48 protein-coding genes and 1 pseudogene are annotated in these 57671 nt (G+C 47.2%); 23 read left to right on the top strand and 26 right to left on the bottom strand.

All coding sequences use genetic code 11. The features are described 5' to 3' along the window. Nucleotides 1–156: 156 nt before the first annotated feature. Entirely contained in the window at nucleotides 157–2283 is a 2127-nt protein-coding gene (locus AACV78_RS14240; protein WP_228042247.1) for a HEAT repeat domain-containing protein, read from the top strand. A 74-nt stretch (nucleotides 2284–2357) separates the two neighbouring features. On the opposite strand, the gene AACV78_RS14235 is transcribed toward AACV78_RS14240, so the two are convergent. Together AACV78_RS14235 and AACV78_RS14230 are read right to left on the bottom strand one after the other, a co-directional pair. After that, nucleotides 2358–4064 (bottom strand): pentapeptide repeat-containing protein, encoded by a 1707-nt coding sequence (locus AACV78_RS14235; RefSeq protein WP_194008575.1) that lies wholly within the window; start codon nucleotides 4062–4064, stop codon nucleotides 2358–2360. Nucleotides 4065–4557: 493 nt separating this feature from the next. Continuing rightward, on the bottom strand, nucleotides 4558–4974 hold the full coding sequence (locus AACV78_RS14230) for a hypothetical protein (RefSeq protein ID WP_194008574.1): 417 nt from the start codon (nucleotides 4972–4974) through the stop codon (nucleotides 4558–4560). A 255-nt stretch (nucleotides 4975–5229) separates the two neighbouring features. On the opposite strand from AACV78_RS14230, the gene AACV78_RS14225 reads away from it, so the two are divergent. Together AACV78_RS14225 and AACV78_RS14220 are read left to right on the top strand one after the other, a co-directional pair. Then, nucleotides 5230–6999 (top strand): S8 family peptidase, encoded by a 1770-nt coding sequence (locus tag AACV78_RS14225; RefSeq protein WP_194008590.1) that lies wholly within the window; start codon nucleotides 5230–5232, stop codon nucleotides 6997–6999. Beyond that, a complete protein-coding gene (locus AACV78_RS14220) occupies nucleotides 6996–7217 on the top strand; it encodes a hypothetical protein (protein WP_194008573.1) in 222 nt (73 codons plus the stop codon). Before AACV78_RS14225 ends, AACV78_RS14220 begins: the two co-directional genes overlap by 4 nt. Before the next feature lie 1435 nt (nucleotides 7218–8652). Here AACV78_RS14220 and AACV78_RS14215 read toward each other — a convergent pair. Continuing rightward, nucleotides 8653–9441: an SDR family oxidoreductase gene (locus AACV78_RS14215; protein ID WP_194008572.1), complete on the bottom strand. Its 789-nt coding sequence runs from the start codon at nucleotides 9439–9441 to the stop codon at nucleotides 8653–8655. 192 nt (nucleotides 9442–9633) lie between these two features. On the opposite strand from AACV78_RS14215, the gene AACV78_RS14210 reads away from it, so the two are divergent. Beyond that, complete coding sequence (locus tag AACV78_RS14210; RefSeq protein WP_194008571.1) at nucleotides 9634–9816, top strand: hypothetical protein; 183 nt, start codon at nucleotides 9634–9636, stop codon at nucleotides 9814–9816. Here AACV78_RS14210 and AACV78_RS14205 read toward each other — a convergent pair. After that, complete coding sequence (locus AACV78_RS14205) at nucleotides 9809–10756, bottom strand: nuclear transport factor 2 family protein (protein WP_194008570.1); 948 nt, start codon at nucleotides 10754–10756, stop codon at nucleotides 9809–9811. The two genes, AACV78_RS14210 and AACV78_RS14205, sit on opposite strands and share 8 nt — an antisense overlap. Before the next feature lie 185 nt (nucleotides 10757–10941). On the opposite strand from AACV78_RS14205, the gene murG reads away from it, so the two are divergent. Then, nucleotides 10942–12033 (top strand): undecaprenyldiphospho-muramoylpentapeptide beta-N-acetylglucosaminyltransferase, encoded by a 1092-nt coding sequence (gene murG / locus AACV78_RS14200; protein WP_370528819.1) that lies wholly within the window; start codon nucleotides 10942–10944, stop codon nucleotides 12031–12033. A gap of 168 nt (nucleotides 12034–12201) precedes the next feature. On the opposite strand, the gene ureG is transcribed toward murG, so the two are convergent. From ureG to AACV78_RS14180, 4 genes are all read right to left on the bottom strand, one after another. Next, a complete protein-coding gene (gene ureG, locus AACV78_RS14195) occupies nucleotides 12202–12798 on the bottom strand; it encodes an urease accessory protein UreG (protein ID WP_194008569.1) in 597 nt (198 codons plus the stop codon). Nucleotides 12799–12842: 44 nt separating this feature from the next. Then, nucleotides 12843–13556 carry an urease accessory UreF family protein gene (locus AACV78_RS14190; RefSeq protein ID WP_194008568.1) on the bottom strand — a complete coding sequence of 238 codons (714 nt, stop codon included), beginning with the start codon at nucleotides 13554–13556 and terminating at the stop codon, nucleotides 12843–12845. Between the two features lie 144 nt (nucleotides 13557–13700). After that, entirely contained in the window at nucleotides 13701–14138 is a 438-nt protein-coding gene (ureE, locus tag AACV78_RS14185) for an urease accessory protein UreE (RefSeq protein ID WP_194008567.1), read from the bottom strand. Nucleotides 14139–14394: 256 nt separating this feature from the next. Further along, the gene (locus AACV78_RS14180; protein WP_194008566.1) at nucleotides 14395–14886 is read right to left on the bottom strand and encodes a DUF4168 domain-containing protein; all 492 of its coding nucleotides are present in this window, start codon (nucleotides 14884–14886) and stop codon (nucleotides 14395–14397) included. A 524-nt stretch (nucleotides 14887–15410) separates the two neighbouring features. Between AACV78_RS14180 and AACV78_RS14175 the strand changes: the two genes are divergently transcribed. Genes AACV78_RS14175 through AACV78_RS14165 form a run of 3 tightly spaced genes read left to right on the top strand, consistent with a single transcriptional unit; the run spans nucleotide 15411 to nucleotide 16724 of the window. Then, nucleotides 15411–15773, top strand: coding sequence for a hypothetical protein (locus AACV78_RS14175; protein WP_194008565.1), 363 nt, complete (start codon nucleotides 15411–15413; stop codon nucleotides 15771–15773). A 13-nt stretch (nucleotides 15774–15786) separates the two neighbouring features. Further along, nucleotides 15787–16212 carry a DoxX family protein gene (locus AACV78_RS14170; protein WP_194008564.1) on the top strand — a complete coding sequence of 142 codons (426 nt, stop codon included), beginning with the start codon at nucleotides 15787–15789 and terminating at the stop codon, nucleotides 16210–16212. Continuing rightward, nucleotides 16209–16724: a DUF4385 domain-containing protein gene (locus tag AACV78_RS14165; protein ID WP_194008563.1), complete on the top strand. Its 516-nt coding sequence runs from the start codon at nucleotides 16209–16211 to the stop codon at nucleotides 16722–16724. Before AACV78_RS14170 ends, AACV78_RS14165 begins: the two co-directional genes overlap by 4 nt. Nucleotides 16725–16957: 233 nt before the next feature. Here AACV78_RS14165 and AACV78_RS14160 read toward each other — a convergent pair whose 3' ends face one another. Together AACV78_RS14160 and AACV78_RS14155 are read right to left on the bottom strand one after the other, a co-directional pair. Beyond that, nucleotides 16958–17425 carry a regulatory protein RecX gene (locus tag AACV78_RS14160; RefSeq protein ID WP_194008562.1) on the bottom strand — a complete coding sequence of 156 codons (468 nt, stop codon included), beginning with the start codon at nucleotides 17423–17425 and terminating at the stop codon, nucleotides 16958–16960. Between the two features lie 89 nt (nucleotides 17426–17514). Next, entirely contained in the window at nucleotides 17515–17925 is a 411-nt protein-coding gene (locus AACV78_RS14155; protein ID WP_194008561.1) for an AbrB family transcriptional regulator, read from the bottom strand. A 1059-nt stretch (nucleotides 17926–18984) separates the two neighbouring features. Between AACV78_RS14155 and AACV78_RS14150 the strand changes: the two genes are divergently transcribed. Next, nucleotides 18985–19164, top strand: a complete 180-nt coding sequence (locus AACV78_RS14150) for a hypothetical protein (RefSeq protein WP_194008560.1) — start codon at nucleotides 18985–18987, stop codon at nucleotides 19162–19164. 377 nt (nucleotides 19165–19541) lie between these two features. On the opposite strand, the gene AACV78_RS14145 is transcribed toward AACV78_RS14150, so the two are convergent. Together AACV78_RS14145 and AACV78_RS14140 are read right to left on the bottom strand one after the other, a co-directional pair. Continuing rightward, a complete protein-coding gene (locus tag AACV78_RS14145) occupies nucleotides 19542–21206 on the bottom strand; it encodes a CHAT domain-containing protein (protein WP_194008559.1) in 1665 nt (554 codons plus the stop codon). A 4-nt stretch (nucleotides 21207–21210) separates the two neighbouring features. Continuing rightward, entirely contained in the window at nucleotides 21211–21465 is a 255-nt protein-coding gene (locus AACV78_RS14140; RefSeq protein WP_194008558.1) for a hypothetical protein, read from the bottom strand. A 1534-nt stretch (nucleotides 21466–22999) separates the two neighbouring features. Between AACV78_RS14140 and AACV78_RS14135 the strand changes: the two genes are divergently transcribed. Continuing rightward, nucleotides 23000–28738, top strand: a complete 5739-nt coding sequence (locus AACV78_RS14135; protein ID WP_304941014.1) for a cadherin-like domain-containing protein — start codon at nucleotides 23000–23002, stop codon at nucleotides 28736–28738. Between the two features lie 116 nt (nucleotides 28739–28854). Here AACV78_RS14135 and phnE read toward each other — a convergent pair whose 3' ends face one another. Further along, nucleotides 28855–29649 carry a phosphonate ABC transporter, permease protein PhnE gene (gene phnE / locus AACV78_RS14130; RefSeq protein WP_194008557.1) on the bottom strand — a complete coding sequence of 265 codons (795 nt, stop codon included), beginning with the start codon at nucleotides 29647–29649 and terminating at the stop codon, nucleotides 28855–28857. 79 nt (nucleotides 29650–29728) lie between these two features. Then, nucleotides 29729–30469, bottom strand: a complete 741-nt coding sequence (locus tag AACV78_RS14125; RefSeq protein ID WP_194008556.1) for a phosphonate ABC transporter ATP-binding protein — start codon at nucleotides 30467–30469, stop codon at nucleotides 29729–29731. Between AACV78_RS14125 and AACV78_RS14120 the strand changes: the two genes are divergently transcribed. After that, nucleotides 30449–30598 carry a hypothetical protein gene (locus AACV78_RS14120; protein ID WP_194008555.1) on the top strand — a complete coding sequence of 50 codons (150 nt, stop codon included), beginning with the start codon at nucleotides 30449–30451 and terminating at the stop codon, nucleotides 30596–30598. The two genes, AACV78_RS14125 and AACV78_RS14120, sit on opposite strands and share 21 nt — an antisense overlap. A 327-nt stretch (nucleotides 30599–30925) precedes the next feature. Here the strand turns inward: AACV78_RS14120 and AACV78_RS14115 are convergent, their stop codons facing one another. Then, a complete protein-coding gene (locus AACV78_RS14115; protein WP_194008554.1) occupies nucleotides 30926–31900 on the bottom strand; it encodes a phosphate/phosphite/phosphonate ABC transporter substrate-binding protein in 975 nt (324 codons plus the stop codon). A 575-nt stretch (nucleotides 31901–32475) separates the two neighbouring features. Next, nucleotides 32476–32673, bottom strand: a complete 198-nt coding sequence (locus tag AACV78_RS14110) for a hypothetical protein (protein ID WP_194008553.1) — start codon at nucleotides 32671–32673, stop codon at nucleotides 32476–32478. A 24-nt stretch (nucleotides 32674–32697) separates the two neighbouring features. On the opposite strand from AACV78_RS14110, the gene AACV78_RS14105 reads away from it, so the two are divergent. Next, nucleotides 32698–33003 (top strand): small RNA NsiR4-regulated ssr1528 family protein, encoded by a 306-nt coding sequence (locus AACV78_RS14105; protein ID WP_194008552.1) that lies wholly within the window; start codon nucleotides 32698–32700, stop codon nucleotides 33001–33003. An 82-nt stretch (nucleotides 33004–33085) separates the two neighbouring features. Continuing rightward, nucleotides 33086–33316 carry a hypothetical protein gene (locus AACV78_RS14100; RefSeq protein ID WP_194008551.1) on the top strand — a complete coding sequence of 77 codons (231 nt, stop codon included), beginning with the start codon at nucleotides 33086–33088 and terminating at the stop codon, nucleotides 33314–33316. A gap of 242 nt (nucleotides 33317–33558) precedes the next feature. Here the strand turns inward: AACV78_RS14100 and AACV78_RS14095 are convergent, their stop codons facing one another. Further along, complete coding sequence (locus AACV78_RS14095; RefSeq protein WP_194008550.1) at nucleotides 33559–34473, bottom strand: NAD(P)H-dependent glycerol-3-phosphate dehydrogenase; 915 nt, start codon at nucleotides 34471–34473, stop codon at nucleotides 33559–33561. Here AACV78_RS14095 and AACV78_RS14090 point away from each other — a divergent pair. Then, nucleotides 34373–34720: a hypothetical protein gene (locus tag AACV78_RS14090; protein WP_194008593.1), complete on the top strand. Its 348-nt coding sequence runs from the start codon at nucleotides 34373–34375 to the stop codon at nucleotides 34718–34720. The genes AACV78_RS14095 and AACV78_RS14090 overlap by 101 nt on opposite strands. Before the next feature lie 289 nt (nucleotides 34721–35009). On the opposite strand, the gene AACV78_RS14085 is transcribed toward AACV78_RS14090, so the two are convergent. After that, the gene (locus tag AACV78_RS14085) at nucleotides 35010–35438 is read right to left on the bottom strand and encodes an NUDIX domain-containing protein (RefSeq protein WP_194008549.1); all 429 of its coding nucleotides are present in this window, start codon (nucleotides 35436–35438) and stop codon (nucleotides 35010–35012) included. Between the two features lie 187 nt (nucleotides 35439–35625). Here AACV78_RS14085 and AACV78_RS14080 point away from each other — a divergent pair, with 187 nt between their 5' ends. Next, nucleotides 35626–36546: an alpha/beta hydrolase gene (locus AACV78_RS14080; RefSeq protein WP_194008548.1), complete on the top strand. Its 921-nt coding sequence runs from the start codon at nucleotides 35626–35628 to the stop codon at nucleotides 36544–36546. A gap of 293 nt (nucleotides 36547–36839) precedes the next feature. Here the strand turns inward: AACV78_RS14080 and prfC are convergent, their stop codons facing one another. Continuing rightward, nucleotides 36840–38468, bottom strand: coding sequence for a peptide chain release factor 3 (prfC, locus tag AACV78_RS14075; protein ID WP_194008547.1), 1629 nt, complete (start codon nucleotides 38466–38468; stop codon nucleotides 36840–36842). A gap of 103 nt (nucleotides 38469–38571) precedes the next feature. On the opposite strand from prfC, the gene AACV78_RS14070 reads away from it, so the two are divergent. Together AACV78_RS14070 and AACV78_RS14065 are read left to right on the top strand one after the other, a co-directional pair. Next, nucleotides 38572–38904 (top strand): DUF4870 domain-containing protein, encoded by a 333-nt coding sequence (locus tag AACV78_RS14070; protein ID WP_194008546.1) that lies wholly within the window; start codon nucleotides 38572–38574, stop codon nucleotides 38902–38904. Nucleotides 38905–38972: 68 nt separating this feature from the next. After that, nucleotides 38973–39200 carry a hypothetical protein gene (locus AACV78_RS14065; protein WP_194008545.1) on the top strand — a complete coding sequence of 76 codons (228 nt, stop codon included), beginning with the start codon at nucleotides 38973–38975 and terminating at the stop codon, nucleotides 39198–39200. A 275-nt stretch (nucleotides 39201–39475) separates the two neighbouring features. On the opposite strand, the gene AACV78_RS14060 is transcribed toward AACV78_RS14065, so the two are convergent. The 4 genes from AACV78_RS14060 to infC all read right to left on the bottom strand — a co-directional run bounded on the left by AACV78_RS14060 (nucleotide 39476) and on the right by infC (nucleotide 44192). Further along, on the bottom strand, nucleotides 39476–39949 hold the full coding sequence (locus AACV78_RS14060) for a Crp/Fnr family transcriptional regulator (protein ID WP_194008544.1): 474 nt from the start codon (nucleotides 39947–39949) through the stop codon (nucleotides 39476–39478). A 26-nt stretch (nucleotides 39950–39975) separates the two neighbouring features. After that, nucleotides 39976–40149, bottom strand: a complete 174-nt coding sequence (locus tag AACV78_RS14055) for a hypothetical protein (protein ID WP_194008543.1) — start codon at nucleotides 40147–40149, stop codon at nucleotides 39976–39978. A 47-nt stretch (nucleotides 40150–40196) separates the two neighbouring features. Then, nucleotides 40197–43250, bottom strand: a complete 3054-nt coding sequence (locus AACV78_RS14050; protein ID WP_194008542.1) for a HEAT repeat domain-containing protein — start codon at nucleotides 43248–43250, stop codon at nucleotides 40197–40199. Nucleotides 43251–43655: 405 nt separating this feature from the next. After that, on the bottom strand, nucleotides 43656–44192 hold the full coding sequence (gene infC, locus AACV78_RS14045; RefSeq protein ID WP_194008541.1) for a translation initiation factor IF-3: 537 nt from the start codon (nucleotides 44190–44192) through the stop codon (nucleotides 43656–43658). Nucleotides 44193–44610: 418 nt separating this feature from the next. Here infC and AACV78_RS14040 point away from each other — a divergent pair, with 418 nt between their 5' ends. The 6 genes and pseudogenes from AACV78_RS14040 to AACV78_RS14015 all read left to right on the top strand — a co-directional run bounded on the left by AACV78_RS14040 (nucleotide 44611) and on the right by AACV78_RS14015 (nucleotide 51996). Continuing rightward, on the top strand, nucleotides 44611–45633 hold the full coding sequence (locus tag AACV78_RS14040; RefSeq protein ID WP_194008540.1) for an alpha/beta fold hydrolase: 1023 nt from the start codon (nucleotides 44611–44613) through the stop codon (nucleotides 45631–45633). Nucleotides 45634–45838: 205 nt separating this feature from the next. Continuing rightward, nucleotides 45839–47041: pseudogene (locus tag AACV78_RS14035) on the top strand (RNA-guided endonuclease InsQ/TnpB family protein). Nucleotides 47042–47314: 273 nt separating this feature from the next. Continuing rightward, nucleotides 47315–47767: a hypothetical protein gene (locus tag AACV78_RS14030; RefSeq protein ID WP_194008539.1), complete on the top strand. Its 453-nt coding sequence runs from the start codon at nucleotides 47315–47317 to the stop codon at nucleotides 47765–47767. A gap of 571 nt (nucleotides 47768–48338) precedes the next feature. Continuing rightward, on the top strand, nucleotides 48339–50126 hold the full coding sequence (locus AACV78_RS14025) for an N-acetylmuramoyl-L-alanine amidase (RefSeq protein ID WP_194008538.1): 1788 nt from the start codon (nucleotides 48339–48341) through the stop codon (nucleotides 50124–50126). Nucleotides 50127–50371: 245 nt separating this feature from the next. After that, complete coding sequence (murI, locus tag AACV78_RS14020; RefSeq protein ID WP_194008537.1) at nucleotides 50372–51232, top strand: glutamate racemase; 861 nt, start codon at nucleotides 50372–50374, stop codon at nucleotides 51230–51232. 209 nt (nucleotides 51233–51441) lie between these two features. After that, nucleotides 51442–51996: an NYN domain-containing protein gene (locus AACV78_RS14015; protein WP_194008536.1), complete on the top strand. Its 555-nt coding sequence runs from the start codon at nucleotides 51442–51444 to the stop codon at nucleotides 51994–51996. An 826-nt stretch (nucleotides 51997–52822) separates the two neighbouring features. Here AACV78_RS14015 and AACV78_RS14010 read toward each other — a convergent pair. From AACV78_RS14010 to AACV78_RS14000, 3 genes are all read right to left on the bottom strand, one after another. Continuing rightward, nucleotides 52823–53386 (bottom strand): DUF4303 domain-containing protein, encoded by a 564-nt coding sequence (locus AACV78_RS14010; RefSeq protein WP_194008535.1) that lies wholly within the window; start codon nucleotides 53384–53386, stop codon nucleotides 52823–52825. Between the two features lie 188 nt (nucleotides 53387–53574). Continuing rightward, nucleotides 53575–54780: a glycosyltransferase gene (locus AACV78_RS14005; protein ID WP_194008534.1), complete on the bottom strand. Its 1206-nt coding sequence runs from the start codon at nucleotides 54778–54780 to the stop codon at nucleotides 53575–53577. A 486-nt stretch (nucleotides 54781–55266) separates the two neighbouring features. After that, nucleotides 55267–56898, bottom strand: a complete 1632-nt coding sequence (locus AACV78_RS14000; protein ID WP_194008533.1) for a polysaccharide biosynthesis protein — start codon at nucleotides 56896–56898, stop codon at nucleotides 55267–55269. Nucleotides 56899–57671: the final 773 nt, after the last annotated feature.

Here is a 57671-nt window from a genome sequence, read left to right as displayed (position 1 = left end):
CCCGCCAGCGTCAAACTTGCGTTTGCTTGGGCCATCGAGGGCGAACACCTTTGCGGTGTAAAGAAAATAAGGTAATTTTAATCGCCCTTTCTTCAAGCCGCTCTTTTAGGGTTCAAGCCTGTATAAACCTGATGTCAACCGCCGAGTCTTTTTTAAATGCAAACAAACTCTAGGGGACAAGATATTGGTATGTTGTTAAAAAAACTTGTTTGCGAAAATAATCCCCAGACAGTTGCAGAGTTAATCGACGCACAACTCAAAACTGGTCAACTGACTTGGACTCAACTCAAAACACAAGTTTTCGAGCAGCACTGGCGAGACGAATCTTTGCAGGAAGTTTTCACAGAAATTGCAGCTAAATTAGATAGAGAAACAGCGAGCGAACTGATAGAATGTTTGACGGATCAAAACGGTCAACCGGAAAAATTTATTAATTTGTTTTTAGCAGCAGGATGCCTGTTAAAAGTCAAAAATGGCATCAATAAAAACACCGAAAAAAAACTGTTAAATGCTTTAAAAAAGCTATCACAATACGGCACGGCTTTCCTGATTCTTTATCAAAACGCTCAAGAATTGCAGGAAACTTATCAAATTCGCGATCGATCGATCGCTGCGATCGCCCAAACTTGGAAAAACGACCCGCAAACCCTGCCCTGGCTGAAAATACTCGCACACTCCAGCGACAGCGGCGAAGTCCGGGCCACAGCAGTCAAAGCCATAGCCCGCAGTTGGTCTGACGAGCCAGAAATTTACCTGATGCTCAAAAAACTCGCTAAATTCGATACAAGTTGGGCAGTGCGATCGGCTGCGATCGCAGAAATGGTCGCGGGTTGGCCCGATAAAAAGGATACCTTGCAACTGGTGGCCGCCCTGGCTCAGTTCGATCGCAGTCCGACCGTCCGCACCTGCGCGCTGGAACTGTTGGCCCGTCGTTGGCGCGATCGAACAGATACCTTACTGCAGCTGAGAACCGCCGCCGAATCCGACGAAAATTTGGGAGTGCGAGTCGCAGCGTGGCAAGAAATAGCCAGAGGTTGGCACAGCGTTTTAGGTACTTTCTCCCTGCTCAAAAACTTGACCGAGACAGGAACTTCTACCCTGCGAACATTAGCTGTGCGGGAGTTGGCAGCGGGCTGGCAGGCCGTGGCAGAAGTTGGCCTGCTGCTGAAAACCCTAGCCGTATCCGACAGCAGCGAACAAGTGCGGACAGCAGCGATCGAAGAATTAGCTTCGCGCTGGCGGGCCCAACCAGAGATTTACCCGCTGCTCAAAAGTCTCGCCGAGTCCGACCAGAGTTCCACCGTCCGGCAGGCAGCAGTCCAAGGAATTGCCTCTGGCTGGCCGTCTAACCCCGCAACTCTGCCTTTTTTGCAAAATATAGCTGCGGGCGATCGCGACGCCGAACTGCGCGAAATAGCCCTGCAACAGATTGCTGCAGGTTGGCCCGACAGCCCGGATACATTGCCCCTGCTGCAAAAAATAGCGGCCTCAGAGGATTATTGGACTGTGCGCCAAGTGGTAGTAGCAGCCGCAGCCACCTTACCGTCAGCCAGTCCCGAAGTCTTTGAGTGGTTGAAAAATCTCGCCGAGTCAGACAGACACCTCAACGTCCGAGAAACTGCGGTGGAACAGATAGCAAGAGGCTGGGGACACCGCGACGAGACTTTGCTTTTTCTCAAAAAACTCGCGGAGTCGGAGGGAGACGCTCACCTGCTGAGCGTGCTGGTGCGAGAAATAGCGCGGGAATGGCCCGAAGAGCCGGAAACCTTGCTGTGGGTGAAAATTCAGCTTGATTCTGGGGAGGAGGAGGTGCGGGAAGTGGCGGTGCAGGAACTCGCTCGCAACTGGCCTTCGGGTGCTGAAACTTGGAGGATGCTGGAGGCTAAAGCAGAGGGCGATGAGAGTCCGGCTGTCAGGCAAATCGCTTTGCAAAAGTTAGCTCGCGGGCGGACAAATGAGCCTCAAACTTTTGAGTGGCTGAAAATTCGGGCAGCGCAGGATGAAGATTCTCAGGTGCGGGCGATCGCTCTGGTAGAGTTAATGCGGGGATGGAAAGACGAGCCGGGAATGTTTGAGTTTTTGCGCCAGAGAGCTCTTACTGACTCCTACGATAGAACAGGTTCTTTTGCTTACAATCCCAGATTTACGGCACTAGAAGCAATTATCGAACATTATCCCGAAAATGCGGAAACTTTGCCTCTGGTGCGATCGCTTGCAGTTTCCGACGCCGACGAGCAAGTGCGGGCTTTAGCGAGCCGCCGACTACGCAGCGAAGACTGGTAAGTGGTTAGCTGGGACAGAAATTGCGGCGATTTATGTTGATTTTGCCGCGCGATTTATTCCCAGAAAAACTCAATTCATTCCGACAAAAGCCCGATCGCATACCGCACCGCTTCCCCCATCATCGAGCCGCGAACGCTCGCGGGCGCCGTTTTTTCCCACAAAATCAACTGTTCCCGAAAACCAGAGTCTTGCTTGGCCCGCTGCACGATCGCCTGACTGATGACTTTCCTCTGAATCTGAATAGTCGGAATACCTTGCTGCTTCAAATAATCCAACAGCCGCTGCACACTTTCAGAGAATTTATCCGGTGTTTGAGACATCAAAATAAACGAAATTTGACGCACCATTCGCTGGTAGATTTCCTGTTTTCTGACCAACACTTCATTTTGAATTGGCTCCTGCGGCTCCACACTGTTACTAGCAACAGCCAAATCCAGCAAACCCCAAATTTCTGCCCGCTTGGCTAAAACCTTTTCCAACATATCTGGATAAAGCGCCAAAATGCGATCGGCCAAAATCTTGCCATTCACCAAACGGTTAGCGCTCAGCCGCAGTAAATTTTGTTCTCCAGCAGACTCAAAAAATTGAATTTTCAACTGAAGTTGCCAACTCTCCAACTCCACCCGACGCACCGTAAACACCAAAGCCTCCCAATTAGGAAAATCAGCAAAATAGACCTCCACAATAGAACTTTCCTCTTGATTCTGCCGCCCCAATTCCCCAGACTCAAAATCGCGAGCCGCCGGAAAGCGATTTGCCGCAACTTTTGCAGTATAATCAAACTGAGTAAAAACATACCCGCAGTCAACTTTTGACAGATCCACATCTTGAACCTGCCAATTTTGAATACAGCAACCCGTAAGCTGCGCCCCCTCCAAACTCGTCCGAATCAAACGACATTCAATCAAACAAGCTTCTCTTAAATCCGCCTCACCTAACATCGCATCCATCAAATAAGCGCCACTCAAATCAGCTTTCCGCAAATCAGCACCGCGCAAATTAGCCTCGCTCAAATCCGCCCGCAGCAAATACACTCCTTGCAAGTTAGCTCGCAGCAAAAGCGCCTTCTTAAAACTCGCTTTCAACAAATAAGCACCAGCCAAATTAGCTCGACTCAAATCAGCATTATCGAGCACAGCCTCCGTCAAATCCGCCCCCGCCAGCACAGCTCGGTGCAAGTCAGCGCCCGCCAGATTTGCCGATCGCATTTGAGCACCATTTAAATCAGCTTCAATCAAATTTACACCGCTCAAAATTGCCGATCGCAAATTTGCTTCCACCAAATGCGCTTCCCGCAAATTAGCATCCGTTAAATTAGCACCAACAAGACTGGCGCGGTTGAGATTCGCCTCCATCAACTTCGCCCCCATCAAGTGTGCGCCGTCGAGTTTAGCTTTCTCCAAATTAATTTGGTCAGATTTAACTTTTTGAAGATTAGCACCGCCCAAATCCGCTTCAGAAAGCACCGTCCAATTGAGTTCTGCACCTTCCAAACAAGCAAGGCGCAAATCCGCTTTCGCCACATTTGCCCCGCTCAAATTTGCCCCGCTCAAATTTGCCCCGGACATCACTGCATTGCGGATATCTGCGCGGCGCAAACAAGCTCCAATTAACTTAGCATTGCTCAAAACAGACCAGCTCAAATTAGCACCGGTCAAGTTAGCACCTGTGAGGTTTATTTCTCGCAGGTTGACACCGCTTAAACTAGCACCGCTGAGGTCAATGTGAGCAAAGTTGCGCTCTCCTTCTTGATAGCGCAGCAAAAATTCTTGTACTTGCATTCGGAGGGGAAGGGGAAGGGGAATAGGAATGAAAAAACTATCTCTAGTCTGATAAAATAACTGTTATCGCGTTGGCAGCGAGGAATTTATTCCCCTAATTTATTGCGGAATAAATTTTTCTTTACCAACTATTTTTAGGTTGTGAGTTGGGAATTTATTCTTCTATTTTATTGCAGAATACATGGGAGCATTTTACTTTTGCAAAAAGCATTTTTATGGTAGTGCGAGCGTCCACCCTCGCTTATTATACTCCCCGCTCGCTTATTATACTCGCGGCTCGTCTATTATACTCGCTCTTCGGGGACGATCGCACGCTCAAATGCCAAACTGAGATGCTCCCAAATACATTCCTCACTACGAACCATTTTTAAGTTAGTAATTAAGAATTTATTCCTCTGATTGTTTGCGGACTCAAGTCCTCACGACGAACCATTTTGATTGTGCTAGAACCACGAAATTTATGTTATTCCTAATTTGGGCTAATAGGATGATTTTAGAGAAATCGCTGCAATTCTCCCTGCAAATACTTTGCCCATTTAGTCGCTAGAGGAACTTCTGTAAAAGGAACCTGCACCGCCGCAGCATCTTTCAACAAAAATTCTAGGGCGATCGCACTTCCCGAATTCGGCGGCGACTCTAAATCTACCACAGCGCCGTTAACTAACAACCTGAGCGATTGCACATTTTTCAAAGAAAAAGTTTGCAAATTCACAGGCCCGCTGCGAGTAGGTTTCCCCCAAGTCAAACAGTCTTCTTGCTGACCGAGTACAGCATAAATATCGTACTTGGCCTTGGCGAATTGTTCCGCCCAGACGCGATAGGCTTCTAACTTTTGATACTCGTTCCATCCAGCCCAAGCCAGCCCAATAAAAATTGCTAGCAGCGGCAACCACATTAAACCTCTTTCCATGCAATATCCTTGTGAAAAATACTCCCGGTTTTCTTTGCCATCTGCTTTAATGATACAATTTATTCAACTACTCAAACTTGCTTGGCAATTTAAACTAGAAATTACACCCATTTGCGATCGCGCGGGTAGCCACCGCCACCACATACCAAAAGCCCGCCCGCGAGTTTGACCGCCGCCACAACTAAGAAAACTGGCGATCGCGATGAAAATTCGGTTATTGTGGTGAACAAGCCTTCCCTCAACGGACGATCGGCAATGAAAAAAATTTTCTTTCTGTGCTTATTTTTAATCGGGCTTGGCTGGGCAATTTCTAATTTCCCAGGACTTGCTACTCAAGGCACCTACGACTCGATTGTGCTGGATTTCCGCGAAGATATCGGTAATCCTCTTGTTGCAAAACGAGTAGAAGAACTCGCCGAGTTGTACCAAATCGCACCGCAACTCAACAGTGAGTTTTCTAAAGAGGATAATGTGTATGTTGTCAAGGGCGATCGCACTTTGCTAAACGCCCTGAGAAAATCAAAGTTGGCTAAAGATACCGAATACATTGAACCGAACTACATTTACAGCGCTTACGAGATTCCCAACGACCCCATGTATGCCAAGCAGTGGAATCTCCGCAGCATCAACGTAGAATCGGCTTGGAACGAAACAAAAGGCAGCGGCACAACAGTAGCGGTAATTGATACCGGCATTACTCCCGTCGCCGACTTAAAAGAAACCAAATTTGTACCGGGCTACGACTTTGTAAACGATCGCGCCGAAGCCTACGATGACAACGGCCACGGCACTCACGTCGCAGGTACTGTCGCCCAATCAACTAACAACAACTACGGCGTAGCGGGCATCGCTTACGAAGCAGCTTTAATGCCGCTGAAAGTATTAAGCGGCAGCGGCGGCGGTACAGTTTCCGACATTGCTGAAGCAATTAAATTTGCAGCAGACAACGGCGCTGATGTCATCAACATGAGTTTAGGCGGCGGCGGCGAAAGTCAGTTAATGGAAGAAGCGATCGACTACGCCCACTCTAAAGGCGTTGTCATCATCGCCGCCGCCGGCAACTCCGGCGACAGTTCGGCATCCTATCCCGCCCGCTATCCCCACGTCATCGGCGTTTCCGCCCTCGGCCCCAACGAAGAAAAAGCCGATTATTCCAATTTCGGCGCGGGTGTTGACATTTCAGCCCCCGGCGGTTCTGAACTAGGCAAAATTCTCCAAAGTACGATCGACCCAGAAACCGGTGCCGAAATCTTTGAAGGCTACCAAGGCACCAGCATGGCTGCGCCCCACGTTGCCGGCGTTGCAGCGCTGATCAAAGCCTCCGGTGTCACAGAACCAGACCAAATTCGCAGCATACTCTTGCAGTCCTCGCGAAATGTCACAGAAGACCCCTTAAACCATTTTGGTTCGGGACACCTAGACGCAGGCGCTGCAGTTCAGCTAGCCCAGCGCGGACAAATCAACTTCCGCGACTTCTTCCGCTGGCTGCGCGACAACGGCTATCTCAGCCCCCGCTTCTGGATAGACGGCGGTGCAGTCGCCCTGTTGCCGAAAATTGCAATGGTGCTCGGTTCTTACCTGCTGGCTTTCATTATGCGGAATTATTTTCCGTTCCAGTGGACTTGGGGCTTTTCCGGCGGCTTGATGGCTGGAAGTTCTGGATTCTTTTTCCTCCGCAACTTGTTTGTATTTGACTTGCCGCAGTGGCCGATGAGAATCATGGGCAGTTCTATTCCCGAACTCGGCGGTGCAATTAACGGCAGCAATATGCTGAATCCTTTGTTTGCTAGTGTTTTGATTCCGGGGATTTTGATTGTTTTGCTGTTGGGACATCAACAGTGGAAGTGGATTGCGATCGCAACTTCGATCGGCTTTGCTAGCTGTTTAGCAGTGAATGCTGTAATCTCTCCTGCCGTTTGGGGATTGGGAACTGGTTTAGTAGCACAAACATTCTTGATTGTCAATGCTTTGTTGTGTTTTGGATTGGCACATTTAGCACTTAAAACAGAGGCGCAGTCAGCATGAGTATTACAGTCAAAGGCAAAATTGAACGCCAAGGATTAGGCCCTGGTACCTGGGCTTTGGTTGGCGAAAATGGAGAAACTTATGAACTTAAGGATGCTCCTTCTGACTTGAAAAAAGATGGTTTGAAAGTCAGTGTCAAAGGTACAGTCCGCAAGGATATCATGACTTTTGCGATGATCGGCCCGGTGCTTGAGGTGCAGTCTTTTGAAGTCTTGTAGCTCGATCGACTAATCCAGCTTTCAAACAAAAAAAACCCCGGCCATCATTGGCTGGGGTTTATTAATCAGGGTGCATCTACTAATCTAGTCTCCGGTAACACCGCACCTCTTTCAGGACAATTTCAGAAAATTGATGATTTCAGAAACCCGGTTTCTTTCAACATTTCTTGTCACATAGCCCAAAACTCCTAGAAACCGGGTTTCTCGGCCCCGATGACTCAGCCCTAAAACTGTCGCTAGCTGTCGTTATACCTAAATTTTGCCAAAAAAACCCCGGCCAAAATTGGTCGGGAGTTAATTAATCAGGGTGCATCTACCAACTAAGCTTTCTGAGAATTTCACCACAATCCGGAAATTAACCTCAAATTTATTTAGCATCAGCCTTAACACAAAAAAAACCGGCCAAAATTGGTCGGGAGTTAATTAATCAGGCTGCATCTACTAATCTAGTCTCCGGTAGCACCGTACCTCTTTTGGGACAATTTCAGAAAATTAATGATTTCAGAAACCCGGTTTCTTTCAACATTTCTTGTCACAAAGCCCAAAACTCCTAGAAACCGGGTTTCTCGGCCCATACGTCAGCCATCAAACTCTCGCTAGCTGTCGTTATACCTAATTTTTTACAAAAAAAACCCGGCCAAAATTGGTCGGGAGTTAATTAATCAGGGTGCATCTACTAATCTAATCTCCCACCCGACAGCACCTTTTTCCGGACAGTTTCGGAAAATTAATGATTTCAGAAACCCGGTTTCTTCCTAAATGTCGTCACAAAGCCCAAAACTCCGAGAAACCCGGTTTCTCGGCCCATACGTCAGCCCTAAAACTGTCGTTAGCTGTCGTTATCCCTAATTTTTGCCAAAAAAAACCCGGCCAAAATTGGTCGGGAGTTAATTAATCAGGGTGCATCTACTAATCTAATCTCCCACCCGACAGCACCTCTTTCGGGACAATTTCGGAAAATTAATGATTTCAGAAACCCGGTTTCTTCCTAAATCTCGTCACCTAGCCCAAAATTTGTAGAAACCGGGTTTCTCAGCCCCGATGACTCAGCCCTAAAACTGTCTCTACCTGTCGTTATAGCTAAATTTTGCCAAAAAAAACCCGGCCAAAATTGGTCGGGAGTTAATTAATCAGGGTGCATCTACTAATCTAGTCTCCGGTAGCACCGTACCTCTTTCGGGACAATTTCATAAAATTGATGATTTCAGAAACCCGGTTTCTTTCAACATTTCTCGTTACAGAGCCCAAAACTCCTAGAAACCGGGTTTCTCGGCCCCGATGACTCAGCCCTAAAACTGTCGCTAGCTGTTGTTATACCTAAATTTTGCCAAAAAAAACCCGGCCAAAATTGGTCGGGAGTTAATTAATCAGGGTGCATCTACCAACTAAGCTTTCTGAGAATTTCATCGCAATCCGGACAGTCGCCACTAAAAATTCAAATTTCTTTGCGGTGAACCAGAGTTGCACTAGCTTGGTCTGTCGGAACTAGCAAGATTTCGCTAATATTGACGTGGGGCGATCGCGTGGCGCAAAAATATACTACATCGGCTACATCATCCGCCTTCAAAGGTGTCAATCCTTGATAGACATTCTTCGCTTTTTCTGCATCGCCGTGAAACCGGACATTGCTAAATTCTGTTTCCACCAAACCGGGTTCTATTTCCGTCACTCGCACCGCTGTTCCCAAAAGGTCTTGTTTCAACCCATCAGAAATCGCTCTCACCGCTGCTTTGGAAGCACAATAAACACTACCTTTCGGGTAAGCTTGGCGGCCTGCTATTGAGCCGATATTCACTACGTGGCCGCGGCCACGGCTGACCATTCCCGGTACGATGTAGCGAGTCATGTAAAGCAAGCCTTTCACATTGGTATCAATCATTTCTTCCCAATCTTGAAAGTTGCCTTCGTGCAGTTTGTCTAAACCGCGGCTCAATCCGGCATTGTTAATCAGAATATCGATGTTTTTCCAGGCATCGGGAAGCGCAGCGATCGCCGATTCGACTTGCGGGCGATCGCGCACGTCCAATTCTAGCAAGTAAATCTCGTTCATCGACGCGACGGATTTTGTTTCTACAAGTTCCTTTGCTAGTCGATCGAGCTTTTCAACGCGGCGGGCTGCTAAAATTAGTTTCGCTCCACCTTTGGCAAATATCTGGGCACAAGCCGCTCCGATACCGCTACTCGCACCCGTAATGAAAACAATTTGATTTTGGATAGAAATCATTTTTTGGTTATTGGTTATTGGTTATTGGTTATTGGTCATTGTTTCTTGGTTATTTGTTATTGGTTATTGGTTATTTGTTATTTGTTATTGGTTATTTGTTATTGGTTATTTGTTATTGCGGCAGTTAAATTGAATGTCAAAAAATATCTAAATCTTGTGGGATGTCCCGCCCGCCCTGAATATACAATTTAAATGCGTGACAGCTTAGTTACTCGCTTGGGGCTACTAATAACTAATAACATTAATATTCACAGCCAACTGCTAACTGTCAACTGCTTTCCTGTCAACAGTCAACAGCCAACAGCCAACAGTCAACAGTCAACACTCAACACTCAACACTCAACAATTCCCATAACACCTATTTTTATTACTTGACAACCCGCAAGCGCACGCTAACCGTGGCAATTCCGCCTTGTCGCATCAAAACTGCTGATATCCAGCGATTCTCTGGCGTGGCCGGGGCTTTACCTACTTTAAAAATACCCCCAGAATTCAGCAACTCTAAGTCTATTTCTGACGGATTAAACAATGTTTTTTCGCTAATCGGTTCATCCAAAACAGTTCCTATTAAAATATCGTCGCCGATTGGTTCTCGAACAATGGCGTCAAAATGGTACTCTTCCCCGACTTTCACTTGTTCGGGAAAACTCACTTGAATTGTGGGAGGATTTTTACCAGAAGTCAGCTCAGTTTGTTCTGCTAAAATCTCTTGCTTGACTATTTTTTCACCTTCAAAACGCTGCTGAGAACGGATGGTAGCTTTGAGATTTAAGTCGATTCCATCTTTTTTCTGAGTGCCGGTAATTGTAGTTACGGTTTCGGCGATAATGGCGCTACCTTCGGTTTTCCAAGATTTGAGATCGGTGCGGTAATTTAAACTCGGATATCGATCCCAGAGTTGGGTGAGGGCTTTTTCCATGATGCGACTGTTTAAGCCGTCAGAATCGGTGAAATTTGCGCTGTAAAATGCCATGACTGCTTTGACATCGCGCCGGTTGGCTGCTGCGTCAATTTCTGTTAGCAGTTTGGTGAGGGGGGCGGGCGCATTGGCTGGGGTTTGGACGATCGCCCTGGGAGTAGCCCCCATCGGCGCGATCGCTTTTACAGCAGTCGGATGCAGCACGCCAGCACTTACCGCTGTTAAACATAACAACATTTGAGCGATCGACAGCCCGCAGTTAAAGCCAAAAACGATCGGGCGTTGGCGCAGCCCGCCCCTACGGGGGCTGCGCCAACGAAGAGGATCGGCTTTTTCGTCCCGACTGCTGCAAAAATACTGAGATACACTTGGCACTAAATTCAACAAATTACGCATTAGATGATACTTTGGTTATTTGTCAGGGGTCGCGGCACGGACAATTGTTCGCCTGCAACAAAAACTGACAACGGAAGGAGGGACATGGCACAATCTAATTTTAGATGGCTGATTGAAAATTGGCTGAAACTGCCGGAATAATAAGCATAATAATCTAAAACCTCTAATCTAAAATCGATCGACCTGTGGAACTTGTAAAAGAGACAAATACCTTGACAAAAGCCCCCCTGCGGTTGTTGGTTGCAGCTAGCGGTACCGGAGGACATTTATTTCCAGCGATCGCCACCGCCGCCGAGTTGGCCGACTGTCACATCGAATGGCTGGGAGTCCCAGACCGCATGGAAACGCAGTTGGTTTCATCGCTTTATCCCCTCCACACGATCGCCGTAGAAGGCTTTCAGCAGCAATTTGGGCTCGGTACAGCGCGTATTTTGGGCGGACTGCTCGGCTCGATCCTTAAGGTGCGAAAGTTGCTCAAAGAAGGAAATTTTCAGGGAGTGTTTACTACCGGCGGTTACATCGCAGCACCTGCAATTTTGGCGGCTCGCTCTTTGGGTTTGCCGGTGATTCTCCACGAATCTAATGCAATTCCCGGAAAGGTGACGCGGTGGTTTAGTCCTTTTTGCACTGCTGTGGCGATCGGATTTGCTGCAGCAGCCAAACATTTACCCCGCGCGAAAACCGTGGTTGCTGGTACACCGGTGCGATCGCAATTCCTCACGCCGCAACCTCTAAAGTTACCAATTCCTGACAGCGTACCTGTGATTTTAGTCATGGGCGGCTCTCAAGGTGCTGTCGCAGTCAATCAATTAGTGCGCGAGTGTGCACCGGCTTGGTTTGAGGCTGGTGCTTGGGTAGTTCACCTCACCGGAAATAATGACCCGGATGCTGAGAGTTTGAAGCACGAGCAATATTTGTCAATGCCATTTTATGACAATATGGCGAGTTTGTTGCAGCGAGCAAATATAGCAATTAGTCGATCGGGCGCTAGTGCTCTGACAGAATTAGCTGTTACCGGAGTACCTTCTATTTTAATTCCTTTTCCTTACGCCGCTGACGACCACCAAAGATTTAATGCCGAAGTATTTGCAGCATCAGGAGCCGCCGCAGTATTCCGTCAAAGCGAACTCACAGCAGAAGTATTGCAAAGCAAAGTGCTGTATCTGTTAAAAGATTCCGAATATTTGGCCAAAATGTCTCAAGCTGCTGCTCACTTAGCGGTGACAGACAGTACGGAACGTTTGGCAAATTTGGTCAGGGAATTGTTGAGTCGGTAGCGCAAATTTAATGACTTCTTTTTAATGAAGCTAAATGGTAAAATCTCGCTCCAACTCAATAAGGTCATTTCCGCTAGAACCACCTCAATCAAATAGGTTTGTAGTGAGAACTTTAGTTCGCATCATCAGAAGAATAAAGTCATCACTACGAACAGTTATTAATTCGCCCTAGGCGACATTCAGCTTCACAAAATCAACCACCGACGCTAAGCCATCCTTCGTCTTCAAGTTAGTAAAAACAAAAGGTTTCTCCCCGCGCATCTTTTTAGCATCCCGTTCCATCACCCCCAAATCTGCACCCACAAAAGGCGCGAGGTCTATCTTATTAATTACCAATAAATCCGATTTAGTAATTCCCGGCCCGCCCTTGCGCGGAATTTTGTCCCCAGCAGCGACATCGATTACATAAATTGTCAAATCTACCAACTCCGGGCTAAAAGTTGCCGCCAAATTGTCGCCGCCGCTTTCGACAAAGACTAAATCTAAATCAGTAAATTTGTGTTCTAACTCTTCTATAGCTACCAAGTTGATCGAAGCATCTTCGCGGATGGCTGTATGGGGACAGCCGCCGGTTTCTACGCCCAAAATTCGATCGCTCTCCAAAGCTTGACTCCGAACCAAAAACTGTGCATCTTCCTGAGTATAGATATCATTAGTAACCACAGCAATCTGGTACTGCTGTCGCAGCGCCTTACACAAAGCATCAAGCAAAGCAGTTTTTCCCGAACCAACCGGGCCAGCAATTCCTACACGAAAAGCACTCATATCGATTTTAGATTTTAGATTTTAGATTTTAGATTTTCCAATTTTCAACTGCGAAACAACCGAGTGTACTGAGTTTCATGGGCCATGCTAGCCAGTCCCAATCCCCAACTGCAACTAGCAATATCATCATCTTCTAATCTTAAAACTTCTCGCGCCGTAGAGTTAATTTGAGAATGCAAATCTAACAACAATTGCTGGCCAGCAGTTTGACCCAAAGGAATCAGTTTCACCCCCGCACTCGCCAAATTTGCAGCCCAACTGTACAAATATCCTACCACGGCGGCTTCCTCTTCAATCTGCCAACAAGCCGCCGCTATCCCAAAGCCGATCGCAAAATTGCACGGATTGCCGCCAACTTCCACCAAATCTTTTACAATAGTTGTTAAATCAGAAACAACGGGCGATTCCCTGCGGGGTAGCTTCGCTTCACGCAAATCCAGCAACAACCGCGTCAAAGTCCGTCCCATCTGCCAACTTTGCAAGCGCAACTCTTCACTTTCCTTAGCAGCAGTCGCCCAAGCATTCCAGTAACTCAAAGCCCTCAAATCCCCAATTTTTGCCGCCCTCAAAGCCCGTATCGCCACAGCAGCTTCTACTCGCACCGCTCCAAATTCCAGGGAATTTTCTAACCAATTCCTCAAACTCATCTCGCTGTCGATCGCACCTGCTGCTACCAGACTTTCAATTCCCTCAGAATAACTATAAGCTCCCACAGGCGCAAAAGCTAACTGCAACAAACATAAAAGTTGATTGTTCACTGTTATTTGTTATTTGTTGTTTGTTATTTGTTATTTGTTATTTGTTGTTTGTTATTTGTTATTTGTTATTTGTTATTTGCAATGTCCGATGCTTTTAGGCCCGATGCTTTTAGGCCCAATGCTTTTAGGCCCAATGCCCAATACCTAATGGCTGTGGCCGTAAGCGCCCGTTTCCGGCTGAAACGGTACAATTTCCTCTATAACTTCCAAACCCATTTTTTCCAGCATTCCCTGCAAAACAGAGTCGGGAGAAAGCCTTAAATAATTCTCAGTAACTTCTAAAGCTACGTGACGGTTTCCTAAATGATAAGCCGCCCGCAGCAGTAGCAAATTAGTCGAGGCCCGCGCTGTGATTACCGGTTCGGGTTTTGCACTTACCAGTACCAAACTGCTGCCGTCTTCCGACAGCAATAAATCTCGATCGCGCAATACCGTACCTCTGGGTAAACTCAGGTGCAGTTTTTCCCCACCTTCTGTCTCGAATTGGTGGCGGCTGCGAGTGCGATCGTCGGCTGTCATCGCTAAAGTAAAGCTGACAGCAGCATCGGGATTTGCAGGCAAATGTTTGGTGAAAGTTAGCATTTTTTTATTCTATTCCTCAACTTAACTCGCTTCACATCTAGTTTTTGAGGAAGATCTTTTTTATCTTTAATAGCGACTGACAGCGAGTTGCAAAATTGTCATCTCTCTGAACCGCTCCCGTCCTTGAATACCATGTTTGGCTCGTTTTGTCAAGCACTTTATTACAGGCGAGATCCCTTTCTTAACTATTTTCGCATAACGCCCAGTAACTCTAACAACAGAACGGGAGAGGAAGAAAGACTCAAACACTCGATGTTTATTGATTTCCCGCTTGTTGGAGCCGCAGCAGCTCGGCTTGAATTTGCTGTTTGACTGCCGGATTTGCTTGCTGCAGCAAAGTGAGCTCGTTGAAGCGTCTAACTGTCAAGTTATTGCTTTCAATAATTTTTTTAGCTTGGTCGCAGTAATTCACAGCCACGCCGCGAACACCTCCCGACAGCCTGTTAATTTCCTGAGTTTCGTTGCACACTACTCTGGGCACCGAACCTCCAGCCATTCCTTTAATTTCCTGATAAGCTTGTACCCGTCTGGGTTCTATTGACAAGACAGCGCGAGCGTAGTTAGTAATTTCGGTGTTGCTAATGGCTTGAGCTTGGGCTGCCGATCCGAAAACGAGGTTTGGAGATTGTCCGTACAAGCCAGGGGCCCATCCGGTAGCCAAAGCTGCTGCAGATATGATGACGGAGAACAGCGATTGCCGTAGCATCGGGTTTAGGCGAAATTTAGAGTTGTTGGTTAAGGTGTTCATGGTCGTCGGTGATTGCTTGCGTGTAAATAAAAATGACACAGCGCTGGGAGGCTCAATATTTGTGAATCATGTGGTGGCGAAAAAGTTCCTGCCGACAAGCGTAACAATCTTTAATTCAAGTAGAAGGATTTGCGCGGTTGCTAGGGCGATCGACTTTTTAGCAAACTCGATCATTAGATCCATCCTAACATCTCACCAGAAGTTGAGAGAACACAGTATTTAGGCGGTCATTTTAATTGCGGTGCGTTTCATAATTCCCTCTACAAATAATTCTCAAAGCTCAAATATTAAATAATTATAAAACTCCTTGACAAATGACTCGTATTTAGGTGCGATCGCCCATCAGACGATTTTAGATTTTAGATTTTAGATTTTAGATTTTAGATTGGGGAATTGGGAATGATATCAATTCCGGTTTCACTCCTCATGACTGTTGACTGTTGACTGTTGACTGCTGACTGTTGACTGTTGACTGTTGACTGCTGTTGACTCGATTTTATTATTCGGATGCAACCGGAAACGATATGACGCACGCGCGAACCTGGTTTGTTATCGTAATCGATATCGATCGCACAGGGTATTACTACCCCAAGACAGAGGCAGCATTCGGGAACTACAGACTAAAATCTTGTTATCAAAACCCGCGCTATGTGTTTTCGGCCATCACCTGCGAACCTTCAATTCGGCCCCGCTTCCTCAAGTTTCGGGCTGGGAAAACTTCTCGGACTTATCGAGAAACCAAGTTTTTCTACCAAAGATTGTTACAGCCGCCGGCAAGACTAGAAAAACCCGGATGGCTGGGATTTTTGTGCCTGAGCCTTCTTGTCATATCGATCGCAAACAGCGAATTTTTGCAAGCGTTTTCGCCGCAAGTTAACAATTATTAATTACCGATTTCCCATGAAAGCTCAAAAAGAAATTTGGCGAGTCATCCTCGCAGTAGCTATCAGTACCGTAGGCGTGCTGCACTTTGCAGTACCCGCACCCTTTATCAGAATCATGCCGCCCCAGCTTCCTTACCCGGAAGCATTGGTTTATATCAGCGGTTTTTTCGAGATTTTGGGCGGGATTGGGCTGTTAGTTCCGCCAGTCAGCAGAGCAGCGGCGTGGGGGTTAATTGCCTTGTTTATTGCCGTATTTCCAGCTAATATCAATCAAGCCGTCAACAGCATACCCATAGAAGGGATTCCCGACAACCCATTAGTGTATTGGTTCAGGCTGCCTTTTCAAGCCGTTTTGATTGCTTGGGCCTGGGTTTATACCAAACCAGACGAAGGTAAACCACGGGCTTCTATAATTCCAGATACGACAAAAAACGCCCCATGAAGCAGTTCGACTACCATGCGGATTTTAAGAACATCGACTTTCGACAGCACCCAGAACTTTATCGGGTGGGGAAAGGAGAACAAGGAGTGCTATTGGTGGAACCCTACAAAGGAGAAATTCTGCCTTTCTGGAGATTTAAGACTCCTGAAATTGCCAGGGAGTCCAGCAGCAAAATTTACTCGTTATTTTTAGAGTATCTCGATGGCGAAGATTTTGTGGGAGCGGACATGGCGCGCAAGTTCTTGCAAATGGGGTATACTCGATCGCGCCGCTACGCCAACCACAAAAGCGGTCGAAAATACAAGCAGAACCCTCAAAAAATGGAGTCTGTTGCAGAGCAAACCGCCGCTCGCCAAGATATTTTACCCCTAGATGCAGATCCGGTGAAAGCAGAATCCGCCGCCATTTTTAAAGACAAATGGATGCTGGCCAAAACCAATGAGAAATATCTCCTGCTTTTAGCCAGACACCGGCAGATGTATGAATCTTCTTCCAGCAAGTCTGAGGATTGACATCCTATGCTGTCGATTATCATAAAAAACGAGGTTCGCAGTGCGGAATGCGAGTCTGCTTGAAGGCTGCAGACTTTCGGCCGCGAACCGTTAACGCCTGCGGTTAATTGAGCAGGCGCCATAGGGCATAAACTTACAAAAACTTACTTATAAATTACCATTTCTCCTCCGGGGCAGCAATGCAGTTGTGCTTGCCTATCTCGGAGGCGAATTGACTTACCGGATCCTACAATTTACTCATCATCTTCTTCTGTTTGCCACTGTCGCAAAAGTTCAAAGGCATTAAAGCCCCTGTATTGCAGGTAGTTCAAGACTTTGCCCTTAGTTTTTGGATCTACTCGATCGATCGCGTCGATCTTGTATTTCCGCATGACTTTGGCTTTTAATTCTGCCAGTTTTTGGGCTTCTGAATCCTGATTTTCGGCAAATTCTTCTTCCCAGACTTGCTCGAATAAATCGCTAGTAATTCCTTTTTGCAGGCACTTGCGCTTGATGGCGGATTTCCCGTATTTGCCCGCAGCACTTGCGATCGAGTTTGCCACCAAGCGAGTGTCAGACTGATAGCCCCGGTCTTGAATTTGCGCGATCGCCTCCAATATTTCCTCATTGCCAAAACCTTTCTCTTGCCCCTTTTTGCGAAGTTCAGAGGCACTGTAGTCTTTGCGAGACAAGAGAAAATAGAAATAGTCAAGACAGCTCATCAGTTAAATCGCATGGTGGCGCGCAAATACTCCTGTAACGAATGCAAATCCAGTAGCCTTAACCTAGGCTGACTGCATCGCGATCGCCTTTATTCTTCTGTATCCTCCTCATCATCTGCCAATTCCACCTCTGGTCTGTCCGCATCGATCTGAATCAAGCGAATGTGCTTGTATCCGAGTTTAATTTCAAACTCGTCTCCTGGCTTTAATCCCATTTCTTGGGTGTAATTTGCCCCGATCACGATCGAGCCATTCTTGTGAACGCTAGCGCGATAACTCGCTTCTCGTCCGCGTCCGTCTGCTTTAGATTTCTCTAGCTCAATGCCCTTAGCAGCTAATACTGCATCGTAAAACTCAGCCAGGTTAATCCGTGTTTCTCCACTCTTGCTGACGGTGAAGTAGCCGCAAAGCTTTGCAAGTTCTCTGCGAGGCAAATCGCTGCCTTTGATTTTTTGAAGCAGACCTTTTCCTGTTAAGGGTGCTGTCGCTGTTTCTGCCATTGACCTTACCTCGGTTATTGGAGTTTACTTATATCAATTACAACACATTAGATTAACTTTGTTTCACTGTCAATACTAAGAATTAAAAAGATCGGATTCTGGATAAATTTCTGCAGCCTCAAAACTGGGGGTACAACTCGTGGATGCTCGAAGCGCGATTTATTTGCTGCTGGCGACTAAAATGGTTGTCTGAACCCTTGGAGCGATCGCAGCAGGAATTATTGTCGCAAATTAAATGCTTTACTTTTTTAAAGTAAAGTCTGTTCCCTGCATTCACCAATCCAGCTCCTGTCTGCAGTCAAAGTAAAAAACAAGACAGACATGAATGGAAATACCTAGAGCGCGATCGCTGCAAATCTGCCCAAAGCATTTACCTGCGCGGGGTTAACTTTTACCTCAACAAGGCGAGGCCGCACATATTTTCTATCCCCCTACCAGCTAGCTACTTATAAACCCTGTTTTTCGGGCTGCCAATCCCCTCAAAACCCCAAATACCGAGTCCCAATCTTCTATTAAGGTGTTCGGCATATAACTCGCACAGAAAACAGTCCGACGATCGCAATCCGGTAAAAATTCATGCAAATTTCACCTGTTCGTTGAACGGGTTTTAGCTAGACAGGCGGGAATCCCCAGCCCATAATCTTTGGGCGGGTGGGATGAGAGCCGCGCTTTTGTGAGGAGCTATCCTCCCTCCGCGATGTTGGGCCCAGCCAACCAGCATTCTTAAAGATGGCGACGAGACGAGCGATCATTTTAATAATTGTGGTAAAATATTCATATCTTCGATCGCAGAATAACAATCTATATCTAGATAAAACAGCTTTGATGTGACAAATGGGGCGGGACCTGTTCCTCACTATAAAACGCCGTAGAGCGAAACGATGAAGGAAGATATTGATATCCTTGACCGAACTCAGATGCCTACAACATACCGCTTGCGGTTGGTGTAGGAGCGTCACCTAAAACCAGACTCCACCGGCGCTGCAGAAACATCGCGCAGCCACCAAGAAGGGAATAAGCTGTTGGGTATTTAAATTGTGTGTGGTGATTGAGGGTCTGATGGGAGAGAATTTTTGGCGATGTCAGGGAAATATACAATTTAAAAGCCACCGCATCTTCATACCATTTTCGCTCCAGACGGTGACTATGTTGTTAATTGTTAAGGCTCTGGGTTTGATTGGCGGCACGCCGCACCACGAATGCTCGATCGAGCATTTCGCGACTTATACCAGATTTTGATACCATTTTCACCCAAAGAATGTAGCGGCAGGGCAACTCCCAACCCTGATCTAATAAGTCAATCTTTATTCATAGGACTTACGCACCGGGGGTCAGAAACCGGGCTTTTTGACAAAATTCTTCGCTGCAATCGGCAGTAAGGCTAAAAAACCCAGTTTCTTTGTCGGGAGTGCGTAATATCAAATCCGGTTGATAACAAAAACGGTTCGTAGTGCGGACGACCGTCGGCACTACGAACCTTACTGATTGCGGTAAATTGACCGGACATGATATAAATCCCGATCGCAAATCTCATATCGCCAATGGCAAATAGTATGGTTTCGATTCACAACCCGATCGATCGATACAAGTCCTCACCTGCGATCGGGCAATCGATTTTAATTTATCTGTTGAATATAATTTTGCGACAGGGGAGTCCGCATCTCCGGGAGTAACTGTTCCGGTTTCGCGCTGCGGTGCTGCAAGTACCGCAACCCAGCAAAGCCAGCACTCAAAGCAATCGGCAACAAGCAAAGCGTCAGCGCCAGACATTTTTTTAATCCCGGTTTTTTTAACGCTTTCTGAGCCTTTTGAGCGACAAGGTTTGGTGAAATAACCGAAGAATTTGGATCGGAAATAGAGTTGGGTAAATTAGTCGCCGATGCTCGATCGCTAGGGCTCATCCAATCCCTGCGATCTTTTAGTTGGTCAGGACAATATTCCCAGACTTCGCCGTCCTCACTGTCTGACTCATCCGTTTGATAGGCTGGCTGTGGAGGGTTTTGGGCGATCGCCACCACCGAAGACGGCCCCTTCCATTCTGTGCCAGACGATGCCGCCGACGGCATTCCAGACGCGATTATTTGCAGCCCTATACTGGATGCGGTACTTTGGGTTGGAGCGCCGGTCAGATAGCCGTCAAAGTCCGGGTGCTGGTAAAGAATGGGCAAAGCCCAATATAACTGGTGAGAACCGTAGGTAGAAATTAGTCCCGCCCTGGCCCGACTCAGGCTGAGATCGACTGGATAGCCTTGATTGAGATTCCGGTAAAACAGTCGCGTCAGAGTTAGGGCTACTTCGTCGGGGATGCTTTCTGCCATTGCTAGCACTGCAGGAATGCCCCGCTTGACTAAAGCTTCGGTTAAGTTGCGTTCCGGGCTGTCGTCTGTGATGCCTGATGGGCCGCCGTAGGCACCGCGGCAGGAGTTGAACACAGCCATCTGAATGCCGTTGTTGACTAGCAATCCCGCTAAGTCGTCGCCGCTCAAGGTTTCGGTTAAGCCGGTGCGGCTGCTGACTAGGTAGAGTTCGCCACCTCTGGAACCGGGGTTGCTGTGGCCTGCGTAGTGCAGGACTTGGTAATGTCCTTGTTCTAGGGCTTGGGTAAGCTGTTCTCGATCGGGCTGTTCGAGAATAGTCAGTTGAATTTCCGGGGAATGGAAGCCGTTTTTGAGGGGGTTAGCGCTGCGGTTTTGCAGTTCTTGTTGCAGCTGCAGCACTTCTCGCGAAAGCTGCAAGTTGTCTAGATCGCTGGGAGAGGCGATCGCCATTAAAATTTTTAGCGGCCCGCCACTTGGCAGTATCCGGGTTTGTTTGAATAAACTTGTACCTGGTTGGTAGCGAGAAAACACCAAATCGGTGCCGGTTGCCAAAGGGCGATCGCCCGCGTGCAGAACTTCCCACGGTAGTCGCGGCAAGTCCCTGCCTTTGAGCCCGAGCCGCAGTTCCAGCACATCTCGGCGGTGCTGGGCGATGCCTTGAGCGCAAGTCCAACTGTCGCGCAAGTTTCCTTGAAACAGCCCGCTATATAATTGTTGCCCGAGGGTTACTAAAGAAGGCGCTGAGTGTTTTTCCGATCGTGACAGTCCCCGGCCAGTAGCAGTTCCCTGGAGCAAGCCCACCAAAGGATCGTTCATCAGTTGAGCAGACAGCGCCAGCCATTCGTCGATCGGCCAGCGGACTTGTTGTTCTGCTAAGGGTACACCGGGTGCAACCTTTTCTGTCCGTACTAGATATTCGTCGTCCCCAACTGGGGTAACTGAGAGTTTAAATTCCTGGTTCACCGATTTAGCGCCCTCCCGCCTCAATTCTGATTTTGCCTGCGTTTTTGCAGCTAGCAATCGCCACCGACAAACTGATTTTTACTCTTTGAATGAAACTTTCTGATTGCGCTTCCCCCGATCGGGCGAACGCAGAACTCAAATATATTTGTTCAAACACTTTGAGGGTGTAAAACTTGTACTTTAATAACAGTTTATTAGTTTTGATTGCCCTGCGGCTAATTGAAAGCGGAATTTTCTCCAATTTTGCTATCTTTAACATTTTGCACCTCTACCGCAGACCCCTTTACATTCCTTGGGAACTTGAGTTTCTCATTGCTGAGTAAAGTTAAATTGGAGGTACTTTACCAAGCGGATCTCTAGTTCTTATTAAAATAACTTCAGCTCTCACCCACCTGTTTCAGGGAAATATCAAAGGTAAATTTGAGTAAATTTTTCGGGGAGGCGATCGCCCGATCGCTACTCACCGCTTATCCTCTACCATCATCCCCCCATCTGAAATCTAGATTTTGTGTCAATTAATGAATTGGTCGGCTCGGAACCTCATCTGTAAGCCCCGAACCCTCATCTGCAGCGTCGATTTGAGATTGGGCCCTTGAAGATTTGAGATTGAGTTGTGGTTTTGAATCTGCTAGTAAGAGCTTTCTTCTAAAATTTGGAGACTTCCCGACAGAAGTACGCGACACGGTACTTGTTTCTGGGATGTCTCAGGGGCGATCGGCAATCGATAGAGTGATTATCGATAATTTCTAATTAAGGGTTGCTATTTTACCACTTTTATGATATTCTTCTTTATCAAAATGTATTAATGTATTTATATTTAAATAGAAAAGAGCAAGCTAAAAATCTTAATTTTCAACAATACAACCCTCATAAAATTATTCCCATAATTTCCAACAACAATCATTTTGATTGTTGATAAAACGAAGCCTAGTCAATAGGGTTTGTAGTGCGGACTTTAAGTCCGCAAGCACATCGAATATTACTGTGCTTAAGCGAGCAAACACGATATTATTTGCGATCGCAATGTCTGTTTGTGCTTGTCAATTTCACTAAAAACAACTCCTGCGTTGATTGCTGTTGGTTGCTGATTTTTCAAATCAGTCTTAAGATAGATAGATTTTTGCTAAGTTGTTTATATTGCAGAAAAAATATTTTTTTCAGTTCGATCGCAGCGGGGCGATCGAGCTCGAATTGCCGGACTGAAAATTAAAACAAATATTTGCGACGGCGAATTATTTAAATTTGTAATTAATCATCGGGAACTAAAATTAGAAGCGTACAGTCACTTACATCAAGAATTCAAATCCTTAAGTCAGGGAAGGATTTGTCAGAGCTGGAAGTGTTACAAAACTTCAGCGCACCAGGCTCGATCGCCAGAAAAGCCAGGGGAAAATTTGGGGTAAAAAAATTTTAGGTGGTTGTCTAGGAGTTGCGATCTGCGAGTTTAAATAAGGCTAAATCACGGTAAAAATACGTAGAAAATCTACCCTTAAGCGCAAGTATACGCAGCTTACTGTAGAAATTACGGAGAACATCAAAAGCAAGCTGAACTTCGGTACAAAACTTGCTGTGTATGTGGTGGCTCAGTTATTTTTGTGCGCGATTGCCGGAGAGAGAACTCGCAGAAACAGCAAAATAACCCCTGGCAGTTTAAATAGCATCTCTAACAAAAAGGTGGAAAACCAGCCGCTAGAGCAGACAAAAATATAAAATTATAATTTGTTGTTCTGCTGTCTCCTCCTTGCTGATAAACTGATTCTAAGAATCTCAATCTTTTGGAGACAATATTAACGATGGAAGAAGAAATGTTGTTAGGAAATGTATCGGGAACACTTTTTCCCGATCGCGATCGAACACAAATTTCTGACTTGACAGAAACCAATTTGTTTGCACCGATCGCCCTAGATGACGAAGAACCAGAGTTCGGGCTTTCCGCCAGCGAACTCGATCGGCTAGCGGCTTTCCGCAGCGCCAGCGCGATCGATTCTGATAGCGAATTAGCCAAGTTAATTGACGACGCGATCGCCCAAAACACCGCTAGCAACAGTAACAGCCCAGTTCCGAATCAGTCTAACGGCAGATCCGAAACAACTGCTGAGGATGACAGCACAATGGCTGAATTTAACGCTATACCCGAAGAAAGTGCCGATCGCACAGATGACGCAGAAGATGGCAGCGGCAGCGTTCGCCAGACTCTCGAAGGTACCGATGACGATGACTTAATTGTCGGCACCAGCGCTGACGAGGTGATATTCGGCAAAAAAGGCCGAGACAGAATGAGAGGAAACGGTGGCAAAGATCGGCTTTACGGAGGTAAAGATGACGATGATTGCGACGGTGGCGATGATGACGATGAAATAAGAGGCGATCGCGGTAACGACATCGTTAAGGGTGGCCAAGGCGACGACAAGGTATATGGTGGCAAAGACAACGATACTATTTTGGGCGGCAGCGACCAAGATACTTGTTTTGGCGATGACGGCGATGACTGGGTAAACGGCAACGACGGAAATGATCGGGTTGACGGCGGCGCAGGTAGCGATAGCGTGTACGGCGGCAAAGGCGACGACAAGTGCGACGGCGGCGAAGGCAACGATACCGTCAGGGGCGATCGGGGCAACGACATCGTTAACGGTGGCGAAGGCAACGACATCGTTAACGGTGGCAAAGATAACGACACCGTGATGGGCGGTGCCGGCAGCGACGTTTGCGACGGCGACGACGGCGACGACAGCGTGATGGGAGGCACCGGCAACGACACCGTGATGGGCGGTGCCGGCAATGACGCTTGCGATGGCGGCGAAGGCGACGACAGCGTGATGGGCGACACCGGCAACGACACCTTGATGGGCGGTGCCGGCAACGACATGGCAGACGGTGGCGAAGGCGACGACAGCGTGATGGGCGGCGACGGCGGCGACACCTTGATGGGTGGCGCGGGCAATGACGTTTGCGATGGCGGCGACGGCGACGACAGCGTGATGGGCGGCGACGGCGGCGACACCTTGATGGGCGGTGCCGGCAACGACATGGCAGACGGTGGCGACGGCGACGACAGCGTGATGGGCGGCGACGGCGGCGACACCTTGATGGGTGGTGCGGGCAACGACGTTTGCGATGGCGGCGACGGCGACGATAGCGTTGTCGCTGGCACCGGCGACGACACCTTGATGGGCGGTGCCGGCAACGATACCCTCATGACTGGCGACGGCAATGACATGGCAGACGGTGGCGACGGCGACGACAGCGTTGTCGGCGGCGGCAATGGCAACGACACCTTGATGGGCAATAACGGCAACGATACGATCGTTGGCGGTACTGGCAACCATACCTGTATCGGCGGTGCTGGAAATGACGTTTTTGTCATGAGTAACACCACCAGTCCCGGCAGTTCAGTCATCACTGACTACACAGACGGCAGCGACAGGTTTTTGCTATTTGGCGACTTGATTTTTAGCAGCTTGTCGTTTGTGCAAGTCGGCATCAATACCGAAATTCGGGGCAGCAATAGCTTTGTGCTGGCGCTGTTATTAAATGTCAGCGCTACAATTCTCGATGCTAGCGACTTTTTGGGAGCTAACGGTACTCCTGTAACTCCAACTCCAACTCCAACTCCAACTCGAATTCCAACTCTCCCGGTAGTTAATGCCCCTCCGCGAGTGGAAGCTAATAAGAGTTTGACTGTCGGTTCCGACGGCAACCAAATAACTATTACTTCTGACTTCTTGAAGTTTGTCGATAGCGAAACAAATGCTAGCGGTACAGTCTTTAAGATAACGCAGTTGCCTGATGCTACAACCGGGCAACTATTCTTTAAGGGAGTAGCCGTAACCCAAGTTGGTTTAAGCTTCACTCAAGCAGACATTAGTCTCGGTTTGTTAACTTTCCAAGCCACCATAGGTTTTGTCGGTGCGGCTAGTTTTGGTTTTGAAGTTAGCGACGGCAAAAATGTACTCGCAAACCAGACTTTTAGCTTGAAAGTCGAGCAAAATGTCTTTAATTTTGTTGGCAATACAGTGCCTCAAGTTATTGTCGGTTCGGCGACGCTAGATAACGACATCCAAGGCGGCGACGGTGGCGATGACATTACAGGCGGTAGCGGCAAAAACAAAATTAAAGCAGGCAAGGGCAACGACACAATTAAAGGTGGCGATGGCGATAACGATATCGACGGCGACGATGGCGATGACGATATCATCGGCGGTAAGAGCAAAAACATACTTAAGGGAGGCAAGGGCAAGGACACAATTAAAGGTGGCGACGGCGATAACGATATCGACGGCGGCGACGACGATGACAATATCGTCGGCGGTAAAGGCAAAAACATACTTAAGGGAGGCAAGGGCAAGGACACAATTAAAGGCGGCGATGGCGATAACGATATCGACGGCGGCGACGACGATGACAATATCGTCGGCGGTAAGAGCAAAGACAAATTAGTCGGCGGTAGCGGCAACGACACGTTAACCGGAGATGACGGCGATGACTCGCTCGAAGGTGGCGCAGGAAGCAATACTCTCATTGGGGGTGCTGGGAAGGATCGCTTTATTTATCTGGTTTCCCGCCAAGAGATTCAAACAGTTGTAGAAGCTGACTTAATTACTGACTTTAATGTCGATGACGATGTTTTAGAGCTTTCTACGGCAGCTTTTGGTAATCTCAGTGTTTCTAGCTTGACTCGACTGGAAATTACTGCTAATTCTGCTGTTGGGTCGATCGGCAGCGCTAACTTGCTCGACTTTAGTGCTGATATCACCGTTAACAGCATCGCCACTTTGCAAGCGCGGTTTGCAGCCTTGGGCGGCAACACCGACGCGCCTGTTTTCTGTCAGTTTACAGATGCCGCTACGGGCCGTTCCGTGCTGGTATTTTCTGTTGGGGCGCGCTTTGAAATTGTCACCAGTTTCTCGCTGACATTTAGCCTGCAAGTCAGTAACTTTGTCTTCAGCGGCCCGTCGCTAAATGTTCCTGTCGGTACTGCCGGCCCTGACAATGTTAATTTCGGCACTTATCCTGCCGCCGTTAATTTCGACGGTTTAGGAGGCGACGACAACATTGTCGGCAGCAATTTTAACGATACCATCAAGGGCGGCGACGGCAACGATACCATCACCGGCGGCCTCGGTTTGGATGTCTTAAGCGGCGGCAGCGGTGCGGATCTGTTTGTTTACGCGACAACTAAAGAAGGCGGCGATAAAATTACCGACTTTACCTTTGGGGTTGACAAATTCCAGTTTGCAGCCAGCGAATTCGGCAATTTGACTACTACTAACTTTGACGGTATTACGGGTTCAACTCCTGACATTACTGGCAAAGAGTTGGTGATTTTCACAGGCGGCAGTTATGCCTCTTTGGAAGCTGCACAAGCGTCTGCTTTGGGCAGTTCTACAAGTGCTGGTTTCTTCGCGTTTACCAATGCGTCGAACGAAACGGTGTTGTATTTTGACTCGAACGGCACTTTAGCAGGCGGTTCTACCTTAATTGCGAACTTGGGTACTGCTGCAGGAAGTTTGGGCTCGGCAGACTTTTTGTTTACTGGCTCAATTAGCAATTCCCCAACTGGTACTACTACCAACTCAGGTAGCGTTGCCGATTTAACTGCTGCTGGGAACACTTTCCCCGTAGCCTTTAACAACTTCGGTTCTGGTGCTGGCGGTTACAACTTCAGCACTCCTGTTTTATTTACTGGAGATGCGAGTGCTAACAGCGTCACCGGTACTGAATTTGCTGACATCATCACTGGTGGTGGAGGTGCGGATATTCTCACAGGTGGTTCCGGTGCGGATATCTTTGGTTACAAGGCTCCCGGTGAAGGCGGCGATACGATTACCGACTTTACCTTTGGGGTTGACAAATTCCAGTTTGCAGCCAGCGAATTCGGCAATTTGACTACTACTAACTTTGACGGTGTGACGGGTTCAACTCCTGACATTACTGGCAAAGAGTTGGTGATTTTCACCGGCGGCAGTTATGCCTCTTTGGAAGCTGCACAAGCGTCTGCTTTGGGCAGTTCTACAAGTGCTGGTTTCTTCGCGTTTACCAATGCGTCGAACGAGACTGTGTTGTATTTTGACTCGAACGGTACAGCAGCCGACGGTTCTACCTTAATTGCGAACTTGGGTACAGCAGCAGGAAGTTTGGGCACGGCGGACTTTTTGTTTACTGGGACGATTAGCAATTCTGGGACTGGTACTAATCCGACTGGTACTACTACCAACTCAGGTAGCGTTGCCGATTTAACTGCGGCTGGGAACACTTTCCCCGTCGCCTTTAACAACTTCGGTTCTGGTGCTGGCGGTTACAACTTCAGCACTCCTGTGTTGTTTACAGGAGATGCTAGCGCTAACAGCGTCACGGGTACTGAGTTTGCTGACATCCTCACAGGTGGCAGCGGTGTAGATGTTCTGACTGGCGGTGCTGGTGCGGATATCTTTGTTTACAATGCTCCCGGTGAAGGTGCTGATAGCATTACCGACTTTACCTTTGGGGTTGACAAATTCCAGTTTGCAGCCAGCAAATTTGGCAATTTGACTACTACTAACTTTGACGGTGTGACGGGTTCAACTCCTGACATTACTGGCAAAGAGTTGGTGATTTTCACAGGCGGAACTTATGCAACGGTGGAAGCTGCACAAGCTAAAGTTCTGGGCAATTCTACAAGTGCTGGTTTCTTCGCCTACAGCAATGCGTCGAACGAAACTGTGTTGGTGTTTGACTCGAACGGTACGGTGACGGGCGGTTCGACAATTATTGCGAACTTGGGTACTGCTGCTGGCAATTTGGGAACTGCGGACTTTGTGTTTACAGGGACAATTACCAGTGCTCCGGTTGCAACTTCTCCTAGCTCGTCGGGTAGCGTTGCCGATTTAACTGCTGCTGGGAATACTTTCCCCGTAGCCTTTAACAACTTCGGTTCTGGTGCTGGCGGTTACAACTTCAGCACTCCTGTGTTGTTTACCGGAGATGCTAGCGGTAACAGCGTCACTGGTACTGAGTTCTCCGATATTTTGAACGGTGGCTCTGGTGCTGATATTTTCGACGGTGGCGCGGGTGATGACAGCATCTCCGGTGGCGCTGGTAATGACAGTCTCTTCGGTGGCGCGGGTAGCGACAGTCTCTTCGGCGGCGACGGGAATGATACTTTAACCGGCGGTGCGGGAACAAATGTTCTCAGCGGCGGGCTTGGTGCTGATGTGTTCGTGTTCACCGGAACTACTGCTGGTGGCGGGGATATCATTACCGATTACAGCATTGTTGATGATGTAATTAACATTGACAAGTCTGCTTTTGTCGGGCTCGGAGCGGGCGCTTTGGGTTCGAGTTTCTACCTATACAGCAGCACTGTTGCTACTGTAAGCGCGATCGAGTCAACGTTGACTGCGCCGTCGATTATTGCTCTCTTCGATAGTGTAGCTAATACTACTAAGCTGTACTACGATAGCAACGGTTCTACGGTTGGTGGCAACAGTTTGTTTGCTACTGTCAATGTCGATTTGGGAGTGTCTGGTAATTCTGAATTGTTCTTGTTCTAAAGGGCAAGAATTCCGTTCTGAATATCGGGGATATGCGCGGGGACACAGCATTGCTGTGTCCCAATAAAAGAAGGACACGGCAATGCTGCGTCCTTCTTTTGTTTCTCAACCTATTTTTATTTTGTTTCCAACCGCTGCCGCCATTTGCTGCTAATAATATCTATCACCGTTACTACAACTAACAGCACTAACATCATTGTTGTTGCTTTATTGTACTCAAAAGACCTGATATAATTGACTAATTCAAAGCCAATGCCGCCAGCGCCCACTACTCCCAACACCGAAGCCGCCCGAATGTTGTACTCGAACATCCACAGCGTGTAACCGAGGGCTAGCGGCAATACCTGCGGGAAAATTCCGTATTGCGCCACTTGCAGCCAAGATGCACCGACTACTTCTAACGATTCGACCGATCGCGCTTCCACAGATTCGATCGCCTCCTGATAAAATTTAGCAAGATAGCCGATCGTATAAATTGCCAGCGCCAAAGTACCGGCCGGCGCGCCCAAACCAGTCGCCGATACAAACAGCAATCCCAGCACAATTGAAGGCACTGAACGCACGGCATTTTGCAATAAATTAGCCAACCAGCGCAACCACTTTGGTGCTATGTTGCGGGCGCTACAAATCGCAATTGGGATGGACAAAATTGCTCCGAATGTCGTTCCCCACAATGACATTTGAACTGTTTCGATTAAAGCTTTAATTGCTACGTCAATTATTTCGAGATTTGGCGGCCACAAGCGCGAGATAAAATCTGTCATGTAAGGCCAACTGTTGGTCAGGGTTTCTGCGTCAATTTCTAGTCCCCGCAGCGCCCAACCGTAAAGTAAAATTAAGCCTGCTGCAATACTGATATTTTTGAGCCAGCCGTAATTTTTAGATAAATTATATGAGTTTTTTTCGGTCATTTGCGTTGATTTTTATTTTTTTTTAAATGAACCGCAGAGGGCGCAGAGGGCACAGAGGAAGAGTTGAGAATAGAGGGGTTTAGACTGCTAGTTTGGGAGGTGTTAGTTGGCTGAATTTGTCGGACAGGTTATGGCATTTGCCATCATAGACTATTTGACCGGCATCTAGGACGATCGCCCTTTCTGAAAAAGTGCTGGCCATTCCTAAATCGTGCAATACTACAACTACGGTCATTCCTTGTTTTTGGTGCAGTTGGGCGAGGATTTCCATTACTTGTTGGGCGGCGATTACGTCTAATCCGCTGGTGGGTTCGTCGGCGAGTAAAATCTGGGGGGATTGGATTAAGGCGCGGGCGATGGCGACTCTTTGCTGTTGTCCGCCGCTGAGCAGTCCGGTTTTTTGATATGCTAGGTCTTTGAGTCCGAAGTCTGTTAGTAGGTCAAATGCTCGATCGCGCTGCTGTTTCGGAAAACCCCACAAAGTCTCCCAAGTATTCAAATTTCCCAAGCAACCACAAAGCACATTGTCGATCGCCGCTGACTGTTTTACCAACCCGCCGCCTTGAAAAATCAAGCCAATATCGCGCCGAATTCGCCTCAGAGTGCGCGGAGTTATGATTGTATCGTTAATCCGAATTTCTCCTGTTTTGACGGGGACTAATCCGACAAATGAACGGAGAAGTGTAGATTTTCCAGCACCGTTTAAGCCGAGAAGCGCTACAAATTCGCCTTGTTTTATTTCGCAATCTATTCCGTTCAAAATCGGGCGGTTTAGGGCGGTTGAATAAGCTGTTTTTAATTGGCTGCATTCGATAGTCATAAGAAGAAGTTCGGCAACGAGCAATGTACGGGATGTAACGGATGTAACGGATGTAAGTCCGACGGAAGAAGGAAGAAGGAAGAAGGAAGAAGGAAGAAGGAAGAAGGAAGAAGGAAGAAAAAATTTTAGCTATTTATATTAATTTTTAATTGGGCGTGTTAATTTGGTAACTATTTGTCGATCAACTTTGCCATTAATATATAGCCTTTCTCAAAAAAGTGAGGTATGCCCAATGCCCAATCCCTCCGCTTCGCGCTCGCCCAATGCCCAATCCCTCCGCTTCGCGCTCGCCCAATGCCCTGCGCGGGCCAATGCCTTATATGAGAGCACATAAAGGCTATACTGTCTCCTCGATGGGTAACAATAAAATCGGTTCGTAGTGAGGACTTTAGTCCTTCTTTTTTTGCGAACTGAAGCCTTCACTGCGAACCTTTACTCTCGCTACGAACCTTGATTTTATGGTTCGAGTTTGGCGCGCACCAAAGCTTGGCGCAAGGTTGCTAAATGGCGCGTATGATCGACTTTTACTAATTTCTGAGAATTGTACAAACTGCGGAACAATTGATTGTTTGCAGGTTCGTTCATTTTCATGAAAGCATTAATCAGTTTTTCCCGCATCGGTGCAGGAACGCGATCGTCAATCACAATTCCGTGGGCTGGCACTCCGGGAACTTGTTGCAAAACTCGCAATTTCTTGCCTTCTTCCGCTGTAATCCAAGGCGGCAGCAAAGCATATTCCGAGACAACTCCGACATCTGCTTGACCTCTTAAAACAGATTGCAAAGCGCTGCTGTAGCCGTCACCATAGGTGACATTTCCGAAAAAGCTCTCCAGTCTATCCGGCCCTGAAACTAATCCTTGACCCACCAATGCTGAGATTGGGAAAATGAATCCCGAACCGGAAGTTCGAGAGGTGAAAGCCATTTTTTTGCCTTTCAATTGTTCGAGGGTTTGCTTTGCTGAACCTTTGGGGCGCAGGGGACTGTCTTGGCGCACTACGAACACTGAATCGTATGTATTTCCGCCGGAATAATCGCTGCGAACTTCTGCTAAATACATCCGCGCTTTGGCTAATTGTTCTGCTTTTAATGCCGCGCGCCCTGCTACAAATGCCACGTCGGCTCTGTTGGCCCTCAATGCTTCTACGGCGGCGGTTTCGTCGCCGATGACTGCATCGACTGGCATTCCTATTTCTTTGGAAAGTATTTGCGCTACTTGATTGGCTTTATTTTGCAAGTCTGTAGCATCTCTGCGGTTGGCAAATACGATTCTAATGCGATTTATCGGAGCTTGTGCTCTTAAATCTCGCTCGCCCTGCTGCGTTTTTTGGGCGATCGCCTTTTGCCCGATTCCCACTGCATTCGCCGTCAAAGCCCCCAACAGCAACAATCCGGCGCTAGCGCTTGCTATCACTTTAAACTTTGGATTCATTAATCGTTCTCCTATGCAACCGCAACTACTTGATAATTTATGGCAATAATCTTCATGTTATTCTACAGCTCTTTTCGTAATGAGTTGCAATAGTTAAATAATAATTTGTGATATGTAATATCATTAAAAGTGATATGACTCTGACTCAATTTGTGGTATAATCTCGCACTAGCACCAGGCGCAGAAAAAATATCACAGCCAACCTTGGTGATAAAAATCCCTTTCCCGTCAGTTTTGCCGATGTGGAGGCGGCAGCAAAGCGCTTGCAGGGCAAAGCTTTCAAGACTCTGGTGCTGACTTGGGGAACTCTCGCCAAACAGACTAATTGTCAAGTATTTTTCAAGTGCGAGAATTTGGGGCCCAGGGTTCGTTTTAATTTCGCGGTTTTCTGTCGGGATGCGCGGATACAATTGCTGGCGGCGCGCGCCGTCTTTAGGAAAATTGACTTTTCGGTACTGCTTGTGTAGAAGATATCCCAACTGTTGTGAAGGCGGAAATTCGCTAAATAAATAATGTTTTTTGTCTGACAGAAAATGCAAGAGTTGGGGAATTTGTCAGCGGGGAAATGTGGATAATTAAAATCGATTTTTTACTGTAGTTAAGTCTGCCAATTTGTGCATCCGAAAGTTAGCCATTTCGTAATTGCGAAAGTCCGCTAAGGGTTTAAACCCCTGACGGGCTTTGGGGCGATCGCTAAATATTTGGGAAATACCAAATATTAAGGATTGAGAAATTTGAGCAAAGTCAAGAATTGTCTGATAAAATACTTCCACAGCAAACTTTGATAGAACAGCACAATGTCTTCAGAAACTAACTCAGCGCCTGCACCTACAACGGGTGCAGATGCGATCGATGTTGCGATCGCCTCGGGAATCGACTTTGACGGCACTCCGATTCCGAAAGCAAAATTAGACCTGTACGAGAAAGTAATGGGGTTAGAAGCCGGCAGACAGCGCAGCGGCGTGTCAAACACCATGCGATCGCGCATTGTCCGAATCGGTGTCAAACACCTGCCTCAAGCTGAACTCGATAAAATGCTAACTGCAGCCGACTTTGCACCGCTCAAAGACAAAGAAGTCGTTTTTTATTACGGCGGAAAGTAAAAATCATTTACCCTTTTAGACAGATGAACAGCCCTCCCCGGATCGGTCAAACTTGGGACAAGTCATAGTGGAGAGTAAATTTATGAACACTAACGGCAGTACAGTCATCAGCAATCTCGAATACGATTTGTTAACAGTTTTGCAAAACAAGTCGGAAGCTTTGAAAGCCTACGAAAGTTACATGAAAGACGCTGAAGAAACAGGTTCTCAGCCTTGCGTGCAGCTCTTTCAAAAATTGCAGCAAGCTGACATGGAACACGCACAGGAAATTCGGCAGCACCTTCAAGAGGTAATGCAGAAAGGCAAGATGTAAAGCTGTTTTTATCATGTCCGGTTAATTTACGCCTATATTCCTAGGGGCGGATTTCAGCAACAATCTGTAATTCCAATCCAGAATATCGAAAAATCTGCCCGCAGCAAAAAGTCGGTTCCGGCACTTCAACGGACATGATATAATTCCTAACTCGCAAGTCGCGATACCAATTCTTAAAATTTGAGGTACGGGTAGGGACTTAAGCAAAGCTTAAGTCCTTACAAATATATTCCTAAACGATCCTAAATCTCAGGTTTTAAACCTCGTTCCATCAGTGACAAAACAGCTTGTTCAGCAGTAATTTCACCGTTCAGCAAGCGGTAAACTTGACGGGAAACGGGGACTTCTATCTCGCGCCGCACCGCCAAATCAATTAAAACATTAGTAGTATTAACACCCTCAGCAGTGCTCTGCAATTCGTGCAAAATATTCTCTAAAGGCTTACCTTGAGACAATCCGAAGCCAACCCGATAATTGCGCGACAAAGAACTATTGCAAGTAGCGAGTAAATCTCCCAAACCAGACAAACCGTAAAAAGTTTCGGCGCGAGCTCCCAAACGAACTCCCACCCGAATCATTTCTGGCAAAGCGCGAGTCAGCAAAGCAGATTTAGCATTAGTTCCTAATTGTAAACCGTCGCAAACACCAGCGGCGATCGCAAAAACATTCTTCAGCGTTCCACCTAACTCAGTCCCCAGGGGATCTTGATTGACATAAACGCGAAAAATATCCGAACTGTAAATATTTTGTACTTGCTTCGCCGCCGCTAAATCCACACTCGCCGCCACCGTTGCAGCCGGTAATCCCTGCTGAATTTCTTCGGAAAGATTGGGCCCGGAAAGTACGACTATGGGATTGTTAGGAAAAGCATTTTGCCAAATTTGAGACGGAGTGCGCGTCGTGGCGGGGTCTAAACCTTTGGTGACAGTAACTATAATTGTACTCGGATTTAAGTTTAAGGCAAGCAGGCGATCGACTGTTTCCCCAACTCCTTTCATCGAAACTGCCGAAATCACCACATCGGCGCCAGCTATCACTGATTCTAGACTAACAGAAGTGCGGCGCGACCACAAATTAACGCGATCGCCATTTTTGCTTCCGAGATTTGCCAGTGCTGAACCCCATACACCCCCGCCTAATATTGTCAAATTCACCATAAAATTTATTGATAAGGAAGAAGGAAGTTCGGCAGCGGATTATGTAACGGATGTAACGGATGTAACGGATGTAACGGATGTAAGTCCGATGTCCGTCGGAAGAAGGAAGAAGGAAGAAGGAAGAAGGAAGATGGAAGAGGGAAGAGGGAAGAAGGAAGAGGTCCGAGGGAAGAAGGAAGAAGGAATACCCAGTAAGCTTTTTCGCAAGCCGTATTTTAGGTTTAACTTGGTAGATTTACTTATTTAGATAGACGAAAACGCAGAATAACGCATATCAACTATACATGATTTAGCATTCATCCGCGTTAATCGGCGTTATTCTGCGGTGAAAAACTTACAGAATAATCTTCTCTATTCCTTCTTCCTGATGACGTTGGACGGAAATATCGGGGAGGACAGCACTAATGACTAATGACTAATGACTAATGACTAATGACTTCTTCCTTCTTCCCTCTTCCGACGGACATCGGACTTACATCCGTTACATCCGTTACATCCGTTACATAATCCGCTGCCGAACTTCCCTCTTCCTTCCCCTACAAACGCGGCCGCAATCCGTAATGACGGTAACGCCAATAATCTTGTAAAATGATCTCGTGATCGAAACACAATTGTGCAGGAATCTGCCAAGATTCAAAAATTTGTAAATTTTTAGCATCGTCGGCAGCTTGAGGTTGGCCCGTTGCCACAGCCAAGAATACAATACTAATAGTATGCTGGCGCGCGTCGCGATTCGGGTCAGAATAAACGTAGAATTGCTCGATCAATTCTACATTCAAACTCGTTTCTTCTAAAGCTTCGCGTTTGGCGGCCGTTTCTACCGATTCCCCGTAATCGACAAAGCCGCCGGGAATCGCCCAGCCGTAGGGAATGTGGAGACGTTCTATCAAAACTATTGGTCGGTGCGGGCGATCGGTCAATTCAATGATAATATCAACTGTAGGAGCGGGATTTCGGTAATTCATTTTGTTGGGAATTGGGAATGGGGCATGGGGAATGGGGAATCGGGCATCGGCCAAACAGGTCATTGGGCATTGGGTATTAATGATTTTATATGTAACAAATAACAAATAACAAGTAACAAATAACAAGTAACAAATAACAAGTAGCAAATAACAAGTAACCGTCAACCGTCAATCGTCAACTAACATTATGCCTAAGTGGCTGGGAAAATTTTTAGGTATCGGTACGGGTGCAATCCTCATACTAGGTGCGACTGGATACTGGTACGTTTTTATTGCCGGAGCACCTCAGTTAGACCCTCCGAAAGTAATAGTAGATGCCAACTTAGATTTTGAGCTCAAAACATATAAAAGTGCAGCTATGAATTCAGAGCGCACCTACGGCTTAATTTTACCGCCTGGGTACGCAAAAAATTCCAAACAGCGCTATCCAGTGATTTTTTTGCTGCATGGCGGGCACGGAGACGCGCGCGCTTATCAAGACAAAGCTGCTGTTACTTCTGTACTTCACGATTTATATAAAACCAAAAGATTGCCGCCGTCAATTATCATTACTCCTGACGGAAACGACAAGCGGGGTACGAGTCCTTTGTGGGATCCGCAATATTTTGACGGGCCCAATGGTCGGGTTGGAACTGCGATCGGCTCCGAGTTGGTTCAAATCGTCAAATCGCGCTACAGAACGCAGCAAGACCCCAAATTTTGGGCAATGGGAGGACAATCTTCGGGGGGTTGGGGAGCTTTTAATATTGGTTTGCGCTACTTGAATAATTTTAATATTCTGTTCAGCCACAGCGGTTATTTTACCGATCAAAGTGGCAAGGCTAACAGTCCTAAATATTTAGTGGAAAAAATTTCTGTTAAAGATAAACAGCGATTGCGCGCTTATTTGGATGCTGGGGAAGAAGACAAGGAATTTCTAATTTCTACGCAACAGTTTCACGAAGAATTAAACCGTTTGAATGTTGCTAACGAATTTAATAAATTTCCGGGCGGACACGGGATTGTTGGCCCTGATGTCGGTTGGAATTATTGGCACAAACATTTAGCCGATTCATTGAGTTATGTGGGAAAACAGTTTAAAATATCACTGGTCGCACAGAAAAATTAGAAATGTGAATTGTTTCATTCAAAAAAGCTATAATTTGACTTTGGTTTGTATTGTTTTTAACTGGATTGGTAGGAGTGAACGTAGGGTGCGCCACCAAGAACAACTTTCGCCCCGCAACGCCAGATTCAAGGAGCGACGCACCCTACAACCTATAACTTAAGTAAACCGTAGTAACTTAAGATCCTCCTACAGTTTTCTCTCCTGTAAGTTCGGAGATCAAAGTCTTAGCCCCCATTAGTAAGGGGGGGTTGGGGGGTAAGATCTAGCGCTATTTTATGAAATTGGTATAACGCTCACTCCGCGCTAACAGCCAAACCAGAAACCACAGGGGCGATCGCATTTAATTTCAATATAGGATGCTCCCCTTCCACCTGCCGGCAATTCCAGTCATTTCTAAACAGCAAAACTGGCCTTCCCCAAGTATCTTTCACCGTCACCGTATTAAACAACCGTCCAACCTTAGCCAGTGCATCCCAACCGCCGTCAACCCAACGAGCTACACTGTAAGGCAACATCTCGATCGTCGTTTCCACATTGTATTCCGACTGCATTCTGAACTGCACCACCTCAAATTGCAACTGTCCTACTGCTGCCAAAATTGGTTCGCGTTTCGACTCGTCAGCCGAATACATAATTTGTACTGCGCCCTCTTCCTGCAACTCGGAAACACCTTTGCGGAACTGCTTAAATTTAGAAGGATTGGGATTTCTCAAAACAGCAAAAAGTTCCGGTGAAAAACAGGGAATTCCTTCATATTCCAGTTTTTGCCCGGTGTAAATAGTATCGCCGATCGCAAAAACCCCCGGATTGTTCAAACCGATCACATCGCCCGGATACGCAACTTCGATCGACTCCCGATCCTGAGCAAATAACTTTTGAGGTCTTGACAAACGCACTGTTTTACCCGTGCGAGCGTGAGTCACGTTCATGTCCTTTTCAAACTTGCCCGTACAAACCCGAATAAACGCTACGCGATCGCGGTGTCTCGGATCCATATTTGCTTGCAATTTAAACACAAACCCGGTGAAATCTTCGTAAGTTGGCGGAAGTTCCCCGACGCTGCTGTTGCGGGCGATCGGCTTCATCGCGTAATCTAAAAACGCATCCAAAAACAGTTCTACCCCAAAATTGCTCATCGCGCTGCCAAAGAAAACCGGAGTCATTTTCCCAGCCCGAACCAAATCTAAATCCAGTTCCGTTCCCAACTCATCCAGCAGTTCCAACTCTTCTTTAAGCTGATAGTAAAGGTCTTGTTCCAACAAATCCTCAATGCGCGGATCGCCCAATTCAATGACGGTATCAACTGCCGCGCGAGAACCGTGTTGACTGCGCTCGAACAAGTGAATTTTGCGCCCTCTGCGGTCAAAAACACCCTTAAAGCGATCGCCCGTACCGATCGGCCAATTTACCGGATAAGTCTGTAAGCCCAATTCCTTCTCAATTTCGTCCAACAAATCCAAAGGATCTCTGCTAGGGCGATCGAGCTTATTAAAGAAAGTAAAAATAGGCAGACGTCGCAACTTACAAACTTCAAATAACTTGCGAGTTTGCGGTTCCAAACCCTTAGCAGCATCCTCAAGCATCACCGCATTGTCAGCCGCCGCCAGAGTTCGATAAGTATCTTCGCTAAAATCTTGGTGTCCCGGAGTATCGAGCAGATTAATGTGATAATTTTTATACTCAAACTGCAAAACAGTAGAAGTAATCGAAATTCCCCGCTGCTGTTCCATCGCCATCCAGTCAGATGTAGCGTGTCGCTGGGCCCGCCGCGCTTTCACAGAACCTGCTTCGTGAATTGCACCTCCGTAAAGCAGCAGCTTTTCTGTCAAAGTAGTTTTACCCGCATCAGGGTGCGAGATAATGGCAAAGTTGCGCCGGCGCTCTACAGCAGTTAGCAGTTCAGTTTCGAGTTCTGTTGTCATCACAAAGTAAGTAGGGGAATCATCACCCGATCGCCATTATAGCCTGTGCTAGAGTTGCTATAGAAGGTAAAATTATCAGTAAAGTCAAGGAAATACAAGTAATATGTACGACTCCGACAAGCGCAAGCTGCTATCACTCGTGTGTCACGGGGCAATTTTTTTCAGCACGTTACTGTTCTCGATCGGAGCGCCGATCGCAGTATTGTTAGTATCAGATGACCCCGTTGTCAAAGAAAACGCCACAGAATCGATCAATTTTCACCTGAATGTATGGTTGTACGGTCTGATTTTGGTTCCACTATCTTTTGTGACACTTGGCTTAGCAGGCTTGATAGGTTTCGCAATTCATTGGGGACTAACAATCATGGCCATCCTCCACATTTTGCAAAATCCCAACCAACCTTACCGCTATCCTTTTATTTTCCGCATAGTTTAGACAGCAAATCGCGCTTCACCATCGATTTAAATAACCCGGTTTTTTTCAGAAACCGGGTTTTTAATTGTTTGCTAAAAGAAGGAAGAAGGAAGTTCGGCAACGAGCAATGTACGGGATGTAACGGATGTAACGGATGTAACGGATGTAATATCAAATCCTCTCTTCATCGGAATGATTCAGATATATATTCTCGGACTCTGTGTACTCTGTGTACTAATAAGGTTAAATCACCTGACGATGCAAGCGGAAACGATATAAGTCCGTCGGAAGAAGGAAGCAGAAATAAAGAAGAATGAATAAGGAATAAGGAAGATTTGTACGGGCGGGTTTAGCCAACAACTTATGATACAAATCAGTATATAATCCAAACCAGCCCTCATTCTTTCATGGTGCTTTACAAAACAGAAATTGTGCCAAATTCCCAATTTCTAATTTCCAATTCCCAATCCCAATAAAAACTGACTACTAAGAGGGCGGGCACGCACCATCCACCGCCCCTACCAACTAACAACTGACTACTAACAACTAACAACTAACAACTGATAGCTAACTACTGACTGATTCCCAAACTTCATCGCATTTCAGCAACTCTAGCAGTCTCTGGCGGCAAAATCACCTCTTTAGCATTCAACTTTAGATTCAATTCGCGAATCCGGCGCGACAGCAAGCGAATAATATTAACAGCAATTCCCGGCGTTTCATCGATCGCATCATAAAGCTGCATTTGAGTCAGCATCAAACACTCCGATTGTTCCAGAGTAGAAATAGAAGCCGATCGAGGTTCCGCATCAAACAGCGACATTTCCCCAAAACAAGCCCCCGCCTTCAACTGTGCCAAATCGCGATCGCCTATATGCACCCGCACCGTTCCCGATACCAAAATATAGAGCGATCGACCTTCCTGTCCTTCTGTAAAAATCCTGTGCTTGGAAGGGAACGAAAGTTCATCCATTACCGATGCTAGACGCACAAGAAAATCATCTCGCAGTTCCTTAAAGATCGGAACTTCCCTGACAAACAATAGGCGTTCGACGCTAGTTAGCATAATGCGATGCAGTGATTGATTTAAACTTAAACAGGGTAAGGGGGAATAAAAACTGTTAACTGTTGGCTGTTGGCTGTTGACTGTTGACTGTTGGCTGTTGGCTGTTGGCTGACAACTAAAAACTGACAACTAACAACTAATAGGGCGAGCACAGAGACACCGCCCCTAGTAACTAACAACTGAGGGCACGCACGCACCATCCATCGCCCCTACCAACTAACAACTAACAACTAACAACTAACTAATGTTACCTTTTCCCCCCAACACCTAACTCTGCCATCATCTCTTCAACTTGAGCGAATACCAAACGATCGGGGTCATTTTGCAGCCTCGGTAACAATTCGAGCAAAGCTCGCGGCGAAGCTATTTTCAAATAGGCTAACACTGCTTCGCGAACAAAACCCGTCGGGTGTTGCAGACACACGAGAGTTTGTTGAGCCGTCAGACTCCAGCGCGCCTCCTTCGCCAAGTGAAAGCAGCAAGCCAAGGCCCAATCCGAAAGGAAGTGGCGCAATTCTAGCAAGCGGCGCAAACGATCGCTAGGAGTTAGAGGTTTGTAAACCATCAATTCAGAGAGATTGGTCAACTTTTCTCTTTCCGAGTGCTGATCCAACAAATTGATCAGCGATCGCTTCCTAACTATATCCACAGTATTGTCAAGAATTTCCAATCCCCTAGCCACCAGAGAAGGTTGGCCAGAAGCGATGTTGAAAGCAGCAGCTTGTACCGTGTCCAGCGGATAAAGAAACTTCATCAACAAAAAACACCGATCCTTAGCATCAGCTTCCAACCCCGCCAAAGCTCGCTGCAACAATTGAGCCGTATCGTTCGCAGGTACCTCGGCGCTGTTAGGATCTCGATCGGAAAAATTGTCATAGGTCGTTACCCCAGACAAATCTACCAGACCCGCATAAATTTGACCGATAAACATCAACTCCTGTTCGATGAGAGTTTCCAAGCCGCTGCGGCCGATGCGGTCTAGAACCCCTTCTATCCCCGCTTCCGAAGGCATTTTCAACAGGATGCGAAGGATGTTGCGCCTCGTAGTTCCCCAAGCCGTCATCAAATTGCTGACCAAAATGTCGATCGCCTCAACAGTCCCAATTTGACCCAAAGCCGTCCAAGCTTGCAACCTGACCAAATCCGGCTTGTGGATATCTTCCGCCAAGTACACCAGCAAAGGAATCGCATCGTTGTGAAGTTTGACTATAGCCTGCAAAGCCGCTTCCCTAGTCGATTTGTAACCTAGTCCCCGCAGCAGCGAAGGATAATATTCTTCCGAATGAGTAGACGAAATCACGTCTAACAGAGCGCAGCGAACTCGCAGAGATTCATCTTGCAAAAGATTGGGGATGTACAGCCGCAGTCCTTGCAAATAATCAGCCTCTCCCAGAGCCCGCGTCCCCATCACCCGTTCTCGTTCCAGCTTGTGCGTCAGCATTTGGCGCAGCGTGTTGGTAGCCTCTGCTTTTTGCTGGCGATCGCCCCTTCTCATAATTAAAGCAGCCGCCGTACCCCGCACCACCGGATCGACATTCTGCTGCAAATAAGGCCGCAAACTGTCAATATTCGGTTCAGCCTCCGTCAGCCAGATGTAGCGCAAAGCCAAAGCCAGCACCTCCGGCGGCAATGGTTGTTGCGAGAGTGCGCGGACAAATTCTAAATATGCGGGGTTCGGGTGTTGCAGCATAGTTTCCAAGCTCTGGCGCTGCAAAAGTGGCGAAAGCGAATCCAGAATAGGTGCGAGAACTTCTCCGACATTTTTGGGGTCAATTTGCGTCAGCAATTCTATACAAGAGCGCTTTTCATCTTCGCCCCCCGGCTGTTCTAGAGTTTCCACCACTGCGCGCTTGAGAGCTTTGAGGTCAACATCTGTCACGCCCAAGCGCCCGCGTTCGGCACTTTTGACCAACAGCCCTACGTATTGAGAGCGGATCAGCCACACCACAAATACCCACACCAGCGCCAAAACTACGATCGTACCGATGAATACCAAGCTTTGCAGGTCGTGAAATGCGCTTTCGGTTTCGTGGGGGAGTATCTTGTCTGTCACCCACAGCATCCCCAGGATAACTACTCCTGTAGCTCCGCAGGACAAAGGTTCGCCCACACCGTTGACCAGAGTTTGAATGCCCGATCGAATATTGTCAGGAATCGGTTGAAATAAAACCGGACTCACAGTTTCCAACAGCGTGTAGTGCAGCAGTTCGTCTAAAAATCTCAGCAATATCAGCCCGATAAACACAGATACTAGCTGGCCCAGAGATGCTCCTAAAGTCAGCACCCCGAGGATAGCGATACCCGCCGGCAAAATCATCGCCGTCACGAATACACCGATTCGTTCTACCAAGCGGCTGGAAGCAAACCACTGAGTAGCCACTTGAAACAGACCTTGTATACCTTCGTAAATGCCCAGGAAGCTAGCGATCCAGCTAGCTCCGCTCGCTCCATCCCCCGGGTTTTTGTATTCTAGCTGGCTGTAGAATTGGAAATCTACCAAAACGTAGAGGACTTCTGCCAGGACGAAGAAACTGACTAGAGGTATCGCGTATTTTTGCAGCGGCCCAGTAACTTTACGGGCGGCAAATTCTTGTTGGTCGTCTTCGTCGTCGTCATCTGTCCAGCGAGCGGTTTCTGGGAATGCTTGACTGTATTTTTCCGTGAGGTAGTACAGCAGCACCGAGCCTGTCGCCACCATCAACCCGGATATCAGCGTCACGTTTTTGAGTTTGACTACGTACAGCAAGAGTGGCAGAGAAAATCCGCTGACTACTCCAGCTACTAGATAGCCGCTGCTGACTAACGGATAGGTGCGCTTGATTTCTCGAATGTTAAAAAGTTGATTGGAAGTGATAGAAGTATTGAGGTCGTTGAGGACATAGCAAGCTTCCACCCACAGCCACATCAAAAAAATAGTAATAAAAGCGATGCTGATGCCAGCTATCTTAGTATTTTCGTAGCCGATGCCGAATCGAAACAAAAATAGCGGTACCGACATCATTGCCATCACAACTACGACGGTGCGCCTCAGCGGCAGGATTTTTTGCATCCACGAGTAGACAAAGCCCAGACTCGAACCGATAAAGGCGCTGGCTATGTAAATCCAGGGCAGTTTTTCTGCACCGAATTCGTCTAAGAACAAACCTACCGTGCTCAATTCCAGCCAGATCAGCCCGACGGAGGTTAGAGTGTAGACGAGGAACATCAGTAAGGTTCGCTCTAATTCTTCCGATCGCAAGTTGAGCGATCGCAGCACTCCCTGTCTTGCTCTGGCGATCGCGCTGATTTGAAAATTTTCCATTTCTGGTGCGTTAATATTTCGATTTTAGATTTTAGATTTACTTGCGGCTCGGTGAATGTGAGAGCGAGTACAGGAGTCTAAAATTTTTGTTTTGGCGCGTCCGCGACTCCTGTGGCAAACTTCTATCGGTTTTGGGGCGGAGCGATTAATCCACCGTCACCAATCTTTGACTCTTGACTGATGACTGGACTTTTGCTCTCAGATCCTGTCCGATCGATTTGTGTCACAAAAACGGTTCGCGCGTGCGTCAGTCAGTGTCCGCTATTGGGTTGCCTCAGTCAGTGTCCGCACGCGCGAACCAATCTTATGTTTGTAAATCGACCGGACACGAGAGCCAAGCTTGTAAAGAGCAGGCTCGATGCCTGCTGAACAATGGCATAGGTCTACTGATGACCGATCGCCCTATTACTGTTTTTTGGGAGACAGCAGCATCATCATACTGCGCCCTTCCTTTTTCGGGGCTTGCTGCACTTCGGCGATTTCCTGCAAATCTGTGGCCATGCGCTTGAGCAAGTCCTCTGCTAGGTTGCTGTGTTGGATTTCCCGACCTCTGAACATGATCGTGGCTTTTACTTTATCTCCAGATTTGATAAAGCGGTCTGCTAGCTTGAGGCGCACTTGGTAGTCGTGTTCTTCAATTTTGTAGCGCATCTTCACTTCCTTGACATCGGCAGTGTGCTGCTTCCGCTTGGCTTCTCGCGCTTTCTTTTCCTGCTCGAACTTGTACTTCCCGTAGTCCATTACCCGGCATACGGGCGGGTCAGCTTTGTCGCTGACAAGTACCAGGTCGAGTTCTTTTTCTTCTGCCAGACGGAGCGCTTCTGCGGGTGTCAATATCCCTAGTTGGCCGCCGTCGGTATCGATCACCCGGATTGTGGGGTATCGAATGTTTTCGTTGATCTGGGGTAGGTTGCGATTTTGTCTTCTTTCAATCACAGGCATGAATGTTTTTACAAGCAGTAGTTTAATAGCGAAGTTTCTTGATAGTTACAGGCTTGACCGGTCAATATTTCACTTTTTCCGATCGAGCTATTTGGCAAGCTGTTACCCTTACCGGACGTACTACCGCGCCCTGTATGCCTTCAGCTTCATCGTTAGGGCATACTTGAACCGAATCGTAAATGAATTCTTACAATACTTGCTATTCTACTCACTCTCGCTGAGTTTCGGCGTAGTTTTATTTTAACTTCATACTATATCGTCCGTTCCCATACCAGATTGAGCGCCAAACCGTAAAAAATGCCCGGTAAATCCTTAAGGATGAGGTAAAACGGCTTTTTTGACCCCGCCGTAACGGGTGTTGCCAGTCCCCAATTCCCCTGATTTGCCTTGTACAATAGGTATAACCAAGTGTAAATTTATGTTGCGAGCTGAGGCAAAATTGACAAATTCTCTACACTGGCACCAACGGGTGGGCACTCAACGAGACTGGGTGTGGCGGGGTTGGCAAACTCGATACACTTATTTGCGGCCGGCTTTGGGGCGAAATCCACGGGCGATCGAATTTCAAGACTCTGCTGCCGAACCCATCGCCTCCACCACATCGAGAACACCGATTATTTTACTGCACGGGTTTGGAGCTTCGATCGGCCACTGGCGGCAAAATCTCGCTCCACTAGCCGAAAATCACACGGTTTACGCCTTAGATTTGTTGGGTTTTGGCGCTTCCCAAAAAGCTCCCATCGACTACGACGTGTCTTTGTGGGTCGATCAAGTTTACGATTTTTGGCTGACTTTTATCAGAGAACCGGTCATATTGGCAGGAAATTCGATCGGCTCGCTGATTTGTCTTGCCGCGGCGGCCGCTCACCCGGACATGGTGGCCGGCACGGTGGCGATCAGCCTCCCAGACCCATCTGTGCGAGCCGAGGCGGTGCCCGGATGGCTGTTACCGGCGATCGAATCTATCGAAAATTTATTTGTTTCTCCGATCGTACTCAGGCCTTTGTTTTCGATCGCCCGCAAGCCTGCCATCGTCCGTCGCTGGGTTGCCTTTGCCTACGCCAACCCCGGAGCTGTTAGCGACGAATTAGTTGAAATTCTAGCAGGGCCTGCGGGCGATCGGGGAGCAGCCCGCGCCTTCTGTGCTTTATTTAAAGCTGTAGGTAGTGCAAAATGCGGCCCTGGTGTCAAGACTGTGTTGCGAAATTTAACAATCCCGATGCTGTTAATTTGGGGCAAACAAGACCGGATGATTCCGCCTCGCTTCGCCAAACCCCACCAATTTGTCGAATGCAATCCGAGTTGTGTAGAGCTAGTTGAATTAGATAATGCCGGCCACTGTCCCCAGGATGAATGCCCGGAACAAGTAAATCAAGCAATTTTGGATTGGATGGGCCGGAATTTTGCCGCCCGTGGCGATCGATCTTTGCAACACAGTTAATTTAGATAGGGGGCGGTGCGTTGCTAATTAACCAACATTATTTGCAGGTATCGATATCCTGGATCGAGAATCAGCTTGTCACAAGTCGATCGCACCCGGTGAAATGACTTTACCAAAAAACTGGGTCTAAAGCCCCGCTCCTTTAGGACGGCTTTTCTTAATCCTGTATTCATGCTAGAGTTATTTATACTACATACGACGTAAAATGCTGGTATTTGAGGCAAAACTTGAGGGAGAAAAGCAACAGTATGAAAGGCTTGATGAAGCTATTCGTACCGCTCGTTTTATCCGCAATTCTTGCATCAAATACTGGATGGACAACAAGGGAATTGGGCGATACGATCTGAGTGCTTATTGCAAAGTTCTCGCTCATGAGTTTCCTTGGGCAAACAAGCTCAACTCTATGGCTCGTCAAGCTTCTGCTGAAAGGGCTTGGAGTTCCATCGCTCGATTCTACGATAACTGCAAGAAGAAAGCAGCGAAGAAAGGTTTCCCACGCTTTAAAAAACATCAAACACACGGTTCTGTAGAATACAAAACCTGTGGCTGGAAGCTGTCGGAAGATAGACGAACTATCACTTTCACCGATGGTTTCAAAGTCGGAAGTTTTAAGATGTGGGGAACCCGTGATTTGCATTTCTATCAGTTGAAGCAGATTAAGAGAGTTCGGGTTGTGCGTCGTGCCGATGGGTACTACGTTCAGTTTTGCCTTGATGTTGAGAGAGTTGAGAAAAGAGAACCAACAGGCAAAACAGTCGGATTGGATGTGGGGTTGACTCACTTCTACACCGATTCTGACGGGCAGGCGATTGAAAATCCCCGCCACCTCAGAAAGTCTGAGAAAGCTCTCAAGCGCCTTGGTCGAAGACTTTCTCGAACTCAACAAGGCTCGAAAAATAGAGCCAAGAGTCAAAACCGGTTGAGCACAAAGCACCTCAAGGTAAGTAGGCAGCGTAAAGATTTTGCCGTGAAGTTGGCAAGATGCGTCATCCAGTCTAACGACTTGGTTGCCTAGGTCGACTTGATGGTGCGGAACATGGTTAAGAACCGGAAGCTGTCTAAATCTATTAGTGACGCAGCTTGGTCGGCTTTCGGAAACTGGTTGGAGTATTTCGGCAAGGTGTTTGGAGTGGTAACGGTTGCCGTCCCTCCCCACTACAGCAGCCAGAATTGTTCCAACTGTGGGGAAGTTGTTAAGAAGTCGTTGAGCACAAGAACTCATAAATGTCATCATTGCGGGTTGGTTTTAGACCGAGACTGGAATGCAGCTCGAAACATACTTGAACTTGCACTTCGTACCGTGGGGCACACGGGAACGTTAAACGCCTCTGGAGACATCGACAAGAGCTTGGGTGAAGAAATTCCTCCAAGTAAGCCGAGTCGTGGAAAGAGGAATCCTCAGAAGTGATTCTGGGAATCCCCGTCCTTTAGGTCGGGGAGGATGTCAAGCATCAACACCACAGAAACCGGGTTTTTATCGGGATTAAAGGTCTAGATGCAGTATTTTTGCCTGTGAAACCAGGTTTCTCATCACTGCTGCGTCTAGGGCTAAAACTAAGGTTTGAAGGTACTGATGCGTCCCAGACTGTTTTTATTGACGATCGCCTTTTGGGAAACTCAGGCATTGACACAATCGCCGCGATCGTGTATCTTCTCTAACTGGTAGTATTATATACAAGTTATGCAGTTAGTCGAAAGGCAGGTCATCAAACCAAATCACAGGTTTTATCCAGAAGCCGACCGACAGTTTTTCCAGTCCAAAAATCACAACTGCGATAACTATATCTACCGTCAAAACTTTTTCCCCCGTCAACCAATCAATGCTCTGACGGTCGATCGTCCGCGATCGAAGAGTATCGGTGACAAAGCATTGCCCGCCCTGGTGACACAAAACACTCTCCAGTTACTGCAAAAAGCATGGATTAGCTATCATAATGTCACCGGGTATGGCGCGGGCGATCGCCAAACTAAATTTCCAGCAGCACCCAAAATCCCTTACTATAAAAAATCAAGAAAAACCAGATATCGGTGCCGCCATGTAGTTGTATTTAACTGTCAAACAGTCAGGGAAAAACTTTCGCAAAAGGATATGCCCCTTTGCATGAAACTAACATCTTCATGTATTCAAAAGTAACTTAAATCTGGGAAATCCTGATTGTTCCCGATGTAGGTTGTTAATTAGTCAGAGTGCTTGATTAAAAGTTAGAACAAAACGCAACTATCAAAGGGATTACTACCCTGGCTTTAACGAACTGTGTCCCTATGAAAGACCGAAGAAATCGCTCCTAAGAAAAACCGTAAAAATCTCCATTCTAACTTGTGATAAGTTCAGGAAAAACCTGGTGGATTGTTGATGAAAATATAGCAACAGCGCCAGACGGTGAGGACGTTTGAAATTACTGAAAGCCGGGGTTTTCTTAATTATTCCTTGGGTCTTGTTAATTATTCCTTCTTCTATAAATACCTTCCCTTGTGCCAACAATTTCTCAGTCAGCTTATAACCGATCGCCCCCAAGTCTGCTGGAAAGTAAAAAAATGCCAGAATTGGGCATTGGGCTGCCTATTAACGCCTAAAAAAGTCAATTTGGCCAACAACTGACGGCCCGGACATCCCTGGTCGGCTGGCGGCCCGCCTGCTGAAAGCCGATCGGGCAAACAGCACCCTTCCAGCTTTTAGTAGTAACGCAAACGAGGAAAAAACTGTCGTGAAATTCCACTGGCTACTACCGAGTTTCTTAAGTGTATTTTTGCTCGCCGGAGCCGCCGAAGCAGCCCGACTGCAATCTTGGCGGTTTGATGCTTCAGAGAACCGGCTCTACATTAGAACAGAAGGGGGAGTGCAACCCAAGGCTCAACTGATTTTCAACCCGACGCGCTTGGTAATCGATTTGCCGGGAACGAGTCTAGGCCGTCCCTCAGTCAACAAACAGCTCTCAGGGGCGATCGAATCGGTGCGAGTAGGACAGTTTGACAACGACACAACCAGAATTGTAGTCGAACTCAAAGACGGGTTTACTTTAGACCCCCAACAAGTAAAATTCCGGGGGATTTCTGCCAGCGAGTGGACAGTGGATTTACCCGCACCGACGCGCGGCCAAAGTCAAAATCCCATTTCCGAACCCGGGGGAGAAAGGTTATCGCTTGAACCTTCAGCAGGCGAGCCCCAGTCTGCTGAAGCAACCGTAGTTCAGAACGTTCAACTGACAGCAGACGGTTTTTTAGTCCGCACTGTCGGCGGCCGGCCCCAAATTAATTTTGAACAAAGTCGCGCCGGAGACATCGCTACCCTGGATATTGAAGGAGCTACTTTAGCTCCGGGCGCGGGCGGCCAACAGCCTCAAACTAACGGCCAGCTCGGTGTCGAAAGGGTTGAAGTCCGGCAACTGCCAACAGACCCGCCCGTTACCCGCGTGACTTTGCGTCTGAAGGCTTCTAATACTCAGTGGCGCGCGTCTGTGAACAATTCCGGCTCCGTTGTGCTGTCGCCCGGGGGTACGATTGCGCCAATCCTCAGCCGCTCCCAGCCCGTAGCTGTTGGAAGACCAGAGCGAGCAACTTTAGCTAGAGTTCTGTCGATTGATTTAGCCGATAATGACACGCAACTGGTGGTGAGAACTGACCGCCAAGTCTCCTATACCAGCGGGTGGGACCAGTCGTCGAGGTCTTACTGGCTCAGAATCGCTTCTAGTTCCCTGACAGGGCAAATTCCTCAGTTGAATGCCAACAGTCCTGTATCGTTTACTGCGAGTCAGGAAGACGCGGAGACTGTGGTGATTTGGGTGCAGCCACGATCGGGGGTAGAGGTAGGCAGGGTGACGAGACCGGGCCAGCAGTTGCTGTCTTTGCAGTTGCGATCGTCCAATGCTAGCGCCCCGCCGCCTTTGACTCGCGATCCAAATCCGCAGCCATTACCGAGAAGGACGATCGGATCGGGGGATTTGCCCCAATCCAACCGCCGCGTCGTGGTGGCGATCGATGCGGGGCACGGCGGCCGCGATCCAGGTGCAGTCGGGATTGGTGGCATTCAGGAGAAGGAGATTGTTTTAGATATCTCGTATCAGGTGGCGAGGCTGCTGGAACAGCAGGGCGTGCAGGCGGTGATGACTCGGACTGACGACAGCGAAATCGACTTGGAACCGAGAGTTTCTTTGGGGGAACGGGTGAATGCTACTTTGTTTGTCAGCATTCACGCTAATTCGATCAATATGAGCCGGCCGGATATTAGCGGGATTGAGACTTATTATTTTGATAGCGGGAAAGATTTAGCCCGGGTGATTCACGCCAGTATTTTGGACGGAACGGGGGCGACTGACCGCCGGGTGCGGCAGGCGAGATTTTATGTTTTGAGGAAGAGTTCTATGCCTTCTGTTTTGGTGGAAGTGGGTTTTGTCACGGGTGCTGAGGATGCTGCTAGACTTTCTGACCCAGCTTATCGCAGTCAAATGGCAGCTTCGATCGCTCGCGGCATTTTAGTTTATCTTCAACAAAGATAATGGTCAGTAATCAGTAGTCAGTAGTCAGTGGTCAGTAGTCAGCAGTCATTAGTTATTAGTTATTAGGGAATTGTTAGCTGTTAACAGTTAACAGTTGACTGTTAACTGTTAACTGTTAACTGACTACTACCAACTGCTTTCCTGCTTTCCTACCAACTGCTTTCCTACCAACTGCTTTCCTGCTTTCCTGCTTTCCTACCAACTGCTTTCCTACCAACTGCCAACAGACAACTAATTATTAAAAAATGACAACAGACTCTGGACAACAAAGAATCGGTATTTTTGATAGCGGCGTGGGCGGTTTAACTGTTTTGACGCAGTTATACGAACAATTGCCCAACGAATCTATACTTTATTTTGGAGATACGGCGAGGCTTCCTTACGGGACTCGCGCAGCTTCGGAAATTGTCCATTTTGTCCGGGAAATTATGGCCTGGCTGGTGGAGCAGGATGTGAAAATGGTGATTATGGCCTGCAACACCAGTTCTGCTTTGGCGATGGAAATGGTGCAGGCTGAGTTTGATATTCCGGTGCTGGGAGTAATTCTGCCGGGGGCGCAGGCTGCGGTGCAGCAAGGCAAGCGGATCGGGGTGATCTCAACTCCGGCTACGGCTGCTAGCAATGCTTATCGAAATGCGATTTTGGAAATGGATGCGGATTGTCGGGTATGGCAGGTTAGCTGTCCGGCTTTTGTGCCGCTGGTTGAGCAAAACCGGATTCACGATCCTTATACTTATGAGGTGGCTCGGGAATATTTGGCTCCTTTGATTCAGCAGCGCATCGATACGCTGATTTACGGCTGCACTCATTATCCGCTGTTGGCTCCTGTGGTGCGATCGCTTTTGCCTGTTGGGGTGAATTTAATCGATCCGGCGGTGCGGGTTGTGGCTGCTGCTGCTAGAGAGTTGGAGGTTTTGGGGCTGCGGAATTCTGGTACTGCGCTGCCAACTCGTTTTTGCGTGAGCGGGCTTCCTGAGCAGTTTGCGGATTTGTCGGTGCAGTGGCTCGGCTGTACTCCTGCGGTTGAAAAGATATCTCTGCCGACTGTTGTCCGTAGCGAAGCGGGGCGTCAGCCATCGCCCGTATCTGTGGAATCTGTCGAATAAGCTGGAAAATTGCTCGATCGCGCGACAATCGCCGAAATCTTCAATCTAAAATCTTACCCTCCAAAACCCTAGGGATTTGGGGGGTTGAGTTTTTGCTGGGAACATTGCAGCTAGCGATCGAACATCATTGTGTAATAAAATGCAACAAAAGCTTTGATGAACAATGCAAATAATGTCCTCTATCTGCTGGAGATCTTCAGCCTTGAACCATGTCACCGTATATATCGCAAGCAGTGTTACTTGTAGATGGCTATAACATAATTGGACTTTGGCCTCGACTCCGAGAGAAGCGCGATCGCGACGAACTCGAAACAGCCCGCCGCGAGTTGATTGAGGCTTTGGTTAACTACAGCGCCGTACAAGATTTTGAAGCTAGACTCGTGTTTGACGCTCAGTATCGAAACACTCCGAGCGTTAAAGAAATTATTACTAAAAATTTATCTGTGCACTACACTGACTTCGGTCAGACAGCAGATACTTATATTGAAAAGTCTTGTGCTAATTTGCGCTACGAGTTGCGATCGGTCAAAGGCAAAAGCCGAATGATTGTCGCCACCTCCGACAGAGCCCAGCAATTAACCGTAGTCGGCTACGGTGCCGAATGGATGTCCGCCCAACAACTAGCGGCTGACGTAGAATCCACCGCCCGCCGCAGCGAGCGCCAGCACAAATCTCGCAAACACAATTCCAGTCGCTTTCTGGCCAATTCCCTCGATCCAGAATCGCAGCAGCGCCTCGCCAGAATGAGAATGGGGCTGCATTAGCGTCCCAAACCCGCTTGCTGTATGAGAAAAAAAAAACTTTGCAAAAGGCCTTGCCAAATCGAATAGGTTCAGCTACTATTAGTAAATGTGGATGACAAAAACCACGCAATCCTCGGTAGCTCAGTGGCAGAGCGATCGGCTGTAATGAATGCAAGCCTTTGGCATCAACCAAAAGCCCTAGTGACATAGCAGCTTTATCCGGTAACGGGTACTGAAAAATCGGGTGAATTCAAGGAAACCGCAGCACTTCGGGTGGCGGCAATCTTGAGCCAAGTCTGGCGAAAGGCAGCGGTTTCGATCGCAAGTAGCCGGAAAGGTGCAGAGACTAGAGATGAGGAGCCTAACCAATAAATCTCACAGCGCCCGACATCCCGCGACAGATGCTAAATCTGCGTTTTAGGGATGATGAAATAGTCCGCGCCCTTCGGAAACGTTGGGATAAGTGTAACCGATTGGTCGTAGGTTCAAATCCTACCCGGGGAGTTAGTAAAAGTCTGAAGTTGGAAATTTCCAGCTTCAGATTTTTTTTGTTTTTATTTTCTGAAATGACTTGTTTAGCCGTGCGCGGTTCTGCTCCGTTGCAACACAGTTGTTATGCACTCTTCACGGACAACTGTTATAGCGGTTCTCAATTAAGTGAGGTATGTGGGATCCTTAATGACATGGCTGACACACTCATACTCAAGAAACCAGGTTTTTTACCGAGATTAAGGTTTTTTGGCGATTTTTTTGCTAAAAACCCGGTTTCTGGCAACCCATATATCAGTCCTAATTACCAATTAGGAAATATCCCAGCGTACGTCATCTTTCTGATAACCGCTATATCTCAATCACCGAATTCTTTTATAAACGTTTCATAGACACCACTAGAGTTAAGTGTTTTGGCAGATTGCTTCATTATATCTAGATCGGAATCGGGAATCCAGATAACGGCAAATGATTCATCGCCCCCAATCAGACTATCATGTCGCAATTCATTCATTGCTGTCAGAATTGCAGCGAGCAGTTTGGTGGCGTGCGCGATTTCCCAATCATCCATTGCATAGTCATCAGGGTTGTCATTGAGATGGAGTTCTTTGAATTTGGCATTACACAAATCGATAATTGCACTGCTTTTTGGGAATTCGCTATGTTCGTAGTTAGACCATTCATCGACAGAATAGCGATAGTAGCTGTCGGCGACATTCTCAGGAGCGATGTCCGATTCACGATTGAAAGCAACAACGAGATCGTGAATTTGATAGAATTCACCGGGTAGTATTGCATAGCCATAGAATTGATCGCCACGGGCATGGAGCTTCGCAATGTGTTCGTGAATCTCTGATTTGATAGCATCAACAAGTTCGGAATCATCGCGGCCAAGTAACGCTTGTAGGTCAGTGTTTGTCATTGGAGGCGTTTATTTATAGCCCGGTGCGTCAGAAATGAGATTTTTGAGTTGCTTCAAGTATTTAACTGACGTACCATACCTCTACTAAATATTGCGTTTTGTACGCAGCCGTTTATTCATCGTAGGGTGCGTCAGAAACGAGATTTTTGAGTTTGATAGAGCATCTGGCTGACGCACCCTACAGAATACTAAACATCGCGTTCTGTTCGCACCCAATTAGTTTGTCGCTTCAGGAGAAAACCCAGATACAAAGGAATTTTCCAAAGGATGTAAAAAGGTACAGATAAAAGAGTTGCGCCGGAAATGTCGGCACGGCCAAATTTTCCCCAAGCGCTGACAATTGCAACTAAAATTAGCAGTCCTTGTACTCCTAACAAAATAGCAGGAATCGGTGATGTTCCTATGATTGCTGCTACTATAGAGGCGACAAAAGCGGCTAGCCAAAGAGCAACTAAAAGCGATAGAGGAGGGACGGATAAGTCAAGGGCGATCGCCATTAAGTCAAAACGCTGTTGCTCGATCGAAGCTGTCGCCAGCCTGGGAGTCTGAGTTAGCAACGTCTGGATATGTCCGTGTTCCCATCTGGTTCTTTGAGTTTTAGCTGCTTCCTGCTGCTGCGGCAAACATCCTGTGACTCTGGCTTCGGGGCAGAATACGGTTGGATGTCCGGCGATCGCCAAATCCAAACTCATTTGCATATCTTCCACGATATTGCCGCTAGCTAAAGGAACATCTCGAATGATTAGCCAAGGAAAAGCCATCCCCGTACCTGTTAGCAATGACGGGAATCCTAGCTGTTTTAATCCGCTGGGGCGGACTAGGTTTTTTACGAGAAATGCTAAGGCTGAAATCGAATCTTTGGGGGTAGGATCGGGCGGCTGTTCCATTAAATATGTGGCCTGCACCGGTCTTTGTTTGGCCATTGAAACGCGGGCTAATGTTTCTATGGAATCTGGCTCGCAGATGCAGTCTGCATCAACCATAATTACTACTTCTGGGGGGTCTGAGGCGATCGACTGCAAGCCGAAATCCAGGGCGTATCCCTTCCCCTTACGTTCTGTGTCGTGGCGCTCGATCGCCGTTGCACCGCAGTTGCGGGCGATTTCTGCGGTAGCATCCGTGCAGTTGTCAGCAATGACTAACAGGCGGTCTTGAGGTGTTAGCTGCGGCAGAATGGTGGAGATAGTGGCGGCAATTCCTGCTGCTTCGTTGTAGGCTGGAATTAAAACTGCTATTTTGGGGCGGGGTTCTTTGGTTTCGTCTGTGGGGGCGAGGTTCGACAGGAAAGCTGCACTGCATTCTAGAAATAAAACTGCAACGGGAATTAGCAGGATTAGGGCGATCGTCAAAAGTACAACATCAACAAATAGGAACGGTAGCTGATTTATTTCCACAATTCTAGCACCTTAATTTAATTTAATGTAATTTGCAGCGGTCATTGAATTGACTTAATCAAATTTAATCTCCGTCAACTCAGCGATCGACACTATAGCTTTTCAAGCGAAAGATGAGGTACTATGCGGCATTGGGCATTGGGCATTGGGAAGAAGGCCCGCGCAGGGCATACCTCACCACGCTTGATAACCGCTATATCTAACTTATAAGATACGAAAACATCACCCTTATTAGGTTTGTAGTCAGGAATGCGAGTTTGTTCCAAGAGAGGACTTTAGTCCTTACTACGAACTAATTTGATTGCAATCGTTCGCTCCAACATGATATCATATCATGTCGATTCTTACCATTTTAAGTAAATCACTTAATTAAACCTCAAACAGACCCAAAATTGAAAAACCCGGTATCTCAAAGAAACCGAGTTTCGGGTTGTTTAGCTTTTAATCAACTAAAAATGACAAAGCAATCTCTCAACTATTTTTCAATTACGCCGCTTCCCGCACAGGAACAGGTTCAGATTTTTTTTGAGTGAACTGTGCCGGGAGTGCAGATTGTCTGATACATTTGGAGACCGATCGCAAATATCCCACTTCTGCTTCAAGAGAATCCACCGCAGAAAGACTTTCCACTAATTGATCAAATTCATCAGCATTAACTCCAGCACAGTTCAAAACTTCTTGGTTGAGTCTCCCGTACATTCCTTGCAGCAGGAGTTGGATAATTTCGCTATAGTCAGCGACTTCTGTTCCGTAACCTTGCAATTTTTTCGGATTGACTCCCCACTGCAAAATTTTCAGCAATTCTGCGGCGGAACTCCACGCAAAAGAAGAAGCAATTACCTCTTTTTCCGCTGCGACAAGAGCCGGCTTAATTTGCACTTCTGGGAAATTCTGATCGCTAATTATTTTTTCCAGGTTAGACACTTGTGTATCTAACACGCACAAAGAAAAAGGAGCTAGTTCTACAATCACCATGTCGCCAGCCTGGTCAACTCTTCTGAAAGGATCTTCCAGAACATTAATTAGGAGATGAATGTCTGTAGGTTTGTTCCAGTCAAATTGTCCTAGGAAAAATGGTTCTTCGTATCCCGGTAAAAGTCCTTGAAAATAAATCGGCAAATTTTTGCCGGATTCAAGAATTTTATACAAAGCGACTTCCAAGGTTTCTGTCGGCCATCCGAGATTGCTGACGGCGACAATTTTCAGTTTTCCCGGAACGGAAACCACGAGCGAATTCAGTAACAAATGTACGGCTTCGACTAGATTTTGAGCGGTTACGTAGCGGTGGGGGGCGTGAACGTTGACTGTTTTACTTTGCTGTACTTTCTTGGACATTTGCTCGCAGAACAAGCTATTTTCTAGCATATGAGTAAAGCGAACCATCCCGTAAGTGACTTTTCCTTCTTGAGCTGCTTTGGCAAATTGCCATTCTGCAAATTTTTTGGAGGCGGCGTAAATTTCGGTTGTAAAATATCGAGATGTTTTGCCTGTGGAAGAGAAGATGCAGTCTTCTACGCCGTATTCTTCGGAAAGTTGGATGACGTGTTTGCATCCCAACAGGCTGGTTGTAACTGTTTCTCGAATTTGGATTTCAGCTAATCCGGGCTGGCGCTGGGCTGCTAGGTGAAAAACAATCTGCGGTTTTTCTACTTCAAATATGTGTTTGAGCGCCTGCAAGTTGCGAATGTCGGCGGCGTAGAAAGTTACTGCGCCTTCTTTGTTAAAGTGCGGGAGATTTTCGTCGGGGTTTTGACATCGGGCTTTGTCTGCGGAAATGATGTTAGTTGCGCCTAGAGAGAGGAGTTTTTCGATTAGAAAACTGCCGACGCATCCTTCTCCGCCGGTGATGAGGATGGTTTTTCCTTTGATTTTGTTGCTGCAGGCGAGGCTGTACAGGTTAATGGTACGATCGCGCACATCGCTAAAAGGTTCGCTTTCTAGTTGTCCGTCGGCTTGATAGGCCCAGATTAGCTGTGCGGTGAGAGTTTGTAGCGTTGCTAGGATTTGCGGATTTTGCGGTTCGGGGGAACCTGGGGGAACTAGCTGCTGGATGCGATCGATTATTGCCGCTTTGCTGGCATCTTCAAACACTTCTGAGGGGTTAAATGTGTTACTCACTTTCTGGGCTCCTTTAAATTAGAGAAATACGGTTGCTGATGCTGATTGAGAGTTATTAAACTGATTTTTGAAGGACAGAATTTTTAAAATTCGGCTGATTTTGGTTGTTTTTACAGAGAAAGCGACTTAATCGGAAAGATACGCGATCTGCTTTCCTACTAATTAATTATTTTCAGTCTACTTGTAGTTTTATTAAGGACTTTTTAATCTGCTTGGTTTGGCTAGCTGCTAAGTCGGAACTTTCTCTGTCAAAAATTAGTCACTACAACTATAAACGTAAGTTGCTGGCCGTTGGCAATAGTCACAACATATCTTTACTATTTCTTTGCAATTACCTCAGAATATTCACGCAATTTTAAAGTTAATGTAAAGTAGTGCAGGCGTCAAACAAACTTAATAATCCTTGCCACTATCAGTAAAACGTCTTTTTTATTACTAATTGTATTAAAAGTTTAAGTAAAGATACGGAAAACATGGTCAAATATTGCGGTGTGCCTAAAATATTGGTATTTATAGCCTTTCTGTGCTCTGGTATGAGGTACTATATGGGATACGGGATAGGGCATTGGGCATTGGGCATTGAGGATATGGCATCTTGCCCGAAGAGCGAAGTCGAAGGGTGGGTATATGGCATCTTGCCCGAAGAGCGAAGTCGAAGGGTGGGGATATGGCATAAGGCATACCTCACTTTTTTTAGAACCGCTATATATAGCAATCCTAAATCATTTGTGAATTTCTTACTCCCTCCCCGAACCCGCGGGGAGGGTTGGGGT

Origin of the sequence: Tychonema sp. LEGE 07196 (genome assembly GCF_963890365.1) — a bacterium.
Taxonomy (GTDB): Bacteria; Cyanobacteriota; Cyanobacteriia; order Cyanobacteriales; family Microcoleaceae; genus Microcoleus.
The sequence above is the reverse complement of the archived record's forward strand: the minus strand, read 5'-3'. Positions and strand labels throughout refer to the sequence as shown.

Coding starts and splice junctions, on each gene's coding strand:
- AACV78_RS14215 (WP_194008572.1), bottom strand. CDS start 9,441: ATGATTTCTATCCAAAATCAAATTGTTTTCATTACGGGTGCGAGTAGC.
- AACV78_RS14030 (WP_194008539.1), top strand. CDS start 47,315: ATGCAGTTAGTCGAAAGGCAGGTCATCAAACCAAATCACAGGTTTTAT.
- AACV78_RS14135 (WP_304941014.1), top strand. CDS start 23,000: ATGGAAGAAGAAATGTTGTTAGGAAATGTATCGGGAACACTTTTTCCC.
- AACV78_RS14180 (WP_194008566.1), bottom strand. CDS start 14,886: ATGAACACCTTAACCAACAACTCTAAATTTCGCCTAAACCCGATGCTA.
- AACV78_RS14170 (WP_194008564.1), top strand. CDS start 15,787: ATGAAAGCTCAAAAAGAAATTTGGCGAGTCATCCTCGCAGTAGCTATC.
- AACV78_RS14040 (WP_194008540.1), top strand. CDS start 44,611: ATGTTGCGAGCTGAGGCAAAATTGACAAATTCTCTACACTGGCACCAA.
- AACV78_RS14055 (WP_194008543.1), bottom strand. CDS start 40,149: ATGGTGCGTGCGTGCCCTCAGTTGTTAGTTACTAGGGGCGGTGTCTCT.
- AACV78_RS14125 (WP_194008556.1), bottom strand. CDS start 30,469: ATGACTATCGAATGCAGCCAATTAAAAACAGCTTATTCAACCGCCCTA.
- AACV78_RS14095 (WP_194008550.1), bottom strand. CDS start 34,473: ATGGTGAATTTGACAATATTAGGCGGGGGTGTATGGGGTTCAGCACTG.
- ureG (WP_194008569.1), bottom strand. CDS start 12,798: ATGAGTGCTTTTCGTGTAGGAATTGCTGGCCCGGTTGGTTCGGGAAAA.
- AACV78_RS14220 (WP_194008573.1), top strand. CDS start 6,996: ATGAGTATTACAGTCAAAGGCAAAATTGAACGCCAAGGATTAGGCCCT.
- AACV78_RS14165 (WP_194008563.1), top strand. CDS start 16,209: ATGAAGCAGTTCGACTACCATGCGGATTTTAAGAACATCGACTTTCGA.
- ureE (WP_194008567.1), bottom strand. CDS start 14,138: ATGCTAACTTTCACCAAACATTTGCCTGCAAATCCCGATGCTGCTGTC.
- AACV78_RS14235 (WP_194008575.1), bottom strand. CDS start 4,064: ATGCAAGTACAAGAATTTTTGCTGCGCTATCAAGAAGGAGAGCGCAAC.
- AACV78_RS14240 (WP_228042247.1), top strand. CDS start 157: ATGCAAACAAACTCTAGGGGACAAGATATTGGTATGTTGTTAAAAAAA.
- AACV78_RS14015 (WP_194008536.1), top strand. CDS start 51,442: ATGTCACCGTATATATCGCAAGCAGTGTTACTTGTAGATGGCTATAAC.
- AACV78_RS14100 (WP_194008551.1), top strand. CDS start 33,086: ATGAACACTAACGGCAGTACAGTCATCAGCAATCTCGAATACGATTTG.
- AACV78_RS14085 (WP_194008549.1), bottom strand. CDS start 35,438: ATGAATTACCGAAATCCCGCTCCTACAGTTGATATTATCATTGAATTG.
- phnE (WP_194008557.1), bottom strand. CDS start 29,649: ATGACCGAAAAAAACTCATATAATTTATCTAAAAATTACGGCTGGCTC.
- murI (WP_194008537.1), top strand. CDS start 50,372: ATGACAACAGACTCTGGACAACAAAGAATCGGTATTTTTGATAGCGGC.
- AACV78_RS14070 (WP_194008546.1), top strand. CDS start 38,572: ATGTACGACTCCGACAAGCGCAAGCTGCTATCACTCGTGTGTCACGGG.
- AACV78_RS14140 (WP_194008558.1), bottom strand. CDS start 21,465: ATGTTAAAGATAGCAAAATTGGAGAAAATTCCGCTTTCAATTAGCCGC.
- AACV78_RS14150 (WP_194008560.1), top strand. CDS start 18,985: ATGGGAGAGAATTTTTGGCGATGTCAGGGAAATATACAATTTAAAAGC.
- AACV78_RS14175 (WP_194008565.1), top strand. CDS start 15,411: ATGACGCACGCGCGAACCTGGTTTGTTATCGTAATCGATATCGATCGC.
- AACV78_RS14210 (WP_194008571.1), top strand. CDS start 9,634: ATGCGTGACAGCTTAGTTACTCGCTTGGGGCTACTAATAACTAATAAC.
- AACV78_RS14060 (WP_194008544.1), bottom strand. CDS start 39,949: ATGCTAACTAGCGTCGAACGCCTATTGTTTGTCAGGGAAGTTCCGATC.
- AACV78_RS14105 (WP_194008552.1), top strand. CDS start 32,698: ATGTCTTCAGAAACTAACTCAGCGCCTGCACCTACAACGGGTGCAGAT.
- AACV78_RS14010 (WP_194008535.1), bottom strand. CDS start 53,386: ATGACAAACACTGACCTACAAGCGTTACTTGGCCGCGATGATTCCGAA.
- AACV78_RS14155 (WP_194008561.1), bottom strand. CDS start 17,925: ATGGCAGAAACAGCGACAGCACCCTTAACAGGAAAAGGTCTGCTTCAA.
- AACV78_RS14230 (WP_194008574.1), bottom strand. CDS start 4,974: ATGGAAAGAGGTTTAATGTGGTTGCCGCTGCTAGCAATTTTTATTGGG.
- AACV78_RS14160 (WP_194008562.1), bottom strand. CDS start 17,425: ATGAGCTGTCTTGACTATTTCTATTTTCTCTTGTCTCGCAAAGACTAC.
- prfC (WP_194008547.1), bottom strand. CDS start 38,468: ATGACAACAGAACTCGAAACTGAACTGCTAACTGCTGTAGAGCGCCGG.
- AACV78_RS14115 (WP_194008554.1), bottom strand. CDS start 31,900: ATGAATCCAAAGTTTAAAGTGATAGCAAGCGCTAGCGCCGGATTGTTG.
- AACV78_RS14080 (WP_194008548.1), top strand. CDS start 35,626: ATGCCTAAGTGGCTGGGAAAATTTTTAGGTATCGGTACGGGTGCAATC.
- AACV78_RS14205 (WP_194008570.1), bottom strand. CDS start 10,756: ATGCGTAATTTGTTGAATTTAGTGCCAAGTGTATCTCAGTATTTTTGC.
- AACV78_RS14225 (WP_194008590.1), top strand. CDS start 5,230: ATGAAAAAAATTTTCTTTCTGTGCTTATTTTTAATCGGGCTTGGCTGG.
- infC (WP_194008541.1), bottom strand. CDS start 44,192: ATGCCTGTGATTGAAAGAAGACAAAATCGCAACCTACCCCAGATCAAC.
- AACV78_RS14050 (WP_194008542.1), bottom strand. CDS start 43,250: ATGGAAAATTTTCAAATCAGCGCGATCGCCAGAGCAAGACAGGGAGTG.